At 70.8% G+C, this 54,808-nt stretch carries 62 protein-coding genes (2 of these 62 only partly in view); 48 read left to right on the top strand and 14 right to left on the bottom strand.

Annotated elements, in window-relative coordinates:
• The 3 genes from N8K70_RS13155 to N8K70_RS13145 all read left to right on the top strand — a co-directional run.
• On the top strand, positions 1-80 hold the final stretch of the coding sequence (locus N8K70_RS13155; protein WP_317138798.1) for a glycosyltransferase. It extends 877 nt beyond the left edge of the window; the window shows 80 of its 957 coding nt (coding positions 878-957); its start codon lies beyond the left edge, outside the window; its stop codon occupies positions 78-80.
• Positions 81-340: 260 nt separating this feature from the next.
• Positions 341-1,774: an O-antigen ligase family protein gene (locus tag N8K70_RS13150; protein ID WP_317138797.1), complete on the top strand. Its 1,434-nt coding sequence runs from the start codon at positions 341-343 to the stop codon at positions 1,772-1,774.
• Positions 1,771-2,802, top strand: coding sequence for a hypothetical protein (locus tag N8K70_RS13145; RefSeq protein WP_317138796.1), 1,032 nt, complete (start codon positions 1,771-1,773; stop codon positions 2,800-2,802). The genes N8K70_RS13150 and N8K70_RS13145 overlap by 4 nt, the downstream gene beginning before the upstream one ends.
• 175 nt (positions 2,803-2,977) lie before the next feature.
• On the opposite strand, the gene N8K70_RS13140 is transcribed toward N8K70_RS13145, so the two are convergent.
• The 4 genes from N8K70_RS13140 to N8K70_RS13125 all read right to left on the bottom strand — a co-directional run bounded on the left by N8K70_RS13140 (position 2,978) and on the right by N8K70_RS13125 (position 7,454).
• A complete protein-coding gene (locus tag N8K70_RS13140) occupies positions 2,978-3,970 on the bottom strand; it encodes an endonuclease domain-containing protein (protein ID WP_317138795.1) in 993 nt (330 codons plus the stop codon).
• A gap of 268 nt (positions 3,971-4,238) precedes the next feature.
• Entirely contained in the window at positions 4,239-5,276 is a 1,038-nt protein-coding gene (locus N8K70_RS13135; RefSeq protein WP_317138794.1) for a glycosyltransferase family 2 protein, read from the bottom strand.
• A 1-nt stretch (position 5,277) separates the two neighbouring features.
• Positions 5,278-6,495: a polysaccharide biosynthesis protein gene (locus N8K70_RS13130; protein WP_317138793.1), complete on the bottom strand. Its 1,218-nt coding sequence runs from the start codon at positions 6,493-6,495 to the stop codon at positions 5,278-5,280.
• Positions 6,495-7,454, bottom strand: a complete 960-nt coding sequence (locus N8K70_RS13125) for a glycosyltransferase (protein WP_317138792.1) — start codon at positions 7,452-7,454, stop codon at positions 6,495-6,497. Before N8K70_RS13125 ends, N8K70_RS13130 begins: the two co-directional genes overlap by 1 nt.
• A gap of 122 nt (positions 7,455-7,576) precedes the next feature.
• Between N8K70_RS13125 and N8K70_RS13120 the strand changes: the two genes are divergently transcribed.
• The 5 genes from N8K70_RS13120 (at position 7,577) to N8K70_RS13100 (ending at position 16,119) form a co-directional block, all read left to right on the top strand.
• Complete coding sequence (locus tag N8K70_RS13120; RefSeq protein ID WP_317138791.1) at positions 7,577-9,766, top strand: carbohydrate binding domain-containing protein; 2,190 nt, start codon at positions 7,577-7,579, stop codon at positions 9,764-9,766.
• A 22-nt stretch (positions 9,767-9,788) separates the two neighbouring features.
• A complete protein-coding gene (locus tag N8K70_RS13115) occupies positions 9,789-12,035 on the top strand; it encodes a glycoside hydrolase family 5 protein (RefSeq protein ID WP_317138790.1) in 2,247 nt (748 codons plus the stop codon).
• Positions 12,032-14,083 carry a DUF4012 domain-containing protein gene (locus tag N8K70_RS13110; protein ID WP_317138789.1) on the top strand — a complete coding sequence of 684 codons (2,052 nt, stop codon included), beginning with the start codon at positions 12,032-12,034 and terminating at the stop codon, positions 14,081-14,083. Before N8K70_RS13115 ends, N8K70_RS13110 begins: the two co-directional genes overlap by 4 nt.
• Positions 14,084-14,186: 103 nt before the next feature.
• Positions 14,187-15,782 carry a sugar transferase gene (locus tag N8K70_RS13105; RefSeq protein ID WP_317138788.1) on the top strand — a complete coding sequence of 532 codons (1,596 nt, stop codon included), beginning with the start codon at positions 14,187-14,189 and terminating at the stop codon, positions 15,780-15,782.
• 118 nt (positions 15,783-15,900) lie between these two features.
• Complete coding sequence (locus N8K70_RS13100; RefSeq protein WP_317138787.1) at positions 15,901-16,119, top strand: Rv0909 family putative TA system antitoxin; 219 nt, start codon at positions 15,901-15,903, stop codon at positions 16,117-16,119.
• 125 nt (positions 16,120-16,244) lie between these two features.
• Here the strand turns inward: N8K70_RS13100 and N8K70_RS13095 are convergent, their stop codons facing one another.
• Complete coding sequence (locus N8K70_RS13095; RefSeq protein ID WP_317138786.1) at positions 16,245-16,649, bottom strand: RidA family protein; 405 nt, start codon at positions 16,647-16,649, stop codon at positions 16,245-16,247.
• Between the two features lie 165 nt (positions 16,650-16,814).
• On the opposite strand from N8K70_RS13095, the gene N8K70_RS13090 reads away from it, so the two are divergent.
• The 37 genes from N8K70_RS13090 to N8K70_RS12910 all read left to right on the top strand — a co-directional run bounded on the left by N8K70_RS13090 (position 16,815) and on the right by N8K70_RS12910 (position 40,876).
• A complete protein-coding gene (locus tag N8K70_RS13090) occupies positions 16,815-18,068 on the top strand; it encodes a type III PLP-dependent enzyme domain-containing protein (protein ID WP_317138785.1) in 1,254 nt (417 codons plus the stop codon).
• Between the two features lie 94 nt (positions 18,069-18,162).
• Positions 18,163-19,761 carry an N-acyl-D-amino-acid deacylase family protein gene (locus N8K70_RS13085; RefSeq protein ID WP_317138784.1) on the top strand — a complete coding sequence of 533 codons (1,599 nt, stop codon included), beginning with the start codon at positions 18,163-18,165 and terminating at the stop codon, positions 19,759-19,761.
• Positions 19,762-20,103: 342 nt separating this feature from the next.
• A complete protein-coding gene (locus tag N8K70_RS13080) occupies positions 20,104-20,997 on the top strand; it encodes an aggregation-promoting factor C-terminal-like domain-containing protein (protein ID WP_317138783.1) in 894 nt (297 codons plus the stop codon).
• A gap of 411 nt (positions 20,998-21,408) precedes the next feature.
• A complete protein-coding gene (gene rpsJ / locus N8K70_RS13075; protein ID WP_156242027.1) occupies positions 21,409-21,717 on the top strand; it encodes a 30S ribosomal protein S10 in 309 nt (102 codons plus the stop codon).
• Positions 21,718-21,725: 8 nt separating this feature from the next.
• Positions 21,726-22,385, top strand: coding sequence for a 50S ribosomal protein L3 (gene rplC / locus N8K70_RS13070; RefSeq protein ID WP_317138782.1), 660 nt, complete (start codon positions 21,726-21,728; stop codon positions 22,383-22,385).
• A 5-nt stretch (positions 22,386-22,390) separates the two neighbouring features.
• Positions 22,391-23,050 carry a 50S ribosomal protein L4 gene (gene rplD, locus N8K70_RS13065; RefSeq protein ID WP_317138781.1) on the top strand — a complete coding sequence of 220 codons (660 nt, stop codon included), beginning with the start codon at positions 22,391-22,393 and terminating at the stop codon, positions 23,048-23,050.
• Complete coding sequence (gene rplW / locus N8K70_RS13060; protein ID WP_317138780.1) at positions 23,047-23,346, top strand: 50S ribosomal protein L23; 300 nt, start codon at positions 23,047-23,049, stop codon at positions 23,344-23,346. Before rplD ends, rplW begins: the two co-directional genes overlap by 4 nt.
• 24 nt (positions 23,347-23,370) lie before the next feature.
• Positions 23,371-24,210 carry a 50S ribosomal protein L2 gene (gene rplB / locus N8K70_RS13055; protein ID WP_317138779.1) on the top strand — a complete coding sequence of 280 codons (840 nt, stop codon included), beginning with the start codon at positions 23,371-23,373 and terminating at the stop codon, positions 24,208-24,210.
• 11 nt (positions 24,211-24,221) lie between these two features.
• On the top strand, positions 24,222-24,503 hold the full coding sequence (gene rpsS, locus N8K70_RS13050; protein WP_317138778.1) for a 30S ribosomal protein S19: 282 nt from the start codon (positions 24,222-24,224) through the stop codon (positions 24,501-24,503).
• A 21-nt stretch (positions 24,504-24,524) separates the two neighbouring features.
• Positions 24,525-24,920, top strand: coding sequence for a 50S ribosomal protein L22 (rplV, locus tag N8K70_RS13045; RefSeq protein ID WP_317138777.1), 396 nt, complete (start codon positions 24,525-24,527; stop codon positions 24,918-24,920).
• The gene (rpsC, locus tag N8K70_RS13040) at positions 24,920-25,675 is read left to right on the top strand and encodes a 30S ribosomal protein S3 (RefSeq protein ID WP_317138776.1); all 756 of its coding nucleotides are present in this window, start codon (positions 24,920-24,922) and stop codon (positions 25,673-25,675) included. Before rplV ends, rpsC begins: the two co-directional genes overlap by 1 nt.
• A complete protein-coding gene (rplP, locus tag N8K70_RS13035; RefSeq protein ID WP_317138775.1) occupies positions 25,675-26,094 on the top strand; it encodes a 50S ribosomal protein L16 in 420 nt (139 codons plus the stop codon). Before rpsC ends, rplP begins: the two co-directional genes overlap by 1 nt.
• The gene (rpmC, locus tag N8K70_RS13030) at positions 26,094-26,396 is read left to right on the top strand and encodes a 50S ribosomal protein L29 (RefSeq protein WP_317138774.1); all 303 of its coding nucleotides are present in this window, start codon (positions 26,094-26,096) and stop codon (positions 26,394-26,396) included. The genes rplP and rpmC overlap by 1 nt, the downstream gene beginning before the upstream one ends.
• The gene (rpsQ, locus tag N8K70_RS13025) at positions 26,396-26,680 is read left to right on the top strand and encodes a 30S ribosomal protein S17 (RefSeq protein WP_317138773.1); all 285 of its coding nucleotides are present in this window, start codon (positions 26,396-26,398) and stop codon (positions 26,678-26,680) included. Before rpmC ends, rpsQ begins: the two co-directional genes overlap by 1 nt.
• A 36-nt stretch (positions 26,681-26,716) precedes the next feature.
• Complete coding sequence (gene rplN, locus N8K70_RS13020) at positions 26,717-27,085, top strand: 50S ribosomal protein L14 (protein WP_317138772.1); 369 nt, start codon at positions 26,717-26,719, stop codon at positions 27,083-27,085.
• Between the two features lie 3 nt (positions 27,086-27,088).
• Positions 27,089-27,448, top strand: a complete 360-nt coding sequence (gene rplX / locus N8K70_RS13015) for a 50S ribosomal protein L24 (protein WP_317138771.1) — start codon at positions 27,089-27,091, stop codon at positions 27,446-27,448.
• A 2-nt stretch (positions 27,449-27,450) separates the two neighbouring features.
• Positions 27,451-28,041, top strand: a complete 591-nt coding sequence (gene rplE, locus N8K70_RS13010; RefSeq protein WP_317138770.1) for a 50S ribosomal protein L5 — start codon at positions 27,451-27,453, stop codon at positions 28,039-28,041.
• 144 nt (positions 28,042-28,185) lie between these two features.
• Positions 28,186-28,584 (top strand): 30S ribosomal protein S8, encoded by a 399-nt coding sequence (gene rpsH / locus N8K70_RS13005; protein WP_317138769.1) that lies wholly within the window; start codon positions 28,186-28,188, stop codon positions 28,582-28,584.
• 6 nt (positions 28,585-28,590) lie between these two features.
• Complete coding sequence (gene rplF, locus N8K70_RS13000; RefSeq protein WP_317138768.1) at positions 28,591-29,127, top strand: 50S ribosomal protein L6; 537 nt, start codon at positions 28,591-28,593, stop codon at positions 29,125-29,127.
• A gap of 2 nt (positions 29,128-29,129) precedes the next feature.
• Positions 29,130-29,489, top strand: coding sequence for a 50S ribosomal protein L18 (gene rplR / locus N8K70_RS12995; protein ID WP_317138767.1), 360 nt, complete (start codon positions 29,130-29,132; stop codon positions 29,487-29,489).
• Positions 29,490-29,509: 20 nt separating this feature from the next.
• Entirely contained in the window at positions 29,510-30,160 is a 651-nt protein-coding gene (gene rpsE, locus N8K70_RS12990) for a 30S ribosomal protein S5 (RefSeq protein ID WP_317138766.1), read from the top strand.
• Complete coding sequence (rpmD, locus tag N8K70_RS12985; protein WP_271172371.1) at positions 30,160-30,345, top strand: 50S ribosomal protein L30; 186 nt, start codon at positions 30,160-30,162, stop codon at positions 30,343-30,345. Before rpsE ends, rpmD begins: the two co-directional genes overlap by 1 nt.
• On the top strand, positions 30,345-30,806 hold the full coding sequence (gene rplO, locus N8K70_RS12980; protein ID WP_317138765.1) for a 50S ribosomal protein L15: 462 nt from the start codon (positions 30,345-30,347) through the stop codon (positions 30,804-30,806). Before rpmD ends, rplO begins: the two co-directional genes overlap by 1 nt.
• Before the next feature lie 110 nt (positions 30,807-30,916).
• Entirely contained in the window at positions 30,917-32,242 is a 1,326-nt protein-coding gene (gene secY, locus N8K70_RS12975) for a preprotein translocase subunit SecY (protein ID WP_317138764.1), read from the top strand.
• Positions 32,239-32,835 (top strand): adenylate kinase, encoded by a 597-nt coding sequence (locus N8K70_RS12970; protein WP_317138763.1) that lies wholly within the window; start codon positions 32,239-32,241, stop codon positions 32,833-32,835. The genes secY and N8K70_RS12970 overlap by 4 nt, the downstream gene beginning before the upstream one ends.
• 1 nt (position 32,836) lies before the next feature.
• Positions 32,837-33,685 carry a type I methionyl aminopeptidase gene (gene map, locus N8K70_RS12965; protein ID WP_317138762.1) on the top strand — a complete coding sequence of 283 codons (849 nt, stop codon included), beginning with the start codon at positions 32,837-32,839 and terminating at the stop codon, positions 33,683-33,685.
• A 44-nt stretch (positions 33,686-33,729) separates the two neighbouring features.
• Complete coding sequence (locus tag N8K70_RS12960) at positions 33,730-34,416, top strand: DsbA family protein (RefSeq protein ID WP_317138761.1); 687 nt, start codon at positions 33,730-33,732, stop codon at positions 34,414-34,416.
• Positions 34,417-34,606: 190 nt separating this feature from the next.
• Positions 34,607-34,834 carry a translation initiation factor IF-1 gene (gene infA / locus N8K70_RS12955; RefSeq protein ID WP_156242004.1) on the top strand — a complete coding sequence of 76 codons (228 nt, stop codon included), beginning with the start codon at positions 34,607-34,609 and terminating at the stop codon, positions 34,832-34,834.
• 73 nt (positions 34,835-34,907) lie between these two features.
• Complete coding sequence (rpmJ, locus tag N8K70_RS12950; protein ID WP_005050492.1) at positions 34,908-35,024, top strand: 50S ribosomal protein L36; 117 nt, start codon at positions 34,908-34,910, stop codon at positions 35,022-35,024.
• A 133-nt stretch (positions 35,025-35,157) separates the two neighbouring features.
• Positions 35,158-35,532, top strand: a complete 375-nt coding sequence (rpsM, locus tag N8K70_RS12945; RefSeq protein WP_317138760.1) for a 30S ribosomal protein S13 — start codon at positions 35,158-35,160, stop codon at positions 35,530-35,532.
• A 28-nt stretch (positions 35,533-35,560) separates the two neighbouring features.
• Positions 35,561-35,959, top strand: a complete 399-nt coding sequence (gene rpsK / locus N8K70_RS12940; RefSeq protein WP_317138759.1) for a 30S ribosomal protein S11 — start codon at positions 35,561-35,563, stop codon at positions 35,957-35,959.
• 148 nt (positions 35,960-36,107) lie between these two features.
• Positions 36,108-37,097: a DNA-directed RNA polymerase subunit alpha gene (locus tag N8K70_RS12935; RefSeq protein WP_317138758.1), complete on the top strand. Its 990-nt coding sequence runs from the start codon at positions 36,108-36,110 to the stop codon at positions 37,095-37,097.
• Between the two features lie 36 nt (positions 37,098-37,133).
• Positions 37,134-37,715 carry a 50S ribosomal protein L17 gene (gene rplQ / locus N8K70_RS12930; RefSeq protein WP_317138757.1) on the top strand — a complete coding sequence of 194 codons (582 nt, stop codon included), beginning with the start codon at positions 37,134-37,136 and terminating at the stop codon, positions 37,713-37,715.
• A gap of 261 nt (positions 37,716-37,976) precedes the next feature.
• Positions 37,977-38,468 carry an S-ribosylhomocysteine lyase gene (locus tag N8K70_RS12925; protein WP_317138756.1) on the top strand — a complete coding sequence of 164 codons (492 nt, stop codon included), beginning with the start codon at positions 37,977-37,979 and terminating at the stop codon, positions 38,466-38,468.
• Positions 38,465-39,154 (top strand): 5'-methylthioadenosine/S-adenosylhomocysteine nucleosidase, encoded by a 690-nt coding sequence (gene mtnN, locus N8K70_RS12920; protein WP_317138755.1) that lies wholly within the window; start codon positions 38,465-38,467, stop codon positions 39,152-39,154. Before N8K70_RS12925 ends, mtnN begins: the two co-directional genes overlap by 4 nt.
• Before the next feature lie 66 nt (positions 39,155-39,220).
• Positions 39,221-40,084 (top strand): tRNA pseudouridine(38-40) synthase TruA, encoded by an 864-nt coding sequence (gene truA, locus N8K70_RS12915; RefSeq protein WP_317138754.1) that lies wholly within the window; start codon positions 39,221-39,223, stop codon positions 40,082-40,084.
• Between the two features lie 150 nt (positions 40,085-40,234).
• Entirely contained in the window at positions 40,235-40,876 is a 642-nt protein-coding gene (locus N8K70_RS12910) for a hypothetical protein (protein ID WP_317138753.1), read from the top strand.
• A gap of 39 nt (positions 40,877-40,915) precedes the next feature.
• Here N8K70_RS12910 and N8K70_RS12905 read toward each other — a convergent pair whose 3' ends face one another.
• Entirely contained in the window at positions 40,916-42,670 is a 1,755-nt protein-coding gene (locus N8K70_RS12905) for a sensor histidine kinase (protein ID WP_317138752.1), read from the bottom strand.
• A gap of 332 nt (positions 42,671-43,002) precedes the next feature.
• On the opposite strand from N8K70_RS12905, the gene N8K70_RS12900 reads away from it, so the two are divergent.
• Together N8K70_RS12900 and N8K70_RS12895 are read left to right on the top strand one after the other, a co-directional pair.
• Complete coding sequence (locus N8K70_RS12900) at positions 43,003-43,698, top strand: fructose 1,6-bisphosphatase (RefSeq protein ID WP_317138751.1); 696 nt, start codon at positions 43,003-43,005, stop codon at positions 43,696-43,698.
• 115 nt (positions 43,699-43,813) lie between these two features.
• The gene (locus N8K70_RS12895) at positions 43,814-45,280 is read left to right on the top strand and encodes a glycosyltransferase family 2 protein (protein WP_317138750.1); all 1,467 of its coding nucleotides are present in this window, start codon (positions 43,814-43,816) and stop codon (positions 45,278-45,280) included.
• Positions 45,281-45,316: 36 nt separating this feature from the next.
• Here the strand turns inward: N8K70_RS12895 and N8K70_RS12890 are convergent, their stop codons facing one another.
• The 4 genes from N8K70_RS12890 to N8K70_RS12875 are packed head-to-tail and all read right to left on the bottom strand — an operon-like array spanning position 45,317 to position 50,193.
• Complete coding sequence (locus tag N8K70_RS12890; RefSeq protein WP_317138749.1) at positions 45,317-46,324, bottom strand: response regulator transcription factor; 1,008 nt, start codon at positions 46,322-46,324, stop codon at positions 45,317-45,319.
• 47 nt (positions 46,325-46,371) lie between these two features.
• The gene (locus N8K70_RS12885; protein WP_317138748.1) at positions 46,372-47,400 is read right to left on the bottom strand and encodes a glycoside hydrolase family 6 protein; all 1,029 of its coding nucleotides are present in this window, start codon (positions 47,398-47,400) and stop codon (positions 46,372-46,374) included.
• Between the two features lie 10 nt (positions 47,401-47,410).
• On the bottom strand, positions 47,411-48,547 hold the full coding sequence (locus N8K70_RS12880; protein ID WP_317138747.1) for a hypothetical protein: 1,137 nt from the start codon (positions 48,545-48,547) through the stop codon (positions 47,411-47,413).
• Positions 48,544-50,193, bottom strand: coding sequence for a sensor histidine kinase (locus N8K70_RS12875; protein ID WP_317138746.1), 1,650 nt, complete (start codon positions 50,191-50,193; stop codon positions 48,544-48,546). Before N8K70_RS12875 ends, N8K70_RS12880 begins: the two co-directional genes overlap by 4 nt.
• A gap of 93 nt (positions 50,194-50,286) precedes the next feature.
• Between N8K70_RS12875 and N8K70_RS12870 the strand changes: the two genes are divergently transcribed.
• On the top strand, positions 50,287-50,958 hold the full coding sequence (locus N8K70_RS12870; RefSeq protein WP_317138745.1) for an endonuclease/exonuclease/phosphatase family protein: 672 nt from the start codon (positions 50,287-50,289) through the stop codon (positions 50,956-50,958).
• 51 nt (positions 50,959-51,009) lie between these two features.
• Here the strand turns inward: N8K70_RS12870 and N8K70_RS12865 are convergent, their stop codons facing one another.
• The 4 genes from N8K70_RS12865 to gmd form a co-directional block, all read right to left on the bottom strand.
• Complete coding sequence (locus tag N8K70_RS12865; protein ID WP_317138744.1) at positions 51,010-51,558, bottom strand: hypothetical protein; 549 nt, start codon at positions 51,556-51,558, stop codon at positions 51,010-51,012.
• 100 nt (positions 51,559-51,658) lie between these two features.
• Positions 51,659-53,515 carry a DUF4012 domain-containing protein gene (locus N8K70_RS12860; RefSeq protein WP_317138743.1) on the bottom strand — a complete coding sequence of 619 codons (1,857 nt, stop codon included), beginning with the start codon at positions 53,513-53,515 and terminating at the stop codon, positions 51,659-51,661.
• 7 nt (positions 53,516-53,522) lie between these two features.
• On the bottom strand, positions 53,523-54,503 hold the full coding sequence (locus N8K70_RS12855; protein WP_317138742.1) for a GDP-L-fucose synthase family protein: 981 nt from the start codon (positions 54,501-54,503) through the stop codon (positions 53,523-53,525).
• Positions 54,500-54,808, bottom strand: partial view of a GDP-mannose 4,6-dehydratase gene (gene gmd / locus N8K70_RS12850; protein ID WP_317138741.1) — the 3' portion only. The gene runs 843 nt beyond the window's last position; 309 of the gene's 1,152 nt are visible here — the last part of the coding sequence; the start codon falls outside the window, past its right edge; the stop codon is at positions 54,500-54,502. Before gmd ends, N8K70_RS12855 begins: the two co-directional genes overlap by 4 nt.

The raw sequence follows: 54,808 nt of genomic DNA, 5'->3' as shown, positions 1-54,808 counted from the left end.
GCGTCGAGCCGCCGGCCGCCGGGTACGACTGGGACGCGACGGCACGGTCGATCGACGAGACGATCGCGTCGCTCGCCTGAGGACTCGCGTCGTCGGCCGCGTGCCGGCGGCGTGGACCGCGATGGCGCCCGGCCGAGTCGCTCGCGGGCCCGCCACGCCCGGCGCGCGTCGCCGGTCCGGACTCCCCGGCGCCGGATGACGAGCGCCGGCCGGCCGGATCCCCGGGCAGTCGGTTCCGCGGCGCGCCCGGCACCCGGGTTAGCCTAGATCCCGGAGGACCCGAGACGACCCGACGACCGAGGTCCTCCGAGACGAAGCCCGACGACCCTGGGAGTGACTCGTGATCCTCGTGGCGGAGCCGTCGTTCCTCGACTCGCGTACGCCTCTCGAGATCGTGCTCATCCTCGCGGCCGCCCTCGTCGGGGCGGCCTTCGTCGTCTTCCTCTCCTTCAGGCTGCCGGCGCGAACGCTGCTCGGCGTCGCCTTCGTGCTCGGCGTCCTGCAGTTCTTCGGGCCCTTCGGGTTCACCTCCCTCGGCCTCCTCGCGATCGCCGCACTGCTGCCCGGCGCGGCGTGGAGGTTCGGTCGGGACGGCGCCAACCTCTGGCTCTGGCTGCTCATCGTGCTCGCCGTGTGGCAGACCGTCTCGGTGCTGTGGGCCGACAAGCTCGGCTCGGCCGCGTACGGGGTGCTGCTCACGGAGGCGCTCGTCGCCGTCTTCCTCATCGCGCGCGAGACCATCCGAGAGTCCCCGCAGGGGCTGGTCAGCGCGCTCAGGATCGCTTCGCCGTTCGTGCTGCTGCAGGCGCTGCTCGTGTCCCTCTTCCGGTTCTTCCCCGATCTCGAGTACGCGTATCTCACCTCGCCGATCGCGCGGATCCTCACCGAGCCGGGCGTCGAGCTCATTGCAGACGGCAGCACCGAGAACGTCAACGACGTGTTCAAGGCCGGGGGGCTGTTCCTGAACGCCAACACGGCGTCGCTCTTCCTCGCCGTCGTCGCGTGCCTCTATGCCTGGGCCGCGCTCCAGCGCCCGGGACGGCGGACCTTCTGGCTCTTCCTCGCCGTCGTGGCGGTCTCCCTCGACGCGACGCTCGGCACGGGGTCGAAGACCCCGATCGTGGCGATGGTGGCGTTGCCGCTCCTGGCGGTGTTCGCCCTCGTCGCGGTGCGCAGGCCGCTCGTCGCGCTCGTCGTGGGCGTCGCCGGAGCCGCGGCCGCCGTCGGCGGGATCGCCCTCATCGCGGCCGTGCGCCCGCGTCTGCTGGACGAGACCATCCGGACCCTCGACGAACGCCGCCGGCTGTGGGACGTCGTCCTCGCGCAGGTGCCGGAGCACTGGTTCACGGGGCTCGGCTTCGGCAACTGGCGTCTCACGATCGCCGAGGAATGGCGGATGACGTTCCCCGGACGCGGGCTCCAGCTGTTCCCGCCGCACAACCTCTTCTCGCAGGCGTGGGCGGACGCGGGTCTCGTCGCGCTGCTCCTCACCGTCGCGCTCTCGCTCGGCCCCATCGTCGCGGTGCTCCGCCGCATCTGGCGCCACCGCGACGACAGGCTCCTCTCGCGCGGATCGCTCGAGCTCCTCGTCGTCTTCGTGGGCGTCTCGTGGGTGCTGACGCACGGGATGCTCGACACGACGACGTTCCTCGGCGACAACCATCTCGTGCCGTTCTTCGGGGCCATCGTGGCGGTGGCGTTCTCGGAACGACTCGGCAGGCGGCAGGATGAGAGGGTCGATTCCCCGCCCGCCGTCGTCAGTCAGGCCGCATGACCACCTACGTCTACTACCCGCGCGGTCTCGCCACGGGCGGGCCGGAAGCGCTGCATCAGCTCGTCGACTCGCTGCGACGTCAGGGGCAGGACGCGCGTCTCGTGCCGGTCCCGGGCACGGAGGGCGCCCCGCGCGCCGCGCGGTACGCCCCCTACGACGCCCCCGAGGCGCCGGCCGTCGTCGACGCGCCGGGCAACGCCGTCGTGGTACCGGAGACGCAGGCACTGCTGCTTCGCCGGCTGACCCACGCCTCGCCGTTCGTCTGGTGGCTGTCGATCGACTACGCGCCCCGCTTCGTCATCGAGCGCGCGGAGCGCACGACCCTGCCGATCGAACGGACGCGGATGTCGCGACCTCCCCTGCTGTGGGCGCGTCACGCCAAGCGGCTGCTCCGCGGCGTCGTCACGGGGGAGGACGAGGTCTTGCAGCGCGCCGGGCACCTCGTGCAGTCGCACTACGCGTGGAACCACGTGCTCGCGCATCTCGGCCGCGTCGGCACCATCCTCTCCGACTACACGCCGCTCGAGGCGCCGTCCTCGGTGTCGACGGAGGGGCGCCTGCCGCGCATCACGTACAACCCGGCGAAGTCGTCGCGCATCATGGCCGAGTTCTCCCGACGGTGGCCGGGCGTCGAGCTGCTGCCCCTGCGCGGGATGACGGGCGAGGAGGTCGCCGAGGCACTGCGGACGTCCCTCGTCTACCTCGACCTCGGCACGCATCCGGGCAAGGACCGGATGCCCCGCGAGGCGGCGCTCATGGGCTCGGTCGTGCTCGTCGCGCGGCGCGGCGCGGGAGCCAACGACGTCGACGTGCCGCTGCCGTGGGAGCACAAGGTCGCCGTGCTGCCCGACGTCGTCGCGAACGCGAAGCGCGCTGTCGACCTCGTGCTCGCCGACCCTGCCGCCGCCCTCGCCGCGCAGGCGCCGTACCGCGCCGCGATCCGCCGCGAGCGCGAGACGTTCGACCGCGAGGTCGCCGCGGCCTTCATCCGCGGCGAGTGGGGCCGCGACGGCGCCGCGACGCTGTAGCGGGCTCGGCGCGGGCCGCTCGACGGCGTGGTGCGTCGAGGGGGCTGCCAGGGTCGGTGCACGCGCTGTGGCACCGGCGAGCTTGCGCGGGGTGCGTACGTCGGCGCCGAAGTGCGGTACCGAGCCCGGATGGCAGCACCTTCGCAGCGATGAACGCTGCGACGAGCCCCTGCGGTCACGCGAACGGCGCCCCTGCACGGCGCAGGGCGGTGCGCACGCGTCTCACGCACTCGTCGGGCGTGGCGAAGACGTGCCGCGACGTCAGCCGGATGACGGCCCATCCCCACTCGCTGAGGCGTTGGATGCGCTCGATGTCGCGCTCGAACTGCCTGCGTTCGCGGTGGCCGTCGCCTTCGTACTCGACGATCACGCGGAACTCCGGATAGACGAGATCTCCGCACGCGACGAAGGCTCCCGTCGGGTCGAAGATGTCGCTGTCGAGGGCCGGTTCGGGAAGACCGTCATCGATCAGGAGAAGCCGCACGATGCTCTCGGGACGTGACGCGGAGCCGGTGCGGGCGAGGGCGAGCGCCTGCCGCAGCATGGCCGCGCCGTGTCTGCGTCCTGCGGAGAGGGCGTCCTCGAGCTCCTGACGTGTGGCGAGCGGCGCGCGTTCGAGCCGGGCGGTGCCGGGGATGCGTGGCACCCGGAGGAAGAAGTCGGCCACCGCGACGAGATCCGGCATGCCGAGGAGGGGGCCGAGCGACGCCCAGGTGCTGGCAGGGTCTGTGGCGGCGAACGTCTCGCCCCTGACGACCGAGGCGAGGTGAGGCTGAACCTGCACGCCCCGGATGCCAGGGCGCCGGATCGGCGTCCGCGGGTGGAGGACGCCGATGTGCAGCACGTCGTGGTGCCCGAGCGGGAGCGGCGCGGCCCAGAGGAGCGCCGCTGTCGGGCCGACGGCGAATGCGTGATCGGGCATCACCGTGGCGTAGGCGTGAAGTCGCCGCAGCGCGTCGACGCGTTCGACCTCTTCTCGCAAGGGCTCGCGGCCCGCGACACCGGCGGGATCGGGGTTGACGTCGACGCCGCGCCGCTTTCTGACGCCGTGGAACGGCCGCTCGAGATCGGCGGCCAGCATCCGGCTGCGGGAGAGTCCGTGGGCACGCGCTTCCGCGATGCTGAAGACGGTGCCGAGCTTGTCGGGGACGGGGCGTGGGGTGCGCATGGGACCTACCCTGGCGCTCATCCGTGAAGCGCGTCGGAGGTTATCCACAGGGACTCGCGGCGTCCGCCGCGCTCAGGTGGTGCGCAAGTGCGGTCATTCCCGGGTCATACCCGGACATCCGCACCAATGACGGATGGCGAGCGGCGGTCTTTGGTGCCGAAGTGCGGTTCTGAACGGCGAGAGCGGTACTTCCGCACTCATGAATCTCGAGAGACGGACTGTCACTGGCGGCGGGCGGCGCTGACGCGCGGATGCCGTGCGCCGTCGCTCAGCGTCGCCGGACGGCGTGACCGAGCGGACGGAAGGGCGCCAGCAGCCTCCGCATGCCGTGCTGCTCGGGCGGCAGGTCGTGCTGCAGCATCCGGTCGACGTCCGCGGCGGTCGCGACGCGCGACGACTGGATGCGGCGGCGCTCCGGCAGAGCATGCGTGAGCGTCAGCCGGACGGCGGCGGCGAGTCCCCCGAGCGCGTGCGCTCCCGTGCCGCCGACGACGGCCTTCGCGAGCATCATCGTCAGCAGCAGGGCGAACCGGGGACAGACCTTCCGGCGCAGACCCGCCGGGACGTCCTTCACGAGCAGCACCGGCAGGTTCTTGAACGTCTGACGCACGGTGAACCCGGGGATGCGCCCGCTCGTCGCGCCGATGCGATGATGGGCGACCGCCGCGGGGTCGTACACGATCTCGTGGCCCGCGAGCCGCGCGCGGAAGCCGACGTCGACATCCTCGAAGTACGCGAAGAACGTCTCGTCGAAGAGGCCGATCTCGCCGAACAGCGCCGTGCGATAGAGCGACGCCCCGCCGCTCGCCGAGAAGACGGCGCCGCGAGCCGGGGCGTCCGCTCGGGCATCCCCTCGTCCCCGCGGGAACGGCATGCCCCAGACGCTGAGCCCGTCGCCCGCCGTGTCGATCGTGCCGGCGACCTCCGGGTCATCCGATCGCCGCAGGAGCAGCCCGGTCGCGATCGAGGCGCCCGAGGCCTCGATCGCCGACACGAGCGACGCGAGCCACTCCGGCTCGGGGAGGGCGTCGTTGTTGAGCAGCGCGACGGCGTCGTAGCCGTCGTGCTGCGCGAGGCGGATGCCCGCGTTGACGCCGCCGGCGAAGCCGAGGTTCTCCGGCTGCAGCCGCAGGCGGAACGATCCGTCCGCCGCCCGGGCGCGCAGCCGACGCACGTCGTCGGGCTCCGAGCCGTTGTCGATCACGAGCACGTCGGCGTCGGCGTACGTCTGCCGGGCGAGCGCGTCGAGGCATTCCTCCGTGTCGTCGACGCCGTTCCAGTTCAGCACCACCACGAGCACGCGCACGTCAGGCCGCCTTCCGTGCCGTGCGCAGCGCCGGGACGGCGTACGCGAGCTGGACGAGCAGGACGACGACCTCCGCCGCGGCCAGCCCGGTCGCGCCGCCGACCGAGCCCGACGACGCCGCGAGGGCGAGCGTCGTCGGCACGCCGACGACGGCGCCCGCGACGACGCTGACGAAGACCGCGCGCGTCCTCCCGAGCGCGACGAGGAAGTGCCGGCCGATCGATGTCGTGAGCGAGATGCAGAGGACGGCGACGCCGAAGAGGACGGCCGTGGGCCGCTCCATCGCGACCTCCTCCCCGAAGAGCGCCGAGGTGAGCCAGGGGCCGAGCAGCGCGAACGCGGCGAAGCCCAGCAGCCCGAGCCCGCCGTGAAGCAGGAGGGCCGTGCGGGCGCGGCGGAGGACGTGCGCCCGTTCCTCCTCGACGACCCAGCCCTGCAGCGCGTTGCCCTGGGCGCCCACGACGGTCTGGCCCATCCGGAAGAGCTTGTCGCCGGAGACATAGGACGCGGCCTGGGCGGCGGACGTCCCGGCGGAGACGAGGGAGACGGCGAGCGCCGTGTAGGCGCCGCTGACGGTCTCCGTCGCGGCGGCCGAGAGGTGCCTGCGGGCGAAGGCCGCGGAGCGGCGCCATCCGCTGCGGAGAAGCTCGAGCGGCTTCATGACGGTTGCGGCATATGCGAAGACGCCCCCGACGACGGCGAGGAGCAGGAGGGACGGATACCAGATCACGTCGCCGCCGAGCAGGATCGCCGCGGCCCCGAGCGCCGTCGCGGCGGCGCGAGGCACGAGCTCGAAGAGGATGAGCGGCAGCGGGCGGCCGAGCCCGATGAGGTACCAGCTCGACGAGAGCCCGCCGGAGGCGATGGCGACCGCCATGACGGCCGCGGCGGCGGCCTCGGCGCCCGGCGAGAGCAGCGCGGCGACGGCGGCGGCGAGCGCGGCCCCCGGCACCGCGACGGCCAGGCGGGCGCGGGTCCCGGTCGCGAAGAGCTCCGGCCGGCCGGCCTCGGGCTCCACGCTCACGAGGGTCGGGCCGACGACGTTGAGACCGAGGCTCACCGCCAGCGCGAAGAATCCGCCGACCGACTGCCCGACGGCGATCGCGACCCATGCCTCGGCGCCGGCCGCACGGGACAGGATCGGCAGGATGAGGAAGGGGATGAGCGCCGACGCCGCGGGGATCGTCGAGAAGCTCAGCAGCCGCCGGGCGAGCGGCATCAGAGCCGCTCCCAGTACGATCCCGATCGCATCCTCAGCGAGCGGAGCACGCCGATCGAGGCGTCCGTCGCATCCAGCGGGAAGGAGGGACGCACCTCGCGGGCGGCCGCGCGCCAGCCGGCGATGCGTCCTGTGAGCGACTTCACGTCGCGGTGCAGGACGATCCGCCGCAGGCACACGATCGCCTCGACGGCGAGCGCGCGGAGCGCGCGCCGCGTACGCAGGACGCCCCACGCCCGCAGGAGGTACCCGCGGCCGAAGCCCGCCAGGTGCCGCTGGCGCGGCGACCCCTCGCCGGCCGACGCCCCGCCGATGTGCACACCGCCCGGCACGCCGAGCCCGACGGCGTCCCATCCGCCGGCCCGCAGGCGGAAGGCGAGGTCGAGCTCCTCGCCGTACATGAAGATGCCCTCGTCGAGCAGGCCCACCTCGCCCAGCGCGCGCCTGCGGTACGCGGCGGCGGCGCCGTACGGGCCGAGGAGGTCCGGCGTCGCCGGGTCCGCCCGCTCGACGCCCGCGCCGTGGAACCGCACGAACCCCGCCGCGGTCGCGTCGGCGGTGATCCCGAGCGAGTCGACCCGGCCATCCGGCCGCAGCAGCAGGGGCGCGACGCTGCCGGTCTGCGGACCGCCGGCCTCGAACGCGTCGACGACCTGCGCGACGAGCGTCGGCTCGGCGATCACGTCGCTGTTCACGAGCAGCGCATACGGCGCATCGCCGTGCGCCAGGCCCCGGTTGCACGTGTGCGCGAACCCGCGGTTGCGCGCGTTGCGCAGCAGCGTCAGCTCGGGGAAGGCGCGCGCGATGCGATCGGGCGTGTCGTCGGGCGACGCGTCGTCGACGACGATGACGTTCGCCTCCACGGTCTGCGCGACGAGCGCCCGCAGGCAGGGCTCGACATGGTCCCAGCCGCCGTAGACGGGCACGACCACGTCGACGGTCGGAGTCTCGTGCGGCATGCGGTCAATCCTAGGAGGGGCCGCCGACGCCCGATCGGAGGCCGGGCCGGGAAGGTGCACGGCGTTGTCGGCGGGGGATGACAGGATGGGGCATCGACCGCCCTCGGGGGAAGGACCAGCCGATGTTCGCCCGTAAACCGGACAAGAAGACCGTCGTCATCGTCGCCAGCGTCGTGGGCGCCGTGGCGATCCTCGGCGGCGGCGCCGCCCTCGCCGTGGCCCTGAACCAGCAGCCGGAGGCGACGGAGACGACGCCCACCCCCACGCCGAGCGAGACCGCGACGCCCACTCCCACGCCGACGCCCACGCCGACGCCGGAGCCCGTCGACCTCCCCGTGTCCGTCCCCGTCGAGGGCGAGCTGAACGGATGGCAGGGCGCGTCGGCGGCGCAGGTCGCCGACGTCTCCGCCCAGACGGGCGCCGTCGCGAGCGGCGAGACCGCCGCGTACATCGACGCTCCGGTCGTCGACGCCCCCGTCGCGGCGCTCAGCGCGACTGTTCCCGTCGAGGCCGGGACGACGTACGCCTTCTCGGCGCAGGTGCGCCAGCTCGCCTCCCTCCCGGAGGCCGCGGCGGCCGCGATCCTCATCGGCGAGACGCGGATCGAGCTTCCGGAGCTCGACGCGCAGTGGCAGGAGGTGACGGGGGAGTACACCGTCCCCGACGGGCAGACCGAGGCGACCGTCGCCGTCCAGCTTGAGGGACCGGTGTCCGGCCTCGGCGTCGACGACGTCTCGCTCGCCCCCGCGGGCGGCGAGAACGTCCTCCCGAACCCGTCGTTCGAGGAGGTCACCTCCGACTGGGGCATCGTCAACAACGCGCTCGTCCTGCGGGAGAAGAGCCCCGTGCTCGGCGTGAGGATGGCGGCGGGCGACGCGAGCTGGCAGGTCACGCGCGCCGACGGCTCGGTCGCCGCGGAGGGCACGGCGCCCCTGCGCGACGGCGTCTCGGCCGTGCCCCTCGAGGGCGTGACCCAGGGCTACTACACCGTCGCCGTCACGGATGCGACGGGCGGCAGCGTCTCGACGCCCGTCGCCGTCATCGACTACGAGGGCGCCCGCATCACGCCCGACGAGCGCATCGGCGCCATCACGCACGTCGACCAGACCTGGTACGCCGACGCCGCCGACATCCTGCAGTCCGTCGGCTTCGGCTCGGCGCGCAACGACGTCCTGTGGGAGCAGAACGAGCTCTCGCCCGGCGTGTACGCGTTCGGCGAGCACTACACCACCGAGTTCGACAAGATGCACGCGCACGGCGTGGGCCTCCTCGGCATCGTGAACTACGGCAACCCGCTGTACGACAACGGCAACCCGCCGTCGTCGCAGGCCGGGCTCGACGCGTACGGCGCCTATGCGGCGGCCATCGCCGAGCGCTTCGACGTGGTGGGGCTCGAGGTCTTCAACGAGTTCAACCACGAGCGCTTCAACACGGGCGGATGCGGCACGGCGCCGTCCTGCTACCTGCCGCTCATCCAGTCGGTCGAGTCGCACGTGGCCGCCGTCGACGACACGATCCCCGTCGTCGTCGGATCGACCGCGAACTACGACGGCGACTGGTTCGCGCAGCTGTGGCAGACCGGCGCCATCGCGAACTCCGACGCGATGAGCTTCCACCCCTACAACCCCACGTACTACCAGCAGCCGGAGAACCTCTCCGCGGCCATCTCCGACGCGAACAACAACATGAACTCGATCGCGGGCTCGACGATCCCCATCTGGATCACGGAGCTCGGCTGGACGACGGGCAACGAGCTCGGCCAGGCGCGCACGCTCGACGCCCAGGCGCAGAGCCTCGTCGCGGCCGAGACCGTGAGCCTCGCCAACGGCGTCGAGAAGTACTACTGGTACGACCTCGTCGACGACAGCCCCGACGGCAACAACCACGAGGGCAACTTCGGCATGTTCTATCAGGAGGGGCAGAGCGTCGCCGCGGCCGCTCCCAAGCCCGCGGCGTTCGCGCAGGCGCTGCTCATCGACAAGCTCGCCGGGCGCGAGGCCGCGGCCACGGACGACATCGGCGACGGCAACCACTCGTATCTGTTCGGCGAGCCGGCGGACGGCGTGAGGGTCGCGTGGACGCTGAACGGCGAGGCGACGGCCACCTACGAGGCATCGGGCCCGATCACGGCGACCGACCTGTCGGGAGCCGTCACGACGATCGAGCCATCCGACGGCGTCGTGGAGGTGCCGCTCACGGGCGAGGCCGTCTTCCTCGAGGGCGACTTCTCGCCCGCGGACGAGCCGGAGCCGACGGAGACGCCGACGGGCACGCCGTCCCCGTCCGAGACGTCCGCGCGCACCGAGGACTGAGCGCGGACCCGGAGGGCATCGTGTGACCGGCGGACGCGCGGGACGGCGGCCCTCCGCCGACGCGGGCGTGCTCGTCGTCGCGGCCGTCCTCGTCGTCGGCGCGCTCGCCCTGGGCCTGCTCGCGGCATCGCCGGCGGACCGCGAGGCGCAGGTGAACGACCCGTCGCCGTCGGCGGAGGAGGACCCGTCCGCGCAGGAGAGCGCATCCCCGCAGGACGCCGCGGCCCCCGCCTCGGCGCCGGTCGACGGCGCGGTCGAAGGGTGGAGGACCGCCTCGCAGACCGTCGTCGCCGACGTCCGCCCCGAGGTCGGGGACGCGCGGGACGGCGACGTGTCGGTCGCGATCGACGCGCCGGTCGTCGAACGCGCGACGACGGCGCTGAGCACGACGGTGGAGGTCGTCCCCGGAGAGACCTACCGCGTCTCGCTCAGCGCGCGCACGGCCACGGCGTCCGCGGCGGACGTCGCCGCGGCTCTCGAGGTCGACTCCACGCGCATCGGCTTCCCGGCGCTGAGCTCGGGCTGGGCGGCCGTCACCGGCACGTTCACCGCGGAGCCCGGGCAGACCCGCGCGGACGTCCGCCTCCGGCTGCTCGGCCCCGTCGAGGGGCTCTCGATCGACGAGATCTCGATGACGCCCCAGGGCGGCGGCGCGGACGTCGTCGTCGACGGCTCGTTCGAGAGGGTCCGGTCGCGGACCGGGATCGTCAACGACACGCTCATCCTGCCCGAGGCCGCCCCCGTCCTGGCGGTGCGGATGGCCGAGGGCGACGCGACGTGGCGGGTCCGGCGGGCCGGCGAGACCGTCGCGAAGGGCACGGCGACGCTCCGCGACGGGGTGACGCCGGTCGCTCTCGACGGCGCCCCGCAGGGGTATCTCACCGTCACCGTCACCGACGCGGACGGCGCCGAGGCGTCGGCCTCGCTCGCGGTCGTGGACCTCGCGGGGGCGAGGCCCGTCTCCGACGGCCGGTTCGGGATCGCGGCCCATCTCCTGGCGGACTCGAACACCGGCGCGGCCGACGCGATACGGGCGGTGGGATTCGGCGCCGCGCGGCACAGCGTCACGTGGAGCGCGAGCGAGTACGAGCCCGGCGTCTACCTCTTCCCCGACGAGGTCACGCGTCAGTTCGACGTGCTGGCCTCGCACGGGATCGGGCTGCTTGGCATCGTCAACTACGAGAACTCGCTCTACGACGACGGCAGGACGCCGTCGTCGCCGGAGGCCGTGGAGGCGTTCGGGCGGTACGCGGGCGTCGTGGCGAACCGCTACGACGTCATCGGGCTCGAGGTCTTCAACGAGTTCGACAGCCTGCGCTTCAACTCGGGGGAGTGCGGCGCGGAGGCGAGGTGCTACGCCCTGCTCGTCCGGGCGGCGGCGGAGGGCGTGCGCGCGATCGACCCGGACCTTCCCGTCGTCGTGGGCGGGATCTCGACGTACGACGGCGACTGGCTCGAGGAGCTGTGGCGAGGCGGGGCCATCGACGACACCGACATCGTGAGCTTCCACCCCTACAACGCGTGGGACGCCCCGGAGCGGATCGCGGGCTACCTCGCGGACGCGCGTGAGCGGATGAGGGAGATCACGGGGGAGACGCGTCCGATCTGGCTCACCGAGCTCGGATGGACGACGGGCGACGAACGCGGCGAGGGGCTGTCGCTCTGGGACCAGGCCGCCTACCTCGTGCGCGCCGAGACGACGGCCCTCGGCAGCGGGGCCGACAGGGTCTTCTGGTACGACCTCGTCAACGACAGCGCCGACGACGACCTGCACGAGGGGAACTTCGGCCTCTTCTCGCAGCGCGAGGACGGCGCGTCCGCCCTGCGCCCCAAGCCCGCGGCCTTCGCGCAGACGCTCCTCATCGAGGCGATCGGCGGGCGGGACGCCGCGGGGCGCGACGACCTCGCGGGCGGAGCCCACTCGTACCGGTTCGGCGCGGGGGACGACGTGGTCCGTGTCGCGTGGAGCACGTCGGGGACGCGGAAGGCGACGTTCCCCTCGGCGACGGACGTCATCGTCACGACCCTGCGCGGAGAGGTCTCCCGCGTGACGCCGGAAGACGGGAGGGTCACGGTGTCGCTGACCGATTCGCCCGTCGTCATCGAGGCCTCGGACGGAGGCGATCCGTCCTCGTCGCCGTCACCCGAGGCCGCGCCGGAGGACGATCGGGTGGCGCGTCCCGAGGCGGGAACGCGGGTTTCTCACAGTTGGTTCCGTAGGGTAAGAGGATGCCCCACTCGCAGGACGGTGCGTCGGACGCGCCCATGAGTCGCCGAGCCCGGCGCGAAGCGCAGCGGGCGGCCGATGCCGCCCGGCAGCTCCGCGCCGACGAGTCGACCGACGTCGCCGGGTTCTACGCGACCGGGATCGACGCGGCGGCGACGGAGCGCATCGACCTCGCCGGCCGGCGGGACGATCCTCGCCGACCCGCCGGGGCCGCGTCCGCGGGGGGGACCGCCGACGCTCCCACGATCGCGATGGACGTGTCGTCCGGGCGGCCTGCGGCCGACCGGACGGCGACCACGCGCCTCGACACGACGCCGTCCGGCGCCGCGCCCTCGTCCGGCGTCGCGCAGCCGCCGTCCGACCCGCCCCGGCCTCCCGCGAAGGACGGCGGAGACGGCGAGGGGAAGGCGTCGCGCAGGCGGAGGATCCGCCTCGGCGTGATCATCGGCGTGGCCGTGCTCGTCGTCGCCGGGCTCTGGCTCGGCGCGCGTGTCCTCATCGTGAAGGGCGAGCTCGAGTCGGCGCAGCGCGTCGTGAACCACATCCAGGACGGCGGCACCCTGGAGGTGTCGGTGCCCATCCTCGGCGAGCACGCCGCGGCCGCCGCGAGCGTGGCGGTCGACCCCGTCTGGCGCGTGGCCGAGTTCATCCCGTGGGCGGGCGACAACCTGCGCGGCGTGCGCCTCGCCGCCGAGGCGCTCGACGTCGTGAGCAACGACGTGGGCGTGCCCGCGCTCGAGGAGATGTCGAAGGACACCGACGAGTCGATCATCGCGCGCATCCTGCCGCTGCTCGAGGGCTCGACCGACGACGTCGTGCGCATCGCGGACGGCATCGAGGGCGTGAAGGACTCCGGCTCGCTCATCGCTCCCGTGCAGACGGGCGTGAACCTCGTCGACACCGTCATGCAGCTCGCCGCGCCCGCCTTCGAGTACGGGCCCGAGCTGCTCGGCGCCAACGGCGAGCGCAACTACCTGCTCGTGTTCCAGAACAACGCCGAGTCGGTGGGCCTCGGCGGATCGGCCGCCTCGCAGACGCTCCTGAACGCGAACGCGGGCAACCTCGCGATCGCGAACCAGGCGTCCAGCGCGGACTTCCAAGAGGGCGTGCCCGTCGACGTCGACGTCGACCAGAGCGCGCTCGACCTCTACAACAACTACCTCGTCGACCACATCAACACCTCGGCGAGCCGCCCCGACTTCCCCACGATGGCCGCGATCACGTCGGCGTTCTGGCAGCGCGACATCGCCGACGACACGATCGACGGCGTCGCGGGCATCGACCCTGTCGCGCTCGGTTACATCCTGGAGGCCACGGGTCCGATCACGCTCGACACGGGCGACGTCATGACGAGCGATAACGCCGCGCAGCTGCTGCTGAGCGACGTCTACGGCCGCTGGAACAGCTACGAGAACCCCGACGTCGTCGACGAGTTCTTCGCGAGCGTCGCCGAGCAGGTGTTCGCGAAGGTGTCGACGGGCGACTTCGACATCCAGTCCATGCTGTGGGCGGTCCAGCACGGCATCGAGGGCGGCAACATCCTCTTCTACAGCGCGCACGACGAGGTCCAGAGCCAGATCGCGGCCGAGCGCGTGTCGGGCATCCTGCCGAAGGACAACGAGGAGTCCACGACCGTGGGCGTCTTCTTCCGCGACGAGTCGGCGTCGAAGATCGACTACTACATGAAGTCGAACATCGACGTCGTCGAGACGTGCAGCGAGTCGAGCACGCAGGTCGCGGTGACGACGACGCTGCACCTCGACCTCGACCAGGCATCGGCCGACGCGCTGCCCGACTACGTCAAGAGCGCCACATGGGGTTCGTCGCAATTCCGAACGCAGGTGTACGTCTACGGCCCCCCCGGGACGACGGTGGACTCCGTCGAGGTCGACGGACGCCAGGTCTCCCTGCAGCGCGACGACGTCGTCGACCTCGACCGCCCGGTGGCGTGGTTCGAGACCTACCTCGCCCCGAGCGAGCTCGCGACCGTCACCGCGACGTTCTCCGGCGAGGGCGACTTCGGGCCGCTCGCGCTGCGGTCGACGCCCATGGTGCAGGCCACGACGGGGGCCATCACGGAGTGTGGTTGACCGCGGGTGTCGTTCGCGGGCAGCGCGCCGACACCCGCCTGACAACATCCTGCACGGTACACTGCCTCAGACCATCTAACGACGATGAGCCGAGGGCTGACGTTTGACGACTGAGATCACACGACGTGGTCAGCGGGGCGCGGATGCGGAATCCGCCGCCGCGGCGACCGCCTCGGCGCTCACGGGCGGAACCACGTTCCCGGCCGTGCTGCGCACGGCGAGCGGCAAGGTCCCCGTCGTGGGGAGCACGCCCCCGCCCCGATTCGACTGGCGCAGGCGGTTCGCCCGGCGTCTGCTGCTCACGGACTTCGTCGTCATCGCCGCCGTCGTCTTCGGGACCCAGCTCGGCTGGCTCGGAGTGCACACCCCGCTCGCCACGGCCATGCCGATCCCCGCCTGGCCCGTCCTCACCTCGTACACCGTGCTGTCCGTCGTCGTGGTGCTGCTGTGGACCATGGCGCTCGCCCTGAACGACACGCGCTCGGACCGCGTCATCGGAGCGGGTGCGGCGGAGTACAAGCGGATCCTCGACGCGAGCTTCATGCTGTTCGGGATCATCGCGATCGCCGCGTTCCTGCTGAAGATCGAGATCGCGCGCGGCTATCTGCTCATCGCGCTCCCGACGGGTGTGCTCGCGCTGTTCCTGGAGCGCTGGCTGTGGCGCCGCTGGCTCGCGCGCCGACGGGCGACGGGGGAGTACTCCGCGCGGGTGCTCCTCGTCGGATCCGAGCGCTCCGTCGCGCACCTCGGCCGTGAGCTCAAGCGCACGAAGGGCACCGGGTACAGCGTCGTGGGCGCCTGCATCCCCACCGGGCGCGTCACGAGCGACCTCGGCGGCACGGACATCCCCGTCCTGGGAAGCGTCAACTCCGTCGAGCGCGCCATCGAGGTCACCGGCGCCGACACCGTCGTCATCACGAGCACCGACGAGCTCGGGCCGCAGCGGGTCAAGCAGGTGTCGTGGGCGCTGGAGGCCGGCAAGCAGCACCTCGTCCTCGCGCCGAGCATCACGGACATCGCCGGCCCGCGCATCCACATGCGTCCCGTCGCGGGCCTTCCGCTCATGCACGTGGAGACGCCGAGGTTCTCGCCCGCCCAGCGGTTCGTGAAGCGCATGATGGACCTCTTCGGCTCGCTCCTCATCGTCACTCTGCTGAGCCCGCTCCTGCTCGTGCTCGCCGCCGTCGTGAAGCTCACCTCGCCGGGCCCCGTGATCTACCGGCAGACGCGCATCGGCCGGCACGGACGCGAGTTCGGGATGCTCAAGTTCCGTTCGATGGTCGTGGGCGCCGACAAGCTGCTCGAGGACCTCATCGACCAGCAGGACCTGGGCAACGAGGTGCAGTTCAAGATGAGGGACGACCCCCGCGTGACGAGGGTCGGCCGCGTCATGCGCAAGTTCAGCCTCGACGAGCTCCCCCAGCTCTTCAACGTCCTCGGCGGGTCGATGTCTCTCGTCGGACCGCGTCCGCCCATCCAGCGCGAGGTCGAACAGTACGACGCGCACGTCTACCGGCGCTTCCTCGTCAAGCCCGGCATCACGGGTCTGTGGCAGGTGTCCGGACGCTCGACGCTCTCATGGGACGACAGCGTGCGCCTCGACCTCTCGTACGTGGAGAACTGGAGCGTCATGAACGATCTCGTCATCCTGCTCAAGACCGGCAAGGCCGCGCTGCTCCCCGGCGACACCGCGTCCTGAGCCGTCCCCGCCGCTCCCTGACACGCGGCGTCGCGTCTTCCGGGCCGTCGGCGCCGGTGCCAGAATGAACGCTGTGCGACCCGATCGACGGTCGCCGTGGACAAGCCGGGAGGGCGACATGGGTCTCGAAGACCTGGTGAACAAGGGCAAGGGTCTGTACGCGCAGAACAAGGACAAGGTCGACGACGCGCTGAAGAGCGATCAGGCCGAGGACGTCAGCGACAGGGTGCTCGGCGGTGCGGCCGACTTCGCGAAGAAGGTCCTCCCCGACTCGGTCGACGGCAAGGTCGACGAGGTGCGCGACAAGCTCGACGGGAGCCTCGGGAACGACCGCTAGCCCGAGAGGAAGCCCCCGCCGGAGACGGCGGGGGCTTCCGTCATGCACGCCGCCCGGCGCGCTCGGGGCAGGGTCGTCCGTGTGCGCCCGTGGCCTTCGGGGGCGGGCACGGTGGGCGAGGGGTCTCAGCCCGTGACGGCGAGGGCGTCGATCTCGACGAGCATCTCCTCGCGCGGCAGCCCGGTGAAGACCGTCGTCCGGGCGGGGAGGACGCCGCTGGCGCAGCGCGCGGAGACGAACTCGCCGTACGCGTCGTTCATGGCGGCGAAGTCGTCGCGGGCGGTGAGGTACACCCGCAGCATGAGGACGTCGTCGAACGTCGCGCCGGCCGCGGCGAGGATCGCCTCGACGTTCTGCAGGGTGCGGACGGTCTGGGCCGCGACGTCCCCGGGGAAGAGATAGTCGTTCGTCGCGGGGTCCACGGGACCCTGGCCCGACACCTGGACGAACGGCCCGCGGCGCACGCCCTGCGAGAAGGTGTGGGCGGGAGCGGGGGCGTCGGAGGTGCGGACGGCGAGACGTTCGGTCATGGGTTCTCCTTCGGGGCGGACGGGGCAGCGGGAAGACCCGCCCGCGGGGGAAGCCGAGCTCGGCGTCGTCGAGACCTGCGAGCAGCACCACATGCTAGACAGATACGAGCAGGCGGCGCAACGAGCATTGCGTGATCTGCAACACGATCCGTCGGAGGGCACCGCATGTCGACACGCAAGGCGCTCCCGCTCGCCGCTCGTCCGGAGGACGTGGCGACCCTGGGGGAGCGCCGGCCCGCGCTGTCGACGTTCCCGACGCCGCTCGTCACCCTCAGCGACGCCGCGGTGCGGCACAACATCGACACGATGGCGCGGTGGACGCGCGCGCACGGCGTGGGCCTGGCCCCTCACGGCAAGACCACCATGAGCCGCGAGCTCTGGCAGCGGCAGCTCGACGCGGGGGCGTGGGGCATCACGGTCGCCACCCCCTGGCAGCTCTCGATGGCGCTCGACTGGGGAGTGCCGAGGGTCATGCTCGCGAACGCCCTCGTTCAGCCCGACGCGCTGCGCGCGATCGCCCCTCGCCTCGACGCCGCGGAGGTCGTCGTCTGGGCCGACTCCCTGCGCGCCGTCGAGATCATGGACGACGCGCTGGCCGGCGCGAAGGGGATCGGGCGGCTGGGCGTGCTCGTCGAGCTCGGCGCGCCGGGCGGACGCACGGGGGCGCGCACGCGCGCCGAGGCGCGGAGCGTCGCGGCGGCCGTCGGAGCGTCGCCGCGGCTGCGCGTGGCCGGCGTGGCCGGCTACGAGGGAGCGCTCGCACACGCGGGCGACGAGGCGTCGCTGCGCATCGTGCGCTCCTATGTGGGCGATCTCGTGTCCCTCCACGACGAGCTCGAGAGCGCGGGACTCTATCCGGATGCGGGGCGAGCCCTCATCACGGCGGGCGGCAGCGCGTACTTCGACATCGTGGTCGACGTCCTGGCGGACAGGGCGGATCCGGACGGCGTGCGCGGACGCGCGATCGACGTCGTGCTGCGATCGGGCGCGTACATCACGCACGACGACGGCTTCTACCGGGGGATCGCGCCCCTCTCGCGTGCGGGCGGGGGCTCCTTCCGCTCCGCGATCCACGGCTGGGCGACGGTGGTGTCGCGCCCGGAGCCGGGGCTCGCCCTCGTCGACGCCGGGAAGCGCGACCTCCCCTTCGACGAGGGACTGCCGGAGCCGCAGGCGCTGCGGCGCTTCGGGGCGGCGGACGTCGAGCCGCTGCACGGCGCGGAGGCGACGGCCATGAACGACCAGCACACCTTCGTGCGCGTGCCGGAGGAAGCCGGAGTGCAGGTGGGCGACGTCATCCGGTTCGGGCTGTCGCACCCCTGCACGACCTTCGACAAGTGGGGCGCCCTGCCGCTCGTCGACGACGTCGACTCCGCCTCGCCGCGTGTGATCGGGCTCGTCGAGACCGCCTTCGGATGACCGCCCACCCGCACGGGAGAGCCGCGCTCGCCGGCGGCGGCGTCCGGGCCGCCGGGCGCGGAGCCCGCCCCCTCCCTCGCACAGGGCGGGGCGGATGACGGCGGGCACCGTCATCCGCGGAGCGCGGATCGTCGACGGCACGGGACGGCCGTCGGCCCATGGCGACGTGCTCGTGCGCGAGGGGCGCGTGGTCGAGGTCGGCGAGGTCGCGGCCCCCGCCGGAGCGCGCGTCGTCGACGCCGACGGGCGCGTCGTCGCGCCGGGCTTCGTCGACATGCACGCGCACTCCGATCTCGCGGTGCTGAGCGATCCCGTCCATCTCGCGAAGGTCGCCCAGGGCGTCACGACCGAGGTCCTCGGACAGGACGGGCTGTCGTACGCGCCGACGACCGACGAGACGATGGCGATCATGCGCGAGCAGATCGCCGGCTGGAACGGCGTGCCCGACGGCGTCGACTTCGCCTGGCGCACGGTCGGGGAGTACCTCGACGCCGTGGACGCGCACGGCTCGCCGACGAACGTCGCGTACCTCGTGCCGCAGGGCACGGTACGGACGAACGTCGTGGGCGCCGAGCGGCGCACGGCGACGGAGGACGAGATCGTCCGGATGGGTCGCGAGGTGGAGCGCGGCCTCGAGGACGGCGCTTTCGGGATGAGCGCGGGCCTGAGTTACGTGCCGGGGATGTTCGCCTCGACGGACGAGCTCGTGGCGCTGTGCGAGCCGGTGGCACGGCACGGCGGGTACTTCGCGCCGCATCAGCGTTCGTACGGGGAGGGCGCCCTCGACGGCTACGCCGAGATGATCGAGATCGCCCGGCGCTCGGGATGCGCGCTGCACCTCACGCACGCCACGATGAACTTCGACGTGAACCGGGATCGTGCGCCGGAGCTCGTCGCGCTCGTCGACGCGGCGATCGCCGACGGCGTCGACGTCACGCTCGACACCTACCCGTACCTCGCGGGGGCGACGACGTTGTCGGCGCTGCTGCCGAGCTGGGCCGCCGAGGGCGGCCCGCAGACGACGCTCGCGCGACTGCGCGACCCGCGGCTGCGCGAGCGGATCCGTCACGAGCTCGAGGTCGTCGGGACGGACGGATGCCACGGCGTCGTCGCCGACTGGTCGACGATCGAGATCGCGGGGGTGCGCGACGACGCGCTGTCGGACCGCGTCGGGGCGACCGTGGCGCAACTGGCGGCGGCGCAGGGTCGGCCCGCCGCCGAGGTGTTCTTCGACCTGCTCGTCGCCGATCGTCTTGGCACGAGCATCCTGCAGCACGTCGGTCACGAGCCGAACGTGCGCACGATGATGCGCCATCCGCGCCACACGGGAGGAAGCGACGGGATCCTCGTCGGCGCCAAGCCCCATCCCCGGGGCTGGGGCACGTTCCCCCGGTACCTCGCGCGCTATGTGCGCGAGGAGGAGGTGCTGTCGCTCGAGGACGCCGTCGTGCACCTCTCGGCGCGTCCCGCCGCTCGCCTCGGACTGCGCGACAGGGGAGTGGTCCGGCCCGGCGCGATCGCGGACCTCGTCGTCTTCGACGCCGCGACGGTGAGCGACCGCGCCACGTTCGATCGTCCCCGTCAGCAGGCATCCGGCATCCCGTGGGTGTTCGTGGCCGGCGCCGCCGTCATGGAGGAGTCCGAGCGGACCGGCCTTCTGCCGGGCCGGGCGCTGCGGTCCGGGCGACGCTGATCGCGGTGCGCGGAGGGGCCTGAGACCCGTCCGGTGCGCATGTCCTCCGCACTGCGCATCCGCTTCCTCGTGCGCGCCGAGGAGGAACGACGCCCGCGAAGCGAGCCGTGAGGCCGATTTTCAGGCGACTCGAAGCTTCCCCGCGCGGGGCAGGCGTCGTCGGGTCACGAACCGCGCCAGGACGCCGATCTCCTGTTACACAACCGTTACATGACTCGATGCGTATGAATGGAGCACTCATCGTTCTCCGGGGCGGAGCGCAGTGACCGTCCAGACTCGCCGTTCAGGGTCTTCGTCTTGTGCCCGGCGTACCCGACGCCGGCGAGCAAGACAGGACCCTGAATGCCCCGTGAGATCGAAGCGGGTGAGCCCCTGCTCACTCCGTTCCCCCGACCGAACCACATCGTGCTCCTGCGCCAGGAGAGAGAACGTCGTCGTCGCCGCCGCTGGGCGATGGGCGCCGCCTTCGCCCTCTGCCTCTCGGCGGCCGGCGGAAGCGTCGCCGCGGCCGCAGCGGAGCCGAACCCCGTGCCGCGCTCGGCCGACGAGGTGACCGCGGCCGTCTCCGACCCTGGCGCCCTCGCCGCCGCGACCGAGGCGCGGGAGAACGCGCAGGCCGCCGTCGACGAGGCCGATCCCTCCGTCGACACCTCGCGTCTGAGCGCGTACGTCGACGAGCTCAGCGCCTCAGACAAGCTCCCCGTGGTCACCGTGCTGGGCGTGGTCGACGACGTCGAGGAGGAGATCGACGCCGTGCGCGCCGACACCGAGGCTGCCGAGCAGGCCGCGGCGGAGAAGGCCGCGGCGGAGAAGGCCGCAGCGGAGAAGGCCGCAGCGGAGAAGGCGGCAGCCGAGCAGGCCGCGGCCGAGCAGGCCGCCGCAGAAGCCGCTGAGGCGGAGGCCGCCGAGGCCGCCGCCGGAGACAACACCGTCGAGGGCGCGCAGGCGACCGCGCGCACGATGGCGTCCGAGCAGTACGGATGGGGCGACGATCAGTTCTCGTGCCTCGTCTCGCTCTGGAACAGGGAGTCGGGATGGTCGTACACGGCCATGAACGCCTCCAGCGGCGCCTACGGCATCCCGCAGTCGCTCCCCGGCAGCAAGATGGCCAGCGCCGGCGCCGACTGGGAGACGAACGCCGCGACGCAGATCGCGTGGGGCCTGGGCTACATCGCGTCGACCTACGGCACGCCCTGCGGCGCCTGGAGCCACTCCGAGTCGACCGGCTGGTACTGATCCGAGCCGTCCGGCAGCCGGGCGGGCGGGGGCGCCTCGGCCCCTCGCCCGCCCTTCTCGTCGCGGGGCCCGCGGCGCGACACGCCCGGGTTGCGAGAAGCGTCCGGGCGATGGCAGAATAGACAGGTTCCACATGCCGGTGCGTGCTTCCGCGTGCATCTCGGATCACTGCCAGGCAGTGCATAGACGGCGTCTTGCGACGCAGAGATCTAGGCCGCGGGCAGCAGAACACGACAACCCCCCTTCCCTCCCGGGGAGGAGTGCGGCTGGCGGGTGTCCCGGATGCCCGATTGACAGCAGAACAGTGGTGCAGCATGCGCCGTCCTCGGACGGCCTCGATGTGCCGGAGGCGCGAGAGCGCCGCAGTGCGTCCAATGCCCGTGAGGTACGACGCGGAAAGAGAGACAGACAATGGCGGGACAGAAGATCCGCATTCGCCTGAAGTCGTACGACCATGAGGTCATCGACTCGTCGGCACGCAAGATCGTCGACACCGTGACCCGCGCGGGTGCGCAGGTCGTCGGCCCGGTGCCCCTCCCGACGGAGAAGAACGTCGTGGCGGTCATCCGTTCGCCGCACAAGTACAAGGACAGCCGCGAGCACTTCGAGATGCGCACCCACAAGCGCCTCATCGACATCGTCGACCCGACCCCCAAGGCCGTCGACTCGCTCATGCGCCTGGACCTCCCCGCTGACGTCAACATCGAGATCAAGCTCTGAGGTCCGACATGGCTGACATCAACAACAAGGTTTCGAAGGGCCTGCTCGGCACCAAGCTGGGCATGACGCAGGTCTGGAACGAGAACGGCAAGCTCATCCCCGTCACGGTGATCGAGCTCGCCCCGAACGTGGTCACCCAGATCCGCACGGCCGAGAAGGACGGCTACAGCGCCGTGCAGATCGGCTACGGGCAGGTCGACCCCCGCAAGGTGAACAAGCCCCTCACGGCCCACTTCGAGGCCGCGGGTGTGACGCCGCGTCGTCACCTCACCGAGATCCGCACCGCGGACGCCGCCGACTACAGCCTGGGCCAGGAGCTCACCGCTGAGGGCACGTTCGAGGCCGGGCAGCTGGTCGACGTCGTCGGCACCAGCAAGGGCAAGGGCACCGCGGGCGTCATGAAGCGCCACAACTTCAAGGGCGTCTCCGCCTCGCACGGTGCGCACCGCAACCACCGCAAGCCCGGCTCGATCGGCGCGTCGTCGACCCCGAGCCGCGTCTTCAAGGGCATGCGCATGGCCGGCCGTATGGGCGGCGAGCGCGTGACCGTCCTCAACCTCACGGTCCACGCCGTCGACGCCGAGAAGGGCCTGCTGCTCGTCAAGGGCGCCGTCCCCGGTGCGCGCGGCCGGATCGTCTTCGTCCGCAACGCTGTGAAGGGGGCCTGAGGCAGATGGCTGACTCGACTCTCGCTCTCGACGTCCTCGGCACCGATGGGAAGAAGACCGGCTCGGTCGAGCTTCCCGCCTCGGTGTTCGACGTCAAGACGAACATCCCGCTGATCCACCAGGTCGTCGTCGCGCAGCTCGCGGCGGCTCGCCAGGGCACCCACTCGACCAAGCGTCGCGGCGAGGTCTCCGGCGCAGGCCGCAAGCCCTTCAAGCAGAAGGGCACGGGCAACGCCCGACAGGGCTCGATCCGTGCGCCGCACATGACCGGCGGTGGCATCGTCCACGGCCCGAAGCCGCGCGACTACTCGCAGCGCACCCCGAAGAAGATGATCGCGGCAGCCCTCGCAGGGCTGCTCAGCGACCGCTTCCGCGGCGGACGCCTGCACGTCGTCGAGTCCTTCGGCGTCGAGAAGCCCTCGACGAGGGCCGCCGCGTCGTTCATCGCGCAGGTCGCCCCGTCGAAGAAGGTCCTCGTCGTGCTCGACCGCGCCGAGGAGTTCGCCTGGCTGAGCGTCCGCAACCTCCAGGGCATCCACGTCCTGGCCGCGGACCAGCTCAACGCCTACGACGTGGTCACGTCCGACGACGTCGTGTTCACGAAGGCCGCGATCAACGCGTTCATCGCGCTGAAGACCGGCGCCACCCAGGAGGTCTCGGCATGACCGTTCTCAACAAGGACCCGCGAGACATCATCATCTCGCCCGTCGTCTCCGAGAAGAGCTACGGCCTGATCGACGAGGGCAAGTACACGTTCATCGTGGACCCCCGGTCGAACAAGACCGAGATCAAGCTCGCGATCGAGAAGATCTTCGACGTGAAGGTCGCCTCGGTGAACACGATCAACCGCGTCGGCAAGTCCCGCCGCACCCGCTTCGGCACGGGCAAGCGCAAGGACACCAAGCGCGCGATCGTGACGCTCAAGTCGGGCACCATCGACATCTTCACGGCTGTCGCCTGAGGCGCCGGGAAGGAATAGAGAGAAATGGCTATTCGCAACTACAAGCCCACGACCCCGGGTCGACGCGGCTCGTCGGTGGCCGACTTCGCGGAGATCACGCGTTCGACGCCCGAGAAGTCGCTGCTCCGTCCGCTCGCCAAGACGGGCGGCCGTAACAACCAGGGACGCATCACGACGCGTCACATCGGCGGCGGTCACAAGCGCCAGTACCGCGTGATCGACTTCCGTCGCAACGACAAGGACGGGATCAACGCGAAGGTCGCTCACATCGAGTACGACCCCAATCGCACGGCCCGCATCGCGCTGCTGCACTACTTCGACGGCGAGAAGCGCTACATCCTCGCGCCCGAGAAGCTGCGCCAGGGCGACATCGTCGAGTCCGGCGCCGGCGCCGACATCAAGCCCGGCAACAACCTGCCGCTGCGCAACATCCCCACGGGCACCGTCCTGCACGCGATCGAGCTCCGCCCCGGCGGCGGCGCGAAGCTGGCCCGTTCGGCGGGCGCCTCCGTGCGCCTCGTCGCGAAGGACGGCCCCTACGCGCAGCTCCGTCTGCCCTCGGGCGAGGTCCGCAACGTCGACGTGCGCTGCCGCGCGACGATCGGCGAGGTCGGCAACGCCGAGCAGTCGAACATCAACTGGGGCAAGGCAGGCCGCAAGCGGTGGCAGGGCGTCCGCCCGACCGTCCGCGGTGTCGCCATGAACCCGGTCGACCACCCGCACGGCGGTGGTGAGGGCAAGACCTCCGGTGGTCGCAACCCCGTCACGCCGTGGGGTCAGCCTGAGGGTCGCACCCGTCACGCGAACAAGGAAAGCGACAAGCTCATCGTTCGTCGTCGTAACGCCGGCAAGAAGCGCAAGTAGGAGTCAAGAAGATGCCACGCAGTCTGAAGAAGGGCCCCTTCGTCGACGAGCACCTGCTTCGCAAGGTCGTCTCGCAGAACGAAGCCGGAACCAAGAACGTCATCAAGACCTGGTCACGCCGTTCGATGATCATCCCCGCCATGCTGGGACACACCATCGCCGTGCACGACGGTCGCAAGCACATCCCCGTGTTCGTGACCGAGTCCATGGTCGGACACAAGCTGGGCGAGTTCGCGCCCACCCGCACCTTCCGCGGCCATGTGAAGGACGACAAGAAGGGCCGTCGCCGCTAAGGCGACCGAGAGGAGAGAGAAATGGTGGAGTCCATCGCCCGCGTGCGACACATCCGCGTGACCCCTCAGAAGGCTCGTCGTGTCGTCGCTCTCATCAAGGGCAAGCAGGCTCAGGAGGCACTCGCCATCCTGAAGTTCGCACAGCAGTCGGCCTCGGAGCCGATCTACAAGCTCGTCGAGTCGGCCGTCGCCAACGCGCAGGTCAAGGCCGGCAATGCCGGTGAGTACCTGAACGAGCAGGACCTGTACGTGAAGAACGCCTTCGTGGACGAGGGGACGACGCTCAAGCGCTTCCAGCCTCGTGCCCAGGGCCGCGCGTTCCAGATCAAGAAGCGCACGAGCCACATCACGGTCGTGCTCTCCACGCCGGACGTCGCCGATGCGGCGACGGCGGGCAAGAAGAAGGCGAGCAAGTAATGGGACAGAAGGTAAACCCGTACGGCTTCCGCCTCGGCATCACCACGGACCACGTCTCGCGCTGGTTCTCGGATTCGACGAAGCCGGGTCAGCGCTACGCCGACTACGTGGCCGAGGACATCCGGATCCGCAAGCTCCTCACGACGTCGCTCGACCGCGCCGGCGTGAGCAGCATCGAGATCGAGCGCACCCGCGACCGTGTGCGCGTCGACATCCACACCGCACGCCCGGGCATCGTCATCGGCCGTCGCGGTGCGGAGGCCGAGCGCATCCGCAGCGAGCTCGAGAAGCTCAGCGGCAAGCAGATCCAGCTGAACATCCTCGAGGTCAAGAACCCCGAGGCCGACGCTCAGCTCGTCGCGCAGGGCGTCGCCGAGCAGCTCAGCGCCCGCGTGGCCTTCCGCCGCGCCATGCGCAAGGGACTGCAGGGCGCGCAGCGCGCCGGCGCCAAGGGCGTCCGCATCCAGGTCTCGGGCCGCCTCGGCGGCGCGGAGATGAGCCGGTCGGAGTTCTACCGCGAGGGCCGTGTGCCGCTGCACACGCTGCGCGCGAACATCGACTACGGCTTCTACGAGGCGAAGACCACGTTCGGCCGCATCGGCGTGAAGGTCTGGATCTACAAGGGCGACCTCACCAACAAGGAACTCGCGCGTGAAGAGGCTTCGCGTAAGCCCGCATCGCGCGACCGTGGCGGCCGCCGCGGCCCGCGTCGCAACGACGAGGCCGCTCCGGTCGCGGAAGGAGCGTCGGCGTAATGCTCATCCCCCGCAAGGTCAAGTACCGAAAGCAGCACCACCCCAAGCGCGATGGCCAGGCCACCGGCGGCACCAAGGTCTCCTTCGGCGAGTACGGCATCCAGGCGCTCACGCCCGCCTATGTGACGAACCGTCAGATCGAGTCCGCTCGTATCGCCATGACGCGTCACATCAAGCGCGGCGGGAAGGTGTGGATCAACATCTACCCCGACCGTCCGCTCACGAAGAAGCCGGCCGAGACCCGCATGGGCTCCGGCAAGGGCTCGCCCGAGTGGTGGGTCGCGAACGTCAAGCCGGGTCGCGTCCTCTTCGAGGTCTCGGGCGTGGACGAGCAGCTCGCTCGTGAAGCGCTGACCCGGGCAATCCACAAGCTGCCGCTCAAGGCACGCATCATCAAGCGCGAGGAGGGCGACGCGTAATGGCGATCGGCACCAAGGAGCTCGCCCCCAAGGAGCTCGACACGTTCGAAGACCAGCGCCTCGTCGAGGAGCTGCGCAAGGCCAAGGAAGAGCTGTTCAACCTGCGCTTCCAGTCGGCCACCGGCCAGCTGGAGAGCCACGGCCGCATCCGCGCCGTCAAGCGCGACATCGCCCGTCTCTACACCGTGATCCGTGAGCGCGAGCTCGGCATCCGTGCCACGCCCGCCCCGGTCGAGACCAAGGCCAAGAAGAGCAAGGCGAAGAAGGCGGAGACGCCCGTCGCCGAGGGAGAGGCTGAGTGATGGCCACCGAGAACAAGACCGAGGCGCCCGCCGAGCGCGGGTACCGCAAGTCGGTCCGCGGCTACGTCGTGAGCGACAAGATGGACAAGACCATCGTCGTCGAGGTGGAGGACCGCGTGAAGCACCCCCTCTACGGCAAGGTCATCCGCCGCACGAAGAAGCTCAAGGCGCACGACGAGCAGAACACCGCCGGCATCGGCGACCTCGTGGTCATCAACGAGACCCGCCCGCTCAGCGCCACGAAGCGCTGGCGCCTGGTCGAGATCCTCGAGAAGGCCAAGTAAGCCTCCCGGGGCTCGCTGGGAACCAAGGAGTAAGAAGTGATTCAGAACGAATCCCGCCTCAAGGTGGCCGACAACACCGGCGCCAAGGAGCTGCTCACCATCCGCGTGCTCGGCGGCTCGAACCGTCGGTACGCGGGCGTCGGTGACACCATCGTCGCCACCGTCAAGGACGCGATCCCCGGCGGCAACGTGAAGAAGGGCGACGTGGTCAAGGCCGTCGTCGTCCGTACCGTCAAGGAGACGCGCCGTGCAGACGGCTCGTACATCAAGTTCGACGAGAACGCCGCCGTCATCCTGAAGAACGACGGGGAGCCCCGCGGCACCCGCATCTTCGGACCGGTCGGCCGTGAGCTGCGCGATCGCAAGTTCATGAAGATCGTCTCGCTCGCCCCGGAGGTGCTGTAACTCATGGCGAAGATCAAGAAGGGCGACCTCGTCCAGGTGATCAGCGGCGCCACTGCCGAGCGCGGTGGAGACCGCGGCAAGCAGGGCAAGGTGCTGCAGGTCATCGACGGCGGCAACCGCGTCGTCGTCGAGGGCGTCAACTACATCACGAAGCACAACCGCGTCGGCCAGACGCAGCGCGGCACGAAGACCGGCGGCATCGAGACCCTCGAGGCCCCGATCCACGTGTCCAACGTCGCACTCGTCGATCCCGAGACCAAGAAGCCGACCCGCGTCGGCTTCCGTCTCGAGGAGCGGGTCAAGGACGGCGTCAAGAAGACCGTTCGCGTTCGCTACGCGAAGAAGTCGGGTAAGGACATCTGAGTATGAGCACGGACACCGCGGCGCAGACTGGCAAAATCCAGCCGCGCCTCAAGCAGGTCTACCGCACGGAGATCCGCGAGAAGCTGCAGGAGGAGTTCGGATACGCGAACCCGATGCAGGTTCCCGGTCTCGTCAAGGTCGTCGTGAACACGGGTGTGGGAGAGGCCGCTCGCGACAGCAAGGTCATCGATGGCGCGGTCGCAGACCTCACCGCCATCACCGGCCAGAAGCCGCTCGTCACGAAGGCGAAGAAGTCGATCGCGCAGTTCAAGCTGCGCGAGGGACAGGCCATCGGCGCGCACGTCACCCTCCGCGGCGACCGCGCGTGGGAGTTCCTCGACCGGCTCATCTCGCTGGCCCTGCCCCGCATCCGCGACTTCCGCGGACTGTCGACCACGCAGTTCGACGGGAACGGCAACTACACGTTCGGCATCACCGAGCAGTCGATCTTCCACGAGATCGACCAGGACAAGATCGACCGCGTCCGCGGCTTCGACATCACGATCGTCACCACCGCGAAGACGGACGACGAGGGACGCGCCCTCCTGCGCCACCTCAACTTCCCCTTCGTGGGACGTAACGACCAGGCCTGATACACTAGGGCGTTTGCTCATGCGCGTCGCCCCCGGGGTATGCACCGCGGGGGCGACGCGCATGGCAGCCGAACATCGGCACGTCATCGAAGGTCGTCTGTCGTGTAACGGCAGCCGAAACCTCATGAACAAAGGACATCTCATATGACCATGACAGACCCGGTCGCAGATCTGCTGACCCGTCTGCGCAACGCGAACTCGGCGCATCACGACTCCGTGTCACTGCCGTCGAGCAAGCTCAAGACGCACATCGCCGACATCCTCAAGCAGGAGGGGTACATCGGCTCGTGGGAGGAGTCCGACGCGCGCGTCGGCAAGACCCTCACGCTGACCCTCAAGTACGGCCCGAACCGTGAGCGCTCGATCGCAGGGATCAAGCGCGTCTCGAAGCCCGGCCTTCGCGTGTACGCGAAGTCCAGCGAGCTCCCTCGCGTGCTGGGCGGTCTCGGCGTCGCCATCCTTTCCACCTCCAGCGGTCTCCTCACCGACCGCCAGGCCGAGCAGAAGGGCGTGGGCGGAGAAGTTCTCGCCTACGTGTGGTGATCACCCATGTCGCGTATTGGACGTCTTCCCATTGACATCCCCGCCGGCGTCTCCGTGACGGTCGACGGGTCGAACGTCGCGGTCAAGGGCCCGAAGGGCGAGCTCGCCCTCACGGTCGCCGCCCCCATCGCGGTCGAGGTCGAGGAGAACCAGGTTCTCGTCACCCGTCCCGACGACGAGCGTGAGTCGCGTGCGCTGCACGGCCTCACCCGCACCCTCATCGCCAACAACATCGTCGGCGTGACCCAGGGGTACACGAAGGGCCTCGAGGTCGTCGGCACCGGCTACCGCGTCGCGCAGAAGGGCTCCTCCGTCGAGTTCGCCCTGGGCTTCTCCCACCCCGTCCTGGTCGAGCCCCCCGCGGGCATCACCTTCACGGTCGAGGGCAACAACAAGGTGACCGTCAGCGGCATCGACAAGCAGGCCGTCGGCGAGGTGGCCGCGAACATCCGCAAGATCCGCAAGCCCGAGCCGTACAAGGGCAAGGGTGTGCGCTACGCCGGCGAGGTCGTGCGGCGCAAGGCCGGAAAGGCTGGTAAGTAATCATGGCTGTGAAGTCGAAGTCCGTCGCGCGTTCGCGACGCCACACTCGCCTTCGCAAGAAGGTCGTGGGCTCCGAGGCGCGTCCCCGTCTCGTCGTCACCCGCTCCGCACGGCACGTGTTCGTGCAGCTCGTCGACGACAGCAAGGGCCTCACGCTCTTCAGCGCGTCGACGCTCGAGACCGACCTCCGTTCGCTCGAGGGCGACAAGACCGCCAAGGCCCGCAGGGTCGGCGAGCTCGTCGCGGAGCGCGCGAAGGCAGCCGGCATCAGCGACGTCGTGTTCGACCGCGGAGGCAACCGCTATGCGGGTCGTGTCGCCGCGATCGCGGATGGCGCCCGTGAGGGAGGCCTGAACCTGTGAGTGAGATCAAGGAGACCGAAGTGACCACCGAAGCCGCTCCGGCAGCGCCCGAGCAGACCGAGGAGCGCCGTGAGCGCGAGCCTCGCCGCGGCGGTCGCGATCGGGGCAACAGCCGCGACCGCAACGGTCGCGGAAGCGACAACCAGTTCCTGGAGCGCGTCGTCACCATCAACCGCGTGTCGAAGGTCGTCAAGGGCGGTCGTCGCTTCAGCTTCACCGCCCTCGTGGTCGTCGGCGACGGCAACGGCGTGGTCGGCGTCGGCTACGGCAAGGCCCGCGAGGTGCCGCTGGCCATCTCCAAGGGCGTCGAGGACGCGAAGCGCAACTTCTTCCGCGTCCCCCGCACCGGCAGCAGCATCCCGCACCCCGTGCAGGGTGAGGCCGCTGCGGGCGTCGTCCTGCTCCGCCCCGCGGCGGCCGGTACCGGCGTCATCGCCGGCGGTCCGGTTCGCGCGGTGCTCGAGTGCGCCGGCATCCACGACGTGCTGTCGAAGTCGCTCGGCTCGTCGAACACGATCAACATCGTGCACGCGACCGTCGCGGCCCTGAAGCAGCTCGAGGAGCCCCGTGCGGTCGCCGCGCGCCGCGGCCTCGACTTCGACCAGGTCGCCCCGCCGCGTCTCGTGCGCGCGGAGGCCGAGGCCACCGCGAGCGCAAAGGCAGGTGCCTGATGGCTGCGCGTCTGAAGGTGACGCAGATCAAGTCCAAGGTGAGCGAGAAGCAGAACCAGCGTGACACGCTGCGCAGCCTCGGTCTCAAGCGGATCGGCGACTCGGTCGTCCGTCCCGACGACGCGCAGACGCGCGGCTACGTCCGGACCGTCGCTCACCTCGTGAACGTTGAGGAGATCGACTGATGGCTGAGAACGACGAGCAGCGCCCCGGCGTGCTGAAGGCCCACCACCTCCGTCCCGTCCCGGGGGCCAACACCGCGAAGACCCGCAAGGGCCGCGGCGAGGGCTCGAAGGGCAAGACGGCCGGTCGCGGCACGAAGGGCACGAGGGCCCGCAACACCGTGCGCGTCGGCTTCGAGGGCGGCCAGATGCCGCTGCACATGCGCACCCCGAAGCTCCGCGGCTTCAAGAACCCGTTCCGCGTCGAGTACCAGGTCGTGAACCTGGACAAGCTCGCGGAGCTCTATCCCGAGGGCGGCGACGTGACCGTCGCGGACCTCGTCGCGAAGGGCGCCGTTCGCAAGAACGAGAAGGTCAAGGTGCTCGGGAACGGCGACGTGACCGTGGCGCTCACGGTGTCGGTGGACAAGGTCTCCGGCTCCGCAGAGCAGAAGATCGTCGCCGCCGGCGGCAGCATCAAGTAGCACCGCGCGAGAGGGCCGGAGGCGAGAGCTTCCGGCCCTTTCCGTTACTCTGGAGTGTGGTGCGCCTTCCTTCATCCGTGCACCGCTCCATTTCACCGGGAGGCTCTTCCTTGTTCAGCGCTATCGCGCGGATCATCCGCACGCCGGATCTGCGGCGGAAGATCGGCTTCACGCTCGGGATCATCGCCCTCTACCGCCTCGGCGCGCACGTGCCGTCGCCGTTCGTGAACTTCCCGAACGTCCAGAGTTGCATCGATCAGACCTCGGGCGCGCAGGGCCTGCTGTCCCTGGTGAACCTCTTCTCCGGCGGCGCGCTGCTCCAGCTCTCGATCTTCGCCCTCGGCGTCATGCCGTACATCACGGCGACGATCATCACGCAGCTGCTGCGCGTGGTCATCCCGCACTTCGAGACCCTCCACAAGGAGGGCCAGGCGGGTCAGGCGCGGCTCACGCAGTACACGCGCTACCTCACGATCGCGCTCGCGCTGCTGCAGTCGACCACGCTCGTCACCGTCGCGCGCAGCGGCCAGCTGTTCGGCGTGACCGGCATCCCCGAGTGCACCTCGCTCCTCACGAACGACGTCTGGTGGGCGCAGCTGCTCCTCATCATCACGATGACGGCGGGCACGGGCCTCATCATGTGGTTCGCCGAGCTCGTCACCGAGCGCGGCATCGGCAACGGGATGTCGCTGCTCATCTTCACGTCGATCGCCGCGACCTTCCCCGGCGCCATGTGGTCGATCTGGGAGGCGCGCGGCCCCGAGATCTTCCTCCTCGTCCTCGCGGTCGGCATCGTCGTCGTCGCGGCCGTGGTCTTCGTCGAGCAGTCGCAGCGCCGGATCCCGGTGCAGTACGCGAAGCGGATGGTCGGACGGCGCACCTACGGCGGCACGAACACGTACATCCCGATCAAGGTCAACATGGCGGGCGTCGTGCCGGTCATCTTCGCGTCGTCGCTGCTGTACATCCCGTCGCTCATCGCGCAGTTCAACTCGACCCCGGACGCCGACGGCAACCTGCCGGGCTGGGTCAACTGGATCAACAACTACCTGACGACGGGCGATCACCCGCTCTACATGCTGGTGTACTTCCTCCTCATCATCGGCTTCACGTACTTCTACGTCGCGATCACGTTCAACCCGGAGGAGGTCGCCGACAACATGAAGAAGTACGGCGGCTTCATCCCCGGCATCCGCGCGGGGCGCCCGACGGCCGAGTACCTCGACTACGTGCTCACGCGCATCACGCTTCCGGGCTCGATCTATCTCGGCCTGATCGCGCTCATCCCGCTCATCGCCCTGGCGACGGTCGGCGCGAACCAGAACTTCCCGTTCGGCGGCGCGTCGATCCTCATCATCGTCGGCGTCGGACTCGAGACCGTGAAGCAGATCGACGCGCAGCTGCAGCAGCGCCACTACGAAGGACTCCTCCGATGACCGCCACCCGTCTCCTCATCGTCGGCCCCCAGGGCTCCGGCAAGGGCACCCAGGGCGTGCTCGTCGCGGAGGCCTTCGGCGTCCCCGTCGTCTCGACGGGCGACATCTTCCGCGCGAACATCAAGGACGGCACCGAGCTCGGGCGCAAGGTCACGGCCATCCTCGACGCCGGCGACCTGGTCCCCGACGAGGTGACGAGCGAGATCGTGCGCGACCGTCTGTCGCAGGACGACGCCGCCGCGGGCTTCCTCCTCGACGGGTACCCGCGCAACACCGTCCAGGTCGACCATCTCGACGCCTTCCTCGGCGCCCGCGGCGAGGGCCTCGACGCGGTCGTCCTGCTCGACGTCCCGCGCCGGGAGAGCATCGCCCGCATCGCGAAGCGCGCCGCCGAGCAGGGGCGCAGCGACGACACCGAGGAGGCCATCTCGAACCGCCTCGACATCTACGAGTCGGAGACGGCGCCCATCATCGACGTGTACGGCGCGCGCGGCATCGTCGACCGCATCGACGGCGTCGGCACGCTCGACGAGATCACCGAACGCATCTTCGCGGCTCTCGAGGCCCGTGGCCTCGTGCGCGTCGCGGCCTAGCGTGTTCCGCCGCTCGCTCTACAAGAGCGCAGCCCAGCTGCGGGCGATGGTCGATCCCGGTCTCATCACCGCCGCCTCGCTCGACGAGGTGCGCCGGATCATCCGGCCCGGCGTCACGACGCTCGAGCTCGACGCCGCGGCGAACGCGGTCATCGCCGCGCGCGGCGCGCGCTCGAACTTCCAGCTCGTCCGCGGCTACCGGCACACGACCTGCATCTCGGTCAACGACCAGGTCGTGCACGGGATCCCGGGGGAGCGGGTCGTCCAGGCGGGCGACATCGTCTCGATCGACAGCGGCGCCGAGACGAAGGACGGCTGGAACGGCGACTCGGCGATCACGATCGTCGTCCCGGACGACGCGCGTCCGGAGGTCGTCGCGCGACGCGAGGAGCTCTCGCGCGTGACGGAGGGATCGATGTGGGCGGGCATCGCCGCGCTCGCGTCGGCGAAGCGTCTCGGCGAGGTCGGCGCCGCCGTGCAGGGGCACATCGAGGCGAACCCCCTGTCATGGACCGGGAGGCCCGCGGGCATCCTGCGCGACTACGTCGGCCACGGAATCGGGCGCCGGATGCACGAGCCGCCGTCGATCTTCAACTACCGCACGCCCGACCCCGGCGTCGAGGTGCGCCCCGGCCTCGCGGTGTGCATCGAGCCGATGACGACGGCGGGGTCGGACGAGGTGCTCGTCGAGGACGACGACTGGACGATCAGCACGGTCGACCGCACCGACGGCTCACACTGGGAGCACAGCGTCGCCGTGCATGATGGCGGCATCTGGGTTCTCACCGCGCCCGACGGCGGAGCGTCCGCTCTCGCCGCCTTCGGCGTCACGCCCCAGCCCCTGGACTGAGCGGTCCTCCACCGCTCTCTGCACGACGGAGAAGATCGAACGTGATGATGGCATCGGCCGGCAAGAAGACCAACTGGTTCGCGATCGTGATCTCGGCCGTCGTGGTCGTGGCCGTGGTCGCGCTCGGAGGCCTGGTCGTATGGATGAACGGCGCCGCCACGGCTCCGGCCGACGCGCCCGCCGCGGGCGTCGTCAACGAGGAGACCGGTGCGATCGTCGTGGGCGACGGCCCCAACGTCATCGAGGAGTACGTCGACTTCATGTGCCCCTATTGCGGGCAGTACTGGGCGACGTACAGCGAGTACGTGAGCGAGCGGGTGTCGTCCGGGGACGTGACCCTCGAGATCCATCCGATCTCGATCCTCGACAACACCTCGCAGGGGACGCAGTACTCCACGCGATCCGCGAGCGCGGCGTACTGCGTCGCGGAGGCGGACTCCGACGCGTTCTACCCGTTCGTCGACCTGCTCTACGACAACCAGCCCGCCGAGAGCACGGAGGGGCTGTCGGACGACGAGCTCATCTCCTATGCGGAGCAGGCCGGCGCGGCCGGCGCAGCGAGCTGCATCGCCGACGGCGACTACATGGACTACGTCGCCCAGATGACCCCGGAGACGCCGATCCAGACCGGCGCGTCGGGCATCTCGACGCCGACCGTCGTCGTCAACGGCGAGTTCCTGAGCATCACGTGGGACCCCGAGACCGACCTCGCACCGCTCCTCACCGAGTGACGCACGACCGTCCCGCAGAGCGGCTCGGCGCCCGTCCGGACGACACGCCGGGTTTGCCGACACGCCCGGCGTGACCTAACATAGATCTTTGGTGCTGTGCGCCCCATCTCGGCGTGTCGTCGCGACGGCCATCCGGCACCATCATCCATCCACCGCAGACCGACCGGTCTGCTCAAGCGTGAGCGAGGCTATGGCCAAGAAGGACGGTGTCATCGAGTCCGAGGGCACGATTGTCGAGGCGCTGCCGAACGCGATGTTCCGCGTCGAGCTCGACAAGCCTGCAGGGCACAAGGTGCTCGCAACGATCTCCGGAAAGATGCGGCAGAACTACATCCGCATCATCCCGGAGGACCGTGTCGTCGTGGAGCTGAGCCCCTACGACCTCACGCGCGGCCGCATCGTCTACCGCTACCGCTGACCGGTCGAGAAGTAACGTCCGGCGCGCGTCGGGAACGCCGCCGCCGGAACGAAGACAGCGAACAGGAAGCATCATGAAGGTCAACCCCAGCGTCAAGCCGATCTGCGACCACTGCAAGGTGATCCGCCGGCACGGCCGCGTCATGGTCATCTGCAAGAGCAACCCGCGCCACAAGCAGCGCCAGGGCTGAGACGCCTCAGGGCTCGTAGAGACCGACAACTGAATCACGGCAGGATCAGAACCCGCATCGCGGGGGACACCTCGGGGCGGAGGCCCGGGCACCGATCCTGCTCCACACCTCCACAGAAATCCAGGAGAACCGCATGGCACGTCTTGCCGGCGTCGACATCCCGCGCGACAAGCGCGTGGTGATCGCACTCACGTACATCTACGGCGTTGGCCGTACCCGCTCGAACGAGATCCTCGTCGCGACGGGCATCAGCCCCGAGACCCGCGTGAAGGACCTCAGCGACGACCAGCTCATCGTCCTTCGCGACCACATCGAGGGCAACTACAAGGTGGAGGGCGACCTCCGCCGCGAGGTGGCCGCCGACATCCGCCGCAAGGTCGAGATCGGCTCCTACGAGGGCATCCGCCACCGTCGTGGCCTCCCGGTCCGCGGGCAGCGCACGAAGACCAATGCGCGCACGCGCAAGGGTCCCAAGCGCACCGTCGCCGGCAAGAAGAAGGCCCGCTAGGTCGCGCGGAGAGGTTTAGGAGAAAACCATGGCTGCACCCAAGACCGCTGCGCGCAAGCCGCGTCGCAAGGAAAAGAAGAACATCGCGCTGGGCCAGGCCCACATCAAGTCGACGTTCAACAACACGATCGTCTCGATCACCGACCCGGCCGGCGCCGTCATCAGCTGGGCCTCGTCGGGGGGCGTGGGCTTCAAGGGCTCGCGCAAGTCGACGCCGTTCGCCGCCGGCCTCGCCGCGGAGTCTGCTGCCCGCCAGGCGCAGGAGCACGGCGTGAAGAAGGTCGACGTCTTCGTCAAGGGCCCGGGGTCGGGTCGCGAGACCGCGATCCGCTCGCTTCAGGCCGCAGGCCTCGAGGTCGGGTCGATCCAGGACGTGACGCCCCAGGCGCACAACGGCTGCCGTCCGCCGAAGCGCCGTCGCGTCTGAGAACCGTGTCCGCCGGGGTGCTCGTGAAGAGCACCCCGGCGCATTCGCCGTTCATGACCGCCCGGCCGGTGCCGGGCCCCGAGAACAACTCAAGACCTCATCCACCGCACGTGTCATATAGCGGGCACGTGATCGAAAGGAACACATAGTGCTCATCGCACAGCGTCCGACCCTCACCGAGGAGAAGATCTCGGAGTTCCGCAGCCGGTTCGTGATCGAGCCTCTGGAGCCCGGCTTCGGCTACACGATCGGCAACGCGCTGCGTCGCAGCCTCCTGTCGTCGATCCCCGGCGCGGCCGTCACGAGCATCCGCATCGACGGCGTGCTGCACGAGTTCAGCACCATCCCCGGTGTGAAGGAGGATGTCACCGAGATCATCCTCAACATCAAGCGCCTCGTCGTCTCGAGCGAGCGCGACGAGCCGATCACGGCCTACCTGCGCAAGACGGGCGCCGGCGAGGTCACCGCGGCGGACATCTCGGCGCCGGCCGGAGTCGAGATCCTCAACCCCGAGCTCGTCATCGCGACCCTCAACTCGGACGCGAAGTTCGAGCTCGAGCTGACGATCGAGCGGGGACGCGGCTACGTCTCGGCGGTGCAGAACCGCAACGAGTACGCCGAGGCCGGTCAGATCCCGATCGACTCGATCTACTCGCCCGTGTTCAAGGTCAGCTACCGTGTCGACGCCACCCGTGCGGGCGAGCGCACCGACTTCGACAAGCTCGTCCTCGACGTCGAGACCAAGGCGTCGATCGCCCCGCGCGACGCCGTCGCCTCGGCCGGCCGCACGCTCGTCGAGCTCTTCGGCCTCGCCCGCGAGCTGAACGTCGAGGCGGAGGGCATCGAGATCGGCCCCGCGCCCGTCGAGACCGTCCTCTCCAACGAGCTGTCGATGCCGATCGAGGACCTCGATCTGTCGGTCCGCTCGTACAACTGCCTCAAGCGCGAGGGGATCAACACGGTCAGCGAGCTCGTCGCCCTCTCGGAGACGCAGCTCATGAACATCCGCAACTTCGGCCAGAAGTCGGTCGACGAGGTGCGCGACAAGCTCGTCTCGCTCGGCCTGTCGCTGAAGGACTCGGTGCCCGGTTTCGACGGCACCGGCTTCTACAGCGGCTACGACGAAGAGTCCCTCTGATCCGACTTCCTGTCCTGATACTGGAGTAACGAAGAAATGCCTAAGCCCACGAAGGGTGCCCGCCTCGGCGGAGGCCCCGCCCACGAGCGTCTGATTCTCGCGAACCTCGCGGCGGCTCTGTTCACGCACAAGTCGATCAAGACCACCGAGACGAAGGCCAAGCGCCTGCGTCCGCTGGCCGAGCGTCTCATCACGAAGGCGAAGCGCGGCGACCTGCACGCCCGCCGCAGCGTCCTCTCCGTCATCGGTGACAAGGAAGTCGTGCACATCCTGTTCACCGAGATCGCGCCGCTGGTCGCGGACCGCGAGGGCGGCTACACCCGCATCACGAAGGTCGGCAACCGCAAGGGCGACAACGCCCCCATGGCCGTGATCGAGCTCGTCCTCGAGCCCGTCACGCCCAAGGCGAAGAAGTCCGCCAAGGCCGACGCCGCGCCGGCCGAGGAGACTCCGGCCGAGCCGGAGGTCGTCGAGGACGCTCCCGTCGAGGAGACCGCCTCGGACGAGACCGCCGAGGCCGCTCCGGCCGAGGCCGCTGCTTCCGACGAGGCCGTTGCTTCGGACGAGGCCGCTTCGGACGAGGCCGCTGCCTCGGACGAGGAGCCCGAGGCCAAGTAGGCCGCGCTCTCCTCGAAGCGCCCCGCGACCATCCGGTCCGGGGCGCTTCGTCGTCCGCGGCCACGGTCATCCGGACTCCCCGTCACCGCCGCCTTCATCGGTGCGGAAGCGCCGCCATCCCGGCGAGAATCCCTCCCACCGGCGAGAAGGCGCGCGCCCGACGCATCCTCGCGGCGCACCTGGATTCCCGCCGGACCAACGCGGCCGTCATCGGACGCCCGCACGGTGTCGGCCCACGCCCGACACGCGTAGGCTCGGAGGGTGACTGATGCGCCCCGTATGAACGTCGAGTCGTTCAACCTCGACCACCGGATCGTCGCCGCGCCGTACGTGCGACTGGCCGATCGCAAGCAGCTGCCCGCCGGCGACGTGATCGTCAAGTACGACGTGCGGTTCGCCCAGCCGAACGTCGGACACCTCGAGATGCCGACCGTCCACTCGCTCGAGCACCTCTTCGCGGAGAAGAGCCGCAACCACTCCGATCGCGTCATCGACTTCTCGCCGATGGGCTGCCAGACCGGCTTCTACCTGATCCTGCAGGGAGAGCCCGCGTACGACGAGGTGCTCGGCCTCGTCGAGGCGACGCTGACCGACATCCTCGGCGCCGACGCGGTGCCCGCGGCCAACGAGGTGCAGTGCGGCTGGGGCGCGAACCACACGCTCGCCGGGGCGCAGGAGGCCGCTCGGGCGTTCCTGGCGAAGCGGGACGAGTGGAACGCGGTGTTCGCGCCGGGCGCGGAACCGCGGGCATGACGACGGTCGTCGTCCAGGTCGCGATGGATGAGGAGGCTCAGCCCTTCATCGACCTCGCGGCCGAGACGAGCGAGCCTCTCGCCGTCGCGCGGGCCGTCCATCGCGGTGTCGTCGCCGACGGCCACACGTTCGTGCTCGTGACGTCGGGCGTGGGGATGGTCAATGCGGCGGATGCCGCGGTCGGTGCCCTGCACCGTTACGGCGACGACGTGCTGCTCGTGTCGGCCGGATCCGCCGGCGGGCTCGGCGCCGACGTCCGGGTGGGCGAGGTGTTCGTCGGCACGGAGCACGTCAACGTCGAGGCCGACGCCCGTGCCTTCGGGTACGTCGCCGGCCAGGTCCCGGGGATGCCTGCCTCCTACGCGCCCGACGCCCCGGCGTTCGCGGCGCTGACGTCATCCGCCGTCGAGGGCGTGCCCGTGCGCGAGGGCGCCATCGGCTCCGGGGAGAAGTTCGTCACGGTCGGCATCGCGCATGGTCTCAGGGAGGAGTTCCCCCGGCTGCAGGTCGTCGACATGGAGACCGCGGCGATCGCCCAGGTCGCCTTCAACCACGGCGTCCGCTTCGTGTCGGTCCGCGGCATCAGCGATCTCTGCGCGCCCGACGGCGAGGAGTTCCTCACGCACGTCGACGACGCCGCCGAGCGCTCGGCCCGCGTCGTCGTCGCCGCCCTCGGCCGGCTGTAGGCGTCCTGCCGTCTCGCGGCGCAGCTCCGCGCACGCGTCCCGGGCCGGCCCGGATAGGCTGAACGGATGCGGCGCATCCGGCTTGACATCGCCTACGACGGGACGCATTTCCGCGGATGGGCGCGCCAGCCGGGGCTCCGGACGGTGCAGGGCGCACTCGAGGGGGCGTTGTCCCGGATCGCGGGCGGGCCCGTGCAGCTCGTCGTCGCGGGGCGCACGGATGCCGGGGTGCACGCCCGCGGGCAGGTCGCGCACGCCGACCTCGACGAGTCGTCGTGGGAGCGGATGACGCAGCGGCGTCGCGGCGCTCCCGAGCCGGACGACCCCGCGTCGCCGATCGCGCGACGCCTCCGAGGGGTGCTCGGCCAGTACCCGGACGTGACCGTCACGCGCGCGTCGACGGCCCCCGAGGGCTTCGACGCGCGTTTCTCGGCCACCTGGCGCCGGTACGAGTACCGCATCGCCGACGACGTCGCAGGATACGACCCCCTGGAGCGCCACCGCACGACGACCGTCCACGCCGCCCTCGATGCCGACGCCATGGACGAGGCCGCCCGCGGGCTCGTCGGGCTGTGGGACTTCGCCGCGTACTGCAAGCCGCGCGCGGAGGCCACGACCATCCGCACGCTGCTCGAGTTCGACTGGCATCGTGACGCGCAGGGCGTCCTCGTCGCGAACGTCCGCGCCGATGCGTTCTGCCATTCGATGGTGCGCGCCCTCGTCGGCGCGTGCGTCGCCGTGGGGGAGGGGAAGCTCACGGCCGAAGTCCTGCGGGCCATCCGCGACGCGCTCGAACGCACGAGCGCCTTCGCCGTCCTCGCAGCGCGCGGCCTCACGCTCGGCGAGGTCGGCTATCCCGACGACGCCCTGCTCGCCGCGCGTGCCGAGCAGACCCGAAACCGCCGGGGAGCGGACGAGGTCGGCGGCTGACGGCATCCGGGCGGCTCCGTCCGCCCCCCCCGCCGGCGGGAAGCACCCGGACGGGGACGGCGGGCGCGGCGCCCTCCCACCGTGAGGTGCCATGGGGAGACGAGCGCGCCGTGGCTAGACTGACGGGCGGGGGAGGGAGGACGCCCGGTCATGCGCGTGACGACGAGGGTCGCCGGCGCGGCGCTCGTCGCTGCGCTCGCCGCGACGGCCACCGGGTGCGGCTCGCCGCCGTGGCTCGATGAGACCGTGGCGACGCCCGAGGCGACGGCGTCCGCGGCACCGAGCCCCGGTCGCACCTTCGGAGACGCCGCGACCGCTCCGGCCGTGTCGGAGTCCCCTGAGCCCGTCGTCAACGACCTCGCGACGGGCAGCGCGGAGAGGGAGCTCCAGGCCGGCGCGGTCACGGCCACGGTCACGTACTGGTCCGATCTCACGATGGACAGGTGGACCCCCGCCGCGGTCAAGCCGGTCAGCCTCTCGCTCTCGACGACGATCACGCCCGACGACGGGCAGGGCGTCTATCTCCAGCGGGTGAGCATGACGGTCGTGCCGGACGCGGGCGACGCCCTCGCCGATCAGGCCGACGCGTCGACCGAGGCGCCCGGATACCTCGTGCTGTCGCCGTACAGCTACTCGCAGACCTTCTCGATCGGTGCCGTGTCCGAGAGCGCGACCGAGCTGACCGTGCAGCTGCGATACGAGTTCCTCGTGCAGACGACTCCCACGTCGGACGAGTACTCCAAGCAGACTGCCGTCGACACGCTGACGATCGCGCTGGCGAGCGCCGGCTGATCCGCCGCCCCGGGCCGACCGTTCCGGCTCACGCCGCGGTCACGTCCGCACGGCTCCCCGAGGGCCTCTGCTCGCGGGTCCCGTCAGGGGCGTCCGCTCTCCCGACCCGGGCCCGGCGGCGGGACCCGCCCCGCTCGCCTCGCCCGGGGGGACGTCCGGGAGCGCATGCGGGACCTCGACCGTGAACGACGTGCCTCGGCCCGGCTCGCTGGTGATCCGGATGTGCCCGCCGTGGGCCTTGATCTGCGCCTCGGCGACGGCGAGGCCGAGGCCGAAGCCCTGGACGGCGTTGTCACGGGCGTACTGGGTGCGGTAGAAGCGCTCGAACACGCGGTTCGCCTCGGCGCGCGTCATGCCGGGGCCCTCGTCGACCACCGTGATCCGCGACAGCGTCTTCGACGACGACACGGTGATGCGCACCGCGCTGTGATCGGGGCTGAACTTCACGGCGTTGGACGCGATCTCCTGCAGCGCATGGACGATCTTCTGGCCGTCGACGTACACGGGCACCCGCGAGTGGCTGTCGTGCTGGACGACGAGGCGGATGTCCCGGTCCGCGGCGAGCGGCCTCACCTTCTCCAGCGCCTGGATGAGGAGGTCGAGCATCGGGCGGGGGCGGCGACGGACCCGCTCGGAGACGTCGGCGGCGGCGAGGAGCTCGCGGATCCGCTGGTCGAGGGATCGCGCGCCGTTCCCGAGGCCCCCGAGATACCGCACACTGTGGGCCGGAAGCAGGTCGGCGTCGTCCTGGAGCAGGTCGAGATACCCCATGATGCTCGTCAGCGGCGTGCGCAGCTCATGGGAGATGGTCGACAGGAACTGCTCTCGCAGCGACAGCGCGTCGGCGAGCTCGGTCACGTCGTACGTGACCACGACGGTGCCGATGACCTGTCCGTCGTCGCGGAGCACGGGCCGTGACGACACGACGATCGCATGCTGGTCGTCGGGCGGTCCTATCCACTCGAGGTGCTCGTCGAGCGCCTCGCCCCGCAATGCGCGCGGCAGGAACTGCTGCTCGGGCGGGATGGCGGTCGTGCGGTCGGCCTCGAACGCGTTCTCGCCCGCGAACGGCGGGGCGCCGAGGTCGAAGCCGACCGTGCTCGCGACGCTCGCGGCGATCCGGTTGGAGACGGCGGGGCGGTTCTCGCGGTCGTAGAACGCCACGCCCGCGTCGACGGTGTCGAGGATGCTCTGGATGAGCGCCTCGCTGTTGCGCGCGCGGACGAGCGCCTCCTCCTGCAGCCGGTACGACTCGAGCAGCCGGGCCTGGCTGCCACGGAGATGGGAGGCGGCGATGCTGACGACGATGGAGACGGCGAGGATGAGCGCCGGGAACGCGATCACGTTCGCCCATTCGGTGGAGTCGGCCGGCCAGACCCCCTCGAGGACGAAGTGGTAGGAGGTCACGAAGACGGTGCCGGCGACGGCGAGGACCATCGCGGGGCGTGAGAACCCGTAGGCGAGCCAGAGCACGGGGAAGATGACGAGCATGCCGACGGCCGGCAGCGCGGGGAAGAGCACGGAGCGCATGATCGCCACGGCGACGATGTCCGCGACGGCGACGAGCACCAGCCATTCGCCGCCGATGCGCTCCCACGGGACGGCGACCGACGCGAGCGATGCGACGCCGACGAGCGTCACCGCCGCCCACAGCGGGGCGGCCACGATGCGATCGGGGAAGGCGATCCACGTGATGGCGAGGACGAAGAGCATCCCGATGAGGAACGGGAGCTGGGCGCGGACGAACACCCGCAGTCGTCCTCGCGGGCTCCGCTCACTCTCGAAGAGGGGCATCGCACCTCCGCGCCGCCGTTCTCATGGGACCGATGATACGGCCACTTCAACGTTGAAGACGAGGGGGTCGGCGTGTGAACCTCAACGTCGGCTCAAGACTCCGCCCACAAAGGCGCGAGAGATTCGCAGACGGCCTCGCGCGACCGCAGAAGGTGCTTGCATGTGTCCGTGACCCTCTGCGGAGGGGCACGACGGTGCGGATCCGAGCGCATCGCGCCGCTTCGCGGACACCCCGGTGCGCAGCAGCGGCGATCACGGCGTCCGCACGTCTCCGTCCCCCCGCGGAGACGTGCGGACGCCCCCGCACGATCGCGATCGAGAGAACGGTCATCATGAGCGCATCCATCCGCCGAGCCCTGATCCGCTCCGCCGCCGTCGCCACGCTCCTGGCGACGGCCTCTCTCACGGCCGGCTGCACGCAGGTGCTGTCCGCGATCGAGGCGCAGGCGGCCGTCGAGCGGTCGCCTGCGCCCTCCTCGGCCGGCACGGGAGCGCCGCTGGAGTCGGCGTTCACCGACGACGGATCGGTCTCGCTCACGAGCGACGTCGCCGACGATCTCGAGGTCCGCATCGACGTGTGGGCCGCCGACCCGAAGCGCACGGAGGAGTGGACGGCCTCCGCCGACAAGGCCTTCGGCTTCGCGGTCAACGTCTACGACTACCGCGTCGCCGAGAAGTCGGTGCTCGCGGACAAACGGCGCGTGTACCTCTCGCAGGTGTCGATCACGTCGACCCTGAGCCCCGACCGGTCCGCCGGATCCTTCCAGCTCACGGTGGACCCGCGCACGCTGGTGCCGGCCGACACGCTGCGCTCGGACCGGGGGCTGCTGCTGAACAGCTACCAGGGCGGGCTGCTCGTTCCCGAGACGATCGTCTCGCAGCTGCCGGCCGGCACGACGGGCATCACCCTGGAGTTCGCGCTCACGCTCTCCGCCGAGGGCGCCGCGTCCGACGACGACTCGTTCCAGCAGCAGACGGTCTACCAGACCCTGCCGATCCGGATCTTCCCCGATGCGTCGGACGGCTGACCGGGCCCGGGTCTTGCGCGGACCTTGAGGAGCGCTTGACCCGGACCGGGGCGTGGGCGAAGACCGCCGCGGCAGACTCGAGTCGACGACACATCCACGAACGACAGGAACCATCGTGACCCCCTCGGACAACGCTCCGCTCCCGCTCCCCGAGATCATCCCCTTCTCGGGCCCGGCGGAGATCGAGGCCGCCGGCTTCGCGGAGGACTTCTCCTCGGTGCTGGAGGACGTCCCCGGTCACCGGTCCACGATCGGATGCGTCATCCCCGCGTACAACGAGGAGGAGTCGATCGGCGCCGTCGTCGAGTCCCTTCTCTCGCAGACCCGCGTGCCCGACGTCATCCATGTCGTCGTCAACAACTCCTCGGACGGCACGGTCCGCGTCGCATCGCGGTTCGCCGGGCCGCACGAGGTCTCGACCGAGCTCGGCGACCAGTTCACCGAGGTGTTCGTCCACGACATCGGGAAGAACCCCGACAAGAAGGTCGGCGCCCTCAACTACGGCTATTCGCTCGTGGAGGGGTACGACTACCTGCTCGGCGTCGACGGCGACACCGTCGCCGACGAGCACGCCGTCGAGCATCTCGAGAACGAGGCGGTGTCCGACTCCCGCATCGGGGGCATCTCCGCGATCTACTCGATCGACGCCCGTCCCGTCTCGGGCGCGATCGCGAAGTTCCTCATCGCGGGGCAGCGCACGCAGTTCGCGGCCTTCAACATGCAGAACCTCCTGCGAGGCCGCAACATGGCGGTGCTCGGCGGCCAGTTCTCGATCTTCTCCACGGCGGCGCTCCGAGACGTCATGAAGGCCAACCACCAGTCGACGCCGTGGGTGCGCGACAGCGAGGTCGAGGACTCCCTCCTCTCGCTGCAGATCAAGAGCGCGGGCTACCTCACGAAGATCAGCCCCTTCGCCCGCGCCGACGTGGGCGGCATGACGACCCTGCGGGCCTACGACGCCCAGCAGGTGAAGTGGACGTACGGAGCCATCGAGCTCATGTGGCCGGGCCAGCGCGGCGACACGAAGGGCCACCCCTTCCACCCGAACCTGCGTCTGCGATGGTTCGAGAACGTCAGCATGCTCACGAACCTCTTCGTCCGCATCGCGTTCCTGCTCCTCCTCGCCGGCTCCCTCTCGATCAGCGCGTTCGTGTTCTCGCCGTGGTGGCTCATCCCGCCGGTCGTGGCGACCGCGCTCAACCTGCGCATCGCGCACACGATGGCCTCGCGCACGAGGAGGGACTATCTGTTCGCGGGTCTCATCGTGCCCGCGGAGCTGTTCATGTGGGTGCGGCTCAGCCACTTCCTCCGTTCGTGGACGCGCTTCCTCTCCCGGAAGAAGGTCGACAACTGGGCCATGCAGGCGCGCGCGGAGAAGGGCGGGGGCGGCACCTACTGGCTCCCCTTCGCGCTGCTCGGCGTCGTCCTCGTCGCCGTCGCCGTCATCTGGACGATGCTCGGCGCCGTCGTGCAGTCGTCCATCCTGTGGGTCGGATGGCCCGTCCTGGGCGTCGTCACGGTCACGCAGACCGTCTCGATGGCGTTCAAGCTCCTTCGCCGTCAGCAGGGCTACCGGGTCTGAAGCGCCTCCGGCGCGGTGCGACGGACGGCGCCCCGCTCAGTACGCCTGCGACAGGTCCGAGGTGAGACGGTAGCCGACGCCGCGCACCGTCTCGATGTACCGCGGGGTGACGGGGCTGTCGCCCAGCTTGCGGCGCAGGTTCGTCATATGGGCCTCGATCGCGCGCTTGTCGGCCTCGCCGACGAAGTAGCTCGTCACATACGATTCGCCGCGGAGCACGAGCGTCAGATCCGCCTTGCTGCGCACGCGCCGCTTCGACTCCATGAGCGTCGAGAGCAGGTCGAACTCCGTCCGGGTGAGCTCGAGCTCACTCGAGCCGATCACCGCGATACGGCTCTCCGGGTCGACGTAGAGGTCGCGGTGCACGAGCGTGTGCGGCCCGAGGGCGGAGTGGGGGCCGGCGGCGGCGGACGGCGAGGGCTCGTACGGCCCGGCGTCCGCCTCGACGACGATCGGATCCCCCGGCGCGGGCGCCGAGGGCTCGTCGAACGCCGGGCGCCGCGGCTCCTCGGTCCGCGCGGGCGGCGCGACGCCGGGAACCGGATACGTCGGCATCGCGGCCGGTTCGCCGCGCGTCACCGGGATGGCAGTGGTCGTCGGCCGGGCGCCGGGGAAGGACGGCCCCGTCGCGGCCTGTCGCGGTGCGGACGTCGCGGCCGCCGCGCGCGGGCGGCGCAGCAGCGCGTCGATGCGGGCGCGGAGCTCTCGCGGCCGGAACGGCTTGTTCAGGTACTCGTCGGCGCCGGCGCTGAGGCCGAGCACGACGTCGGCCTCGTCCTCGAGCGCCGTGAGCATGATGATGTAGGTGTCGCTGCCCGCGCGGATCCGCCGCGCGGCCTCGAAGCCGTCGATGCCCGGCATGTTCACGTCGAGCGTCGTGATGAGGGGCTGGTACGTCAGCACCGCGCGCACCCCGTCGATGCCGTTGCCGGCGGACACCGTCGAGAAGCCCGCGGCTTCGAGCACGTCCACCAGCAGATGGCGGACGTCGGGGTCGTCCTCGACGATGACGGCTGTCTTCATCGGGGCGCCGGGGTCGCTCATGGAGGCTCCAGGGGGTCGCGGTCAGCGGTTCCGGTTCATGCTAACGGTCACCGTACGCCGTCCGTCAGGGAGACCGCTGCATCCGGCCACCACACGCCGGCCGCCGGCCCGCCGTTGCACGGTCCGTCGCTCTCGCCGGGGGGCTTGATCCAGAGGTTGGCGTCGACGACCTCGTCGCCGCGGGTCCCGCTCGGCTCGCCGACCGTCTGGGCGGGAGGATTGCACCACTCCTCGCCCGCGGTCGCCGCGCCGCTGCGGGAGGTGTCGACGATGGCGTGCATCCCGTCGAGATACGACGCGACCTCGTGGGCGTAGGCGAACTCGTCCGCCACCGAACGGTAGTTCGAGACGTTCGTCGCGAAGCCGCGCACCGAGCCCGCCACGTCGATCGCCGAGATCAGCCCGGCCATCTGCTGCGCATCGAGCCACCCGCTGTGCCCGCCGTCGAGATAGATCCACGCGCCGGGGGCCTGCAGCGCCGAGACCGCCTCGCGCAGCTGGACCGTCCTCTCGTCGAGGTTGCCGCATTCGGGGGCCAGGGCGAGGCTGTCCGGCTCGAGGATCACGACCTTCTGCACATCCTGCGCGTTCCTCAGGGCGAGGCCGATCTCCTCCACCCACGTGCGGTACCCGGCCTCCGACAGGCCTCCCGCGGAGTGGTTCCCGCAGTCGCGCCCGGGCAGGCCGTAGACGGCGACCGCGAACGCGGCGCCCTCCTCCCGCGCCTGCGCGGCGAGCGCGCCCACCGTGTCGCCGGCCTGCCCGACCGGATCCTGCTCGGGGGTGAGCCAGTACGTCGCGGGCTGCGCCGCCAGGTACGCCGTGGCATGCCGCTGGTCGTCGTCGAGCGAGTCGTCGTCGAGGGAGCGGTGCGCCTTGGAGATGTCGGGCGCGATGAACGAGGTGCCCACGGCAGGCGGCGTCGTCATGATCGTGTAGAACGTCGACACGGACGAGGTCGCCCCCCACGCGATGAGGGCGATCACGAGCGCCAGTGCCGCGCCGGCGGCCACGACCGTCATCCACGTCGGCAAGCGCTCGAACCGTGGCCGATGAACGGCGATGCGACGGCCCACTCCCGACACTCTAGACGACCGGGCGCGGGGCGGAGCGGGCGCGCTCCCACCTGTCCCCTCCCGCCTCCGTCGCCTCCTCGACGGCGTCGCGCGCGGCGGCCTCGAGAGCGTCGAGACGATAGCCGACGGCGTCGACGGAAGCCCAGCCGATGCTCGCCGAGGGCAGGAACGGGACGTGATCGTCGGCGTCGGGTCGCGAGACCCGCTCGAGGATCTCGGCGAGCAGGCGGCGGAGCGGCTCGTCAGGGCGATGGATCAGAGCGACGATGCGCGTGCCCTCATGGTCGCGCACATCGGCGTCGGGCGGAAGCGACGCCATGACCGCCTCATGGAATCCCGCGGCCACCCGTTCGAGGTTCGACGTGCCGAACGCCTCGCGCAGCGCATCCGGATCGTCGAGCCGCACCTCGATGAGGGACCACCAGCCGTCGTCGACGGCCTCGGCCCGGCGCAGCCGGACGGAGGCGACCCGCGCGAAGACGTCGGATGCGCCCGTTGGCGCCTCCGGCGGTGCCTGTCGCGTGAGAAGGAGAAGGGTGATGAGGGCGGACATGACGTACACCCCGACCGCCACGGTGTTCACTCCCCGCACCCCCGTGAGCTCGTCCGCCCACGGTCGTCCGGAGAGGACCTGGCTGATCCCGTCGACGATCACGAACACGGCGACGGGGACGAACGCCCCGGCGGTCAGCAGGAGGGGGTAGACCTCCTCGCGCCTCGGCGCGGCGAGCCGGATGAGCTCGATCATGATGAGGACGGCGAACACCGCCGACACCGAGAAGTCGATGCGGAACGTCCAGGCATAGGCGGGAGACCCCGCTGTCGCGAGGAGCGCGAGCGGCGAGCCGACGAGATAGCCGACGGCGAGCATCCAGTGCGCGCGCCCCGTCCCTCGCCGCACGCGCAGACCCAGCCAGAGGAAGGCATTGGCCGCGAGGAAGAGACCGGCGCCGAGGGCCTGCAGGACGTCCGCTCCGATCGTGGCGGCGCCGATCGAGAGGTACGAGGAGATCATGGCGAGGGAGAAGGCGAACGACCACAGCCCGGTCGGCAGGGACGGCCGCGGAAGGAAGCCGAGACCGATCATCACGACGGAGGCGAGCGTCGTCAGCGCGAGGTACGAGACGTTCTGGCCTGCGGCGTTCACGCTGCGTCCGAGGCGAGCAGGGAGACGTCCGTCCCTCGTCTCGCGTTCAGCCTCACGTCGACACGGGTTCCGTGCCCGAGATCGCTGGAGATGCCGAGCGAGCCTCCGTGCTCCGTGACGATGTCGCGGGCGATGCCCAGTCCGAGCCCGCTCCCGGGGAGCGCGTTCGCGCGCGCCGACTCCGCGCGGAAATACTTGTCGAAGATCCGCGGGAGATCCGCCTGCGCGATCCCGATGCCCGTGTCGGACACCGTGAGGAGGACCCCGTCGTCGTCGGCCCTCGCCTCGATCGTGACCCGGCCGCCGCGTGGCGTGTACTTGATCGCGTTGCTCACGATGTTGTCCACGACCTGGCGGAGCCGGAAGGTGTCGCCGACGAGCGGCAGCGGCCCTTCGACGTGCTGCGCGAGGTCCACGCCCGCGATCGCAGCCGCCGCGCCGAACGCCTCCACGGACGCGTCGATCACGGAGCGCAGATCGAGCACGGCGTCGCAGTCGTCCGAGGGCATCGCACGCTCCTCGAGGATGCCCGCGACCATCTGCTGCATCCGCTCGGCCGCTCGCTGGATCACCTGGGTCTGATCGCGCACCTCGGGGAGCAGGTCGTCCCGCTCGAGCAGGAGGTCGGAGTGGCCCACGATCGCGGTGAGGGGATTGCGCAGCTCGTGCGTGACGATGCGTGCCAGGGAGTGTCGCTCGAGGGCGGCGTTCTCCTGCTCGGTGACGTCGTCCGCGACGATCATCATGTCGGAGTGCCCGTCCTCGTGGATCCGCTGCACCGACATGCTCAGGGCGCGCCATTCGCCGTTCGGGTCGAAGAGCCAGACGCGCTCGGACTCGAAGGTCTCCCCGCGTGCCGCGCGCGCCACGGTCATCTGATCGGGGGCGAGGGGGTCGCCCCGTCGCGCGGCGTACTCCACCGAGCGGCTCGGATGGCCCTGAGGCAGGCCGTCGAGACCGTACAGCCGGCGATAGGCGCTGTTCGTCGCCCGGACGCGGCCCCGGTCGTCGATCTGGGCGACGGCGCTCCGGAGGGCGTCGAGCATCGCCGTGCCGCGCTGCTCCTGCATCCGGAGCCGGCCGATCGTCCTCTGGAGGTGCTCCGACTGCCGTCGCAGGAGGCGCGACGAGGCGCGTGCCCGGTCGGAGCCGATCATGATGGTCGTGCCGATGAATCCCAGGCAGATGACGATGACGAGCAGGCGCAGGGTGCTGGCGGCCGTGAACCCCGAGGCGATGCTGCTGACGAGGAGCGTCGCCGTGACCGTGCCGATCCCGAGGGCGAGCCACGGGTAGGCGTAGTACGTCGCGATCCACGCGATCGGGAACACCCAGAGGAAGCCGAGGCGGTTGTCGCTGGCCGAGGCCATCGAGCCGATGGCGAGGATGTCGGCGAAGGGGACGATGAGGATGAGCCCCTTGGGGAGGCGCTCCCAGGGGAGCGCCATCGCGACGAGGGTGACCGCGATGAGCAGGAGCATGCCGGAGACGTACGGCGGGCTCGTGAAGAGATCGGGAATGAGGAGCGCGACGACCGCGGCGATCGCGACGGCGCTGAAGGCGAGCACGAGCTGCCACCGCCAGATCGACCGCGACCGTGTCGAGATGACCGGGCGCGACGCCCAGCCGATGTTCTCCGTCGCCATACGAATATTCTATCCCGGGCGTGTCGCGGGTTTCCGGCGCTTCCATAGCCCTCTCGGACGATCGGCCCATGCGCGAGGCGTACGGTTGTGACGATGAGGGTCATCTCGTACAACCTGCGCAAGCACGCCGCGGCTGCCGAGCTGGAGCAGCTCGTGGAGCGGTGGGAGGCGAACGTGCTGTGCGTACAGGAGGCCGACACCACGGCCCTGCCTCCGCACATCGCGGGGCTGAAGCTCGCGCAGGCGACCGAGCGCAACCGCCTGGGGCTCGCGCTCTACTACCGCGAGAACATGTTCCGGCTCGGCGAGGTCGTCGTCCTGTCGCTCAAGCGATCGCTGCACGATATCCTGCTGAGGCCGGCGCACGAGCGGCTCCTCGGCGTGCGGATGCTCGACATCGACGCCGGCCGCGAGGTCGTGCTCGCATCGTTCCACGCGGCGCCCCTGACGGCGCTGAACTCCTTGCGGCGCCAGCAGATCCGCTCGGCGCTCGGGGCGCTGCAGCGGCTGGGGCCGGGTCTCCCGACGCTCATGGTGGGGGACTACAACTACCCCGTCTTCAAGGAGCGCCTGCACGAGCGCGTGCGCGGGGAGGGCTACGACCTCACGCTCAGCGACGCGCGAACGTACACCCGGTACCGCTTCTTCAAGGGGCACTACGACTTCGCGACGTCCGCGGGCCTCACGATCGACGACGTCACGACCCTGCCGCAGGGCAGGAGCGACCACCTGCCGATCCTCGTCAGCGCGAGCTACCGCCGCTGAGACGCGAAGAGGGGCCGGCGCCGCCGCGCCGGCCCCTCTTCGCGACGTCCGTCAGCCGTCGTGGCGCTGACGGCGCAGCGCCACCGCCGCGATGACCGCGCCGCCGCCGAGCACCAGAGCGCCGCCGCCGACCCAGAGCCCGATCGAGCTCATGTCCGTGCCGGTCGGGCTGAGGCTGTCGCCGTCGGAGTCGTCTTCGGGGGCGGACACGCCGGTGTCGAGCGTCGTGCTCGCGGCCGCTCCGCTCGTCTCGCCCGTGGCGGTGAGGGAGTACGTGCCGAACGCATCGGAGGGGAGGGTCACGGTGACCGTCGTCGATCCCTCGGCGTCCGCCTGCTTCGTCGTCGAGGTCGTCTCGATCTGCGCGCGGACGATCGTCGCGAGCGTCGCGCCGGAGGCGTTCTCGCCCGTGAGCGCGAACGTGACGTCCTCGTTGGGCGAGAACCCGTCGAATCCGATCGTCGTGGGCTCTCCGGGGGTCACGTCGGTCGATCCGCCGTCGGGTCCGGACGGGGTGTAGGCGTTCGCCGCGAGAGGAGCCGCGAACGTGAGTGCCGCGGCCACGGCGAACGCGGCGATGAGCGATGCACGTCGCTTCATGGTTCTCGTCCTCATGATCGGTTCGCCTCCGCCGACGGTGTTGCCGGAAGATCAGGGAAGGGATGGGCCGGCCGAGGATTCGGTCGCGCTGTCAACCGCACTATTGCACACTCTGGCACCCGGCGCCAGCGGACGGGTCCCCGAGGTCGTGGAGCGAGGGGGTCGTCCGGACGTCCAGTGACGGGCCGGTGCCGGACGTCCTCGCGACGAGGGAGAGCGTCGCCGTCGCCCCCGGCGTCGTGTCGGACTCCCAGACGACGACCCGGCGCCGGTCGTGGATGCCCACCTCCCGGGCCGTCCCGGCCGTCGTGTCCAGCCCGTCGAGCGTGGCGTCCTCGGGGAGATAGATGTACGCGACGGTCCGGACGACGCCGGGCGGGGTGCCCGCCGTCGTCCTCCCCTCCTCGTCGATCCCGAGGACGTGAGGGGCGAGCGACATGACGTCGGCGGGGACGTCGCTGCGGAGCTCGACGACCAGGGAGGCCGACGAACGGCCCCCGGGCACCCACGTGCACCACTGCGCCTCCGCACCGGAGGACATGTAGTAGTCGAGCTTCGAGCCCGTGCCGTCGTTGAGGAAGACCCCGAACGAGGTCGTGTCGTCGTCGCTCTCGGGAAGGCCTCCCTGGAGCGTCGAGCCGTCGAGGATCGCCTGCTCCTCGGGATCCGCGCTCCAGACCAGGACGCGATGCTCGGCGCCCGCCTGCGCGAGCGCCTGCACGAGCGACGCCGTGGGGACGTCTCCTCCGAGCAGTCTGTCGAAGACCGCCGCGGCGGACGCTTGGAAGAACGCGTCCTGGAGCACCGGGTCGGGGTAGCGGGAGTAGACCTCGTTCAGGAGAAGGGGAACGGCGTTGTCGCTCGTCAGGACGTCGCCGGTGGGGAGCGTCACGGGTCCGGTCGCGGTGAGCAGGTACGAGAGGGCCACGGGGTCGAGCGACAGGACGCCGTCGGGCACCTGCCCGTGCTCGCGCGACCAGAACTCGCTCGCGAGCGGGGCGCCGACCCCGAAGTCGGCGACCTGCGTCGTGTTGTGGACGTATCTGCCGGGCCGGTCGTCGTAGACGCTCGTCACCTCCGCGTCGAGGGGCAGCACGCTGTCGTCGTAGCTCGTCATGCTGCTCGCGGCGTCCTGCCCCGTGAGGGACACCCGACCGTCGTCCGTGTGCAGCAGCAGAAGGGACCCGGCGATGCCTCCGAGAGAGCGCCACTCGGCGTTGTTCTGGAACACCACGAGATAGTCGCGCTCGCCCTCTGCGCCGAGCATCGGAGGGAGCAGGTCCCCGGCGTTGGCGAGTCCCTCGCTGAGGTCGGCGACACCGTCGAGCGCCGCCGACACCTGCTCGACGGTGCCGGCGAGGGATCCCGTGAGGGGAGAGGAGTCGATGGCGTCGACCTCGCGAGCCGCGGCGCGGGCGGCCGACGCCGCCCGGGCGGACGGCTCGGCGAGCGAGGCGACCGCTTGGGGATCGATCCGGCCGTCCTGCGGTCTCAGCTCCTCGAGCGCGTCGACCGCCTCGTCGGCGAGGGGGAGAGCGGTCCGGGAGACGACGTCGTCCAGAGCCGAGGCGATCGTCGAGGCGGCGCGCATCGGCGGCCCCGCCCAGGGGAGGACCTGCACCGCCCGCCAGACGGGATCGTCCGTGAGGGCGTGGGCGGCGGAGGTCTCGGCGGCGAGGGCGTCGAGGGACCCGGCGGACGCCTCGTCGCCCGCGAGCACGGTCTCCTGCAGTTCGCCGGCGAGTCGCTGGGCCTCCGCGAGATGCGCGGAGGCGAGCGCGCCTCTCACCCCGACCCATGCGCCGGCGAGGACGAGGACGGCGAGGACGCCGAGGAGGACGACGCGGAAGGCGCGCCCGGGATCCGACGTCCGCCACGAGTCGCGCGGCCGCTCCCGCAGGCACGGACGGGCGCGTCGTCCGCGCCCATCCGACCGGCCGAAGCTGTGCGGCGTCATCCGAGCGTCACCGCCGGACGTCGCCGACGTGCTCCCGATACCACCGGATCGTGCTCGCCAGCCCCTCGCGGAAGCCGATGCGCGGCGACCAGCCGGTCGACGAGAGCAGGGAGACGTCCAGCCGTTTCTGAGGCGTGCCGTCGGGCTTGGCCGTGTCCCACTCCGTCCGGCCCGTGTAGCCGACGAGCTCGGCGACGAGCCCGGCGATCTCCTCGACGGTGGCGTCGACTCCCGTGCCGACGTTGACCTGCGACGGGCCGTCGTAGTGCTCGAGCAGATGAAGGCAGGCATCGGCCATGTCGTCGACGTGGAGGAACTCGCGTCGAGGCGCGCCGGTGCCCCAGTTCCGCACGGACTCCCGTCCGTCGCGGACCGCCTCGTCGTAGCGGCGGATGAGGGCGGGCAGCACGTGCGACCGCGTGGGCGAGAAGTTGTCGCCCGGGCCGTAGAGGTTCGTCGGCATGGCGGAGATCCAGGGGAGACCGTCCTGGCGGCGCACGGCCTGGACCTGCAGGATGCCGGCGATCTTCGCGATCGCGTAGGCGTCGTTGGTCGGCTCGAGCGGGCCGGTGAGAAGGGCGTCCTCCCGGATCGGCTGCGTCGCGAGGCGAGGATAGATGCACGAGGAGCCGAGGAAGAGGAGCCGCTCGACGCGGGTCGCGCGCGCGGCGTCCATGACGTTCGTCTGGATCCGGAGATTGTCGCTGAGGAAGTCGACGGGGGCCGTGCTGTTGGCGAGGATCCCGCCCACGCGGGCTGCGGCGAGCGCGACGTAGCGTGGCCGCGTCTCGTGGAAGAAGGCGAACACGGCGTCGCGATCGCGGAGGTCGAGCTCCGCGGACGTCCTCCCCACGAGACGTCGGAAGCCGGCGGCCTCGAGCCTTCGCCACAGCGCGGAACCGGCCAGCCCCCTGTGGCCCGCGATGTAGAACGCCGCCTCGCGATCGAGCGGATCGCCGTCGGAGGCGTCGGCCGGAGCGCTCGTCATGCTGTCCCCTGCGCGCAGCCGCGACGGCGGCCGACGCGCTGCCCGGTCTCGCCGAAGGGGTTCTCGTCGTCGAGCCGTGGGACGGAGGACGGCCCGCTGGGCGCGGGTGCGTCGGAGGCGTCCGGCCAGGACGAGAGGCGGACCGTGTCGATCCAGGGGCGCCCGGCGTGCCCGAGCGCCTCGATGTCGGCGTCCACCATCAGCCGGGCGAGCTCGAGTCCCTCCACCGAGGGACTCCATCCGAGCCGATCCCGGGCACGGGACGCGTCGCCGACGAGCACGTCGACCTCCGTCGGGCGGAGATA

Source organism: Microbacterium sp. AB (genome assembly GCF_032878875.1).
GTDB classification, from domain to species: Bacteria; Actinomycetota; Actinomycetes; order Actinomycetales; family Microbacteriaceae; genus Microbacterium; species Microbacterium betulae.
This window is presented reverse-complemented; position numbering and strand designations above follow the sequence as displayed.

What these genes read in the sequence shown, in the direction of transcription:
- N8K70_RS13120 (WP_317138791.1), top strand. Translation starts at nt 7,577, where the DNA reads ATGTTCGCCCGTAAACCGGACAAGAAGACCGTCGTCATCGTCGCCAGC.
- N8K70_RS13100 (WP_317138787.1), top strand. Translation starts at nt 15,901, where the DNA reads ATGGGTCTCGAAGACCTGGTGAACAAGGGCAAGGGTCTGTACGCGCAG.
- rpmD (WP_271172371.1), top strand. Translation starts at nt 30,160, where the DNA reads ATGGCTGCGCGTCTGAAGGTGACGCAGATCAAGTCCAAGGTGAGCGAG.
- rpsQ (WP_317138773.1), top strand. Translation starts at nt 26,396, where the DNA reads ATGGCCACCGAGAACAAGACCGAGGCGCCCGCCGAGCGCGGGTACCGC.
- rpsJ (WP_156242027.1), top strand. Translation starts at nt 21,409, where the DNA reads ATGGCGGGACAGAAGATCCGCATTCGCCTGAAGTCGTACGACCATGAG.
- N8K70_RS12905 (WP_317138752.1), bottom strand. Translation starts at nt 42,670, where the DNA reads ATGCCCCTCTTCGAGAGTGAGCGGAGCCCGCGAGGACGACTGCGGGTG.
- rplE (WP_317138770.1), top strand. Translation starts at nt 27,451, where the DNA reads ATGAGCACGGACACCGCGGCGCAGACTGGCAAAATCCAGCCGCGCCTC.
- rplO (WP_317138765.1), top strand. Translation starts at nt 30,345, where the DNA reads ATGGCTGAGAACGACGAGCAGCGCCCCGGCGTGCTGAAGGCCCACCAC.
- N8K70_RS12860 (WP_317138743.1), bottom strand. Translation starts at nt 53,515, where the DNA reads ATGACGCCGCACAGCTTCGGCCGGTCGGATGGGCGCGGACGACGCGCC.
- rplF (WP_317138768.1), top strand. Translation starts at nt 28,591, where the DNA reads ATGTCGCGTATTGGACGTCTTCCCATTGACATCCCCGCCGGCGTCTCC.
- rplV (WP_317138777.1), top strand. Translation starts at nt 24,525, where the DNA reads ATGGTGGAGTCCATCGCCCGCGTGCGACACATCCGCGTGACCCCTCAG.
- N8K70_RS13090 (WP_317138785.1), top strand. Translation starts at nt 16,815, where the DNA reads ATGTCGACACGCAAGGCGCTCCCGCTCGCCGCTCGTCCGGAGGACGTG.
- rplB (WP_317138779.1), top strand. Translation starts at nt 23,371, where the DNA reads ATGGCTATTCGCAACTACAAGCCCACGACCCCGGGTCGACGCGGCTCG.
- rplR (WP_317138767.1), top strand. Translation starts at nt 29,130, where the DNA reads ATGGCTGTGAAGTCGAAGTCCGTCGCGCGTTCGCGACGCCACACTCGC.
- rplP (WP_317138775.1), top strand. Translation starts at nt 25,675, where the DNA reads ATGCTCATCCCCCGCAAGGTCAAGTACCGAAAGCAGCACCACCCCAAG.
- N8K70_RS12910 (WP_317138753.1), top strand. Translation starts at nt 40,235, where the DNA reads ATGCGCGTGACGACGAGGGTCGCCGGCGCGGCGCTCGTCGCTGCGCTC.
- rplX (WP_317138771.1), top strand. Translation starts at nt 27,089, where the DNA reads ATGGCGAAGATCAAGAAGGGCGACCTCGTCCAGGTGATCAGCGGCGCC.
- N8K70_RS13110 (WP_317138789.1), top strand. Translation starts at nt 12,032, where the DNA reads ATGAGTCGCCGAGCCCGGCGCGAAGCGCAGCGGGCGGCCGATGCCGCC.
- truA (WP_317138754.1), top strand. Translation starts at nt 39,221, where the DNA reads ATGCGGCGCATCCGGCTTGACATCGCCTACGACGGGACGCATTTCCGC.
- N8K70_RS12890 (WP_317138749.1), bottom strand. Translation starts at nt 46,324, where the DNA reads ATGAGCGACCCCGGCGCCCCGATGAAGACAGCCGTCATCGTCGAGGAC.
- N8K70_RS13080 (WP_317138783.1), top strand. Translation starts at nt 20,104, where the DNA reads ATGCCCCGTGAGATCGAAGCGGGTGAGCCCCTGCTCACTCCGTTCCCC.
- N8K70_RS12855 (WP_317138742.1), bottom strand. Translation starts at nt 54,503, where the DNA reads ATGACGAGCGCTCCGGCCGACGCCTCCGACGGCGATCCGCTCGATCGC.
- rplW (WP_317138780.1), top strand. Translation starts at nt 23,047, where the DNA reads ATGACCGTTCTCAACAAGGACCCGCGAGACATCATCATCTCGCCCGTC.
- rpsC (WP_317138776.1), top strand. Translation starts at nt 24,920, where the DNA reads ATGGGACAGAAGGTAAACCCGTACGGCTTCCGCCTCGGCATCACCACG.
- N8K70_RS12970 (WP_317138763.1), top strand. Translation starts at nt 32,239, where the DNA reads ATGACCGCCACCCGTCTCCTCATCGTCGGCCCCCAGGGCTCCGGCAAG.
- infA (WP_156242004.1), top strand. Translation starts at nt 34,607, where the DNA reads ATGGCCAAGAAGGACGGTGTCATCGAGTCCGAGGGCACGATTGTCGAG.
- N8K70_RS13125 (WP_317138792.1), bottom strand. Translation starts at nt 7,454, where the DNA reads ATGCCGCACGAGACTCCGACCGTCGACGTGGTCGTGCCCGTCTACGGC.
- N8K70_RS13085 (WP_317138784.1), top strand. Translation starts at nt 18,163, where the DNA reads ATGACGGCGGGCACCGTCATCCGCGGAGCGCGGATCGTCGACGGCACG.
- rpsH (WP_317138769.1), top strand. Translation starts at nt 28,186, where the DNA reads ATGACCATGACAGACCCGGTCGCAGATCTGCTGACCCGTCTGCGCAAC.
- rpsM (WP_317138760.1), top strand. Translation starts at nt 35,158, where the DNA reads ATGGCACGTCTTGCCGGCGTCGACATCCCGCGCGACAAGCGCGTGGTG.
- N8K70_RS12865 (WP_317138744.1), bottom strand. Translation starts at nt 51,558, where the DNA reads ATGAAGCGACGTGCATCGCTCATCGCCGCGTTCGCCGTGGCCGCGGCA.
- N8K70_RS13145 (WP_317138796.1), top strand. Translation starts at nt 1,771, where the DNA reads ATGACCACCTACGTCTACTACCCGCGCGGTCTCGCCACGGGCGGGCCG.
- N8K70_RS13095 (WP_317138786.1), bottom strand. Translation starts at nt 16,649, where the DNA reads ATGACCGAACGTCTCGCCGTCCGCACCTCCGACGCCCCCGCTCCCGCC.
- rplQ (WP_317138757.1), top strand. Translation starts at nt 37,134, where the DNA reads ATGCCTAAGCCCACGAAGGGTGCCCGCCTCGGCGGAGGCCCCGCCCAC.
- rpsS (WP_317138778.1), top strand. Translation starts at nt 24,222, where the DNA reads ATGCCACGCAGTCTGAAGAAGGGCCCCTTCGTCGACGAGCACCTGCTT.
- N8K70_RS12870 (WP_317138745.1), top strand. Translation starts at nt 50,287, where the DNA reads ATGAGGGTCATCTCGTACAACCTGCGCAAGCACGCCGCGGCTGCCGAG.
- N8K70_RS12960 (WP_317138761.1), top strand. Translation starts at nt 33,730, where the DNA reads ATGATGGCATCGGCCGGCAAGAAGACCAACTGGTTCGCGATCGTGATC.
- N8K70_RS13140 (WP_317138795.1), bottom strand. Translation starts at nt 3,970, where the DNA reads ATGCGCACCCCACGCCCCGTCCCCGACAAGCTCGGCACCGTCTTCAGC.
- rpmJ (WP_005050492.1), top strand. Translation starts at nt 34,908, where the DNA reads ATGAAGGTCAACCCCAGCGTCAAGCCGATCTGCGACCACTGCAAGGTG.
- N8K70_RS12875 (WP_317138746.1), bottom strand. Translation starts at nt 50,193, where the DNA reads ATGGCGACGGAGAACATCGGCTGGGCGTCGCGCCCGGTCATCTCGACA.
- rpmC (WP_317138774.1), top strand. Translation starts at nt 26,094, where the DNA reads ATGGCGATCGGCACCAAGGAGCTCGCCCCCAAGGAGCTCGACACGTTC.
- mtnN (WP_317138755.1), top strand. Translation starts at nt 38,465, where the DNA reads ATGACGACGGTCGTCGTCCAGGTCGCGATGGATGAGGAGGCTCAGCCC.
- rplC (WP_317138782.1), top strand. Translation starts at nt 21,726, where the DNA reads ATGGCTGACATCAACAACAAGGTTTCGAAGGGCCTGCTCGGCACCAAG.
- rplD (WP_317138781.1), top strand. Translation starts at nt 22,391, where the DNA reads ATGGCTGACTCGACTCTCGCTCTCGACGTCCTCGGCACCGATGGGAAG.
- rpsK (WP_317138759.1), top strand. Translation starts at nt 35,561, where the DNA reads ATGGCTGCACCCAAGACCGCTGCGCGCAAGCCGCGTCGCAAGGAAAAG.
- N8K70_RS13130 (WP_317138793.1), bottom strand. Translation starts at nt 6,495, where the DNA reads ATGCCGCTCGCCCGGCGGCTGCTGAGCTTCTCGACGATCCCCGCGGCG.
- N8K70_RS12900 (WP_317138751.1), top strand. Translation starts at nt 43,003, where the DNA reads ATGAGCGCATCCATCCGCCGAGCCCTGATCCGCTCCGCCGCCGTCGCC.